Consider the following 57671-nt stretch of genomic DNA (forward strand, 5'->3'; position numbering starts at 1 on the left):
GTTTATAAATCAGTAATTCGCGATACAAATCTTCAGGAGATTTTGTGATTCTATTATATTCTGTAAGCTCTTTATGTTTAAGAAGTTTTTGAAAAGATTGCTCTATAAATGATTTTCCACATTGATATTCTTCTAAAAGTGCTCTAAAGTCACTTTTTTGTACCGCTAGTAGAGAAACATCAGTTAAGGCTTCTTGATTCTTTTTAGTTTTATTGTCTCCTGTAAACGAAGATAAATCAGTAATAAATTGAGGTTTCGTATAAAAATTGATATTAGTTTCTTTACTTTCTGAGGCATAATATTCTCTAATAACACCGCTATTTAAGAAGCGAAGCTCCTTTTCTTCCGTATCTGATTGTAGGATAGAAGTTCCCTTTGCTATATCTTTATTTACAAAAAGCGACATCAAAGCAGCTAATCCTTCTTTATTTAAAGGATATTCAGTTTCAAAAAACTTAGCTATTTGGCTATAATCTATCATAACTGTTTATGATTTAATTTTAGTCAGTGGTTTTTTCTTAATCATTCCTCCTTTAGTGTCTTTCACAGAATTCATAATTATAAATGCATTTTTATCAATTTTATCAATTTCTGTTTTTAATGTCGACATTTCTAAACGTGTAATAACAGTATACACAATGTCGATATTTTTCAAGGGAGAACTGTCTACAGAAAAGCCTCTTTGTCCTTTATAAATAGTACAACCACGTCCCATGTTATGAATGATTACTCTTCGTACTTCATCACATTTTTCAGAAATAATAGTGACTCCTATAAATTCTTCAATACCATCAATAACAAAATCTACGGTTTTAGATGCTGAAAAATAAGTTAGAATGGCATACAAAGCGATTTCTGTTGAAAATATATAAGCAGCCGCCATGAAAATAATGACATTAAAAATCATGATTACATTTCCAACACTGAGGCTAGATTTTCTACTGATATAAATAGCGAGTACCTCTGTACCATCAATAATAGCGCCTCCACGAATTGCCATTCCGATTCCAAGACCTAAAAAGAAACCTCCAAAGGCAGCAATTAGGATTTTATCATCTGTAATAGTTGGAAAAGGTATAAAATGAACAGAAAGGGCTAATAAAAAGATACCAATAATACTATTTATAGCGAAACGCTTACTAATAGCAACATAGGCAAGGATTACAAACGGAAGGTTGAGTCCAAATATTAAAAGAGATAATGGTAACTCTGTTAATTCTCTAACAATTAAGGAAATTCCAGTAACTCCACCATCAATAAAAGAACTCGGTAAAAGAAAGCCTTTTAAACCAAAGGAAGCTGATAATACACCGATTAATAAGTAAATAATATCTTGAATTTCATGAGAAATTTCCACTTCAAGATCGTTTACCTGCTTTTTAAAGCTCTTTTCTTTATCAGTAACTTCTTTAGGTTTGCTGCGATATTGTTTTCGGACTCTATCTACAACGATTTTCTTAAAAAATAAATTCATGCTTTCTTTTTTGGCTATGATAAAGGTAAAATTTTTCTCTAGTAAGCTACCATTAATTCAGTTTAAGAACTTTTTAAATACTATTAATTATATAAAGCACCAGATACATTATTTTTTGGAGTAGAATTAATTATATTTGCACTCGAAAAAATTTACAAAATACAACGCATGAAAGCTGGAATTGTAGGGTTACCAAATGTTGGAAAATCAACATTATTTAATTGTTTATCTAATGCTAAAGCACAAAGTGCTAACTTCCCTTTTTGTACTATAGAACCTAACTTAGGAGTCGTAAATGTTCCTGACGCTAGATTACAAAAATTAGAGTCTTTGGTTAATCCAGAGCGTGTATTACCTGCAACAGTTGAGATTGTAGATATTGCTGGTTTGGTAAAAGGAGCGAGTAAAGGAGAAGGTTTAGGGAATCAATTCTTGGGGAATATCCGCGAGTGTAATGCTATAATTCATGTACTTCGTTGTTTTGAAGACGATAATATTGTTCACGTAGATGGAAATGTAAACCCTATCCGCGATAAAGAGACAATAGATATTGAACTTCAATTAAAAGACCTTGAAACGGTTGATAAACGTTTAGAGAAAGTAAATAGAGCAGCAAAAACTGGAGATAAAGATGCGCAGACGGAACAAGCATTATTACTTCGCTTTAAAAATGCTTTAGAAAGTGGTATTTCTGCTAGAGCAGTAGAAATTAATGAGGATGAAGCTGAATTCATGAAAGGATTCCAATTGCTTACCGCAAAGCCTATTCTGTATGTATGTAATGTAGACGAGTCTGCTGCTAAAAACGGAAATGAGCTTGTAGAAAAAGTAAAGGAAGCTGTAAAGGATGAAAATGCTGAAATTATTATCCTAGCTGTAGCTATCGAAGCAGATATTGCAGAGCTTGAAGATTACGATGAGAGAAAAATGTTCTTAGAAGATATAGGTCTTGATGAGCCTGGAGCAGCAAAACTTATTCGTGCTGCTTATAAACTATTAAACTTACAAACATACTTTACTGCAGGAGTTAAAGAAGTAAGAGCTTGGACAATTCCTGTTGGAGCTACGGCGCCACAATCTGCTGGAGTTATCCATACTGATTTTGAAAAAGGATTTATTCGTGCTGAAGTTATTGGTTATGATGATTATGTAGCTTATGGAAGTGAGAATAAAGTGAAGGAAGCTGGAAAAATGAGGGTAGAAGGGAAGGAGTACATCGTTAAAGATGGCGATGTAATGCATTTCCGTTTTAATGTTTAAACTAACATTACGATTATAATATATGAAGCCAATAGCTGATAAGCTATTGGCTTTTTTGTTTCTATTGATTTCTTAAAATAGGTGGGATTTAGCTTTATTGAAAAGCTAATTATAAACTCATTGCTCTTTTAATGTCATCTATAATAATTTCTGGAGCTGTTTTGTAGTCAAACCATAAAATAGCATCGTCTTTCCGTAGCCATGTAAGTTGGCGTTTTGCAAATCTTCGTGTATTTTTTTTGATTTCAGAAACAGCAAATTCTAAAGTCCAGTCTCCATCAAAATATTTAAACAATTCTTTGTAGCCAACGGTTTGTAATGCATTAAGCTCTTTATGCTCATATACAGCCTTTGCCTCTTTTAAAAGACCGTTATTCATCATAATGTCTACACGTTGATTAATACGATCATAAATAATTTCGCGGTCTGCTGTAAGTCCAATTTTTATAGTTTTAAAAGACCTGTTATTTTTCTGCTGATTTAAAAACGAAGAGTACGGCTTTCCTGTTCCAATACATATCTCTAACGCTCTAATGATACGATGTGGGTTCTGAATATCTGTATTTTTGTAATGTAGTGGATCCAATTCTTCTAATTGTTGCTGTAACGCTTCTATACCCTCAGTTTCAAGAAGTTTGTTGAGTACTTTTCTAATATAAGGATCTACATCTGGAAAATTATCTAATCCTTCAATCACGACATTATTATACAAACCACTTCCTCCAACCATAATTACAGTGTCATGGGATTTATATAATTCATCTAAAAGAGCTATCGCATCTCTCTCAAAATCTCCAACAGAATATGGATCAAAGATGCTTTTATGCTGAATAAAATGGTGGGGAGCAGCAGCCAATTCTTCTGCATCGGGAACAGCAGTTCCAAGTTTCATTTCTTTGAAAAATTGTCTTGAATCTGATGAAATAATCTCAGTAGAAAACTCATTAGCTAAAGCAATAGCTAGAGAAGTTTTCCCAATGGCAGTAGGGCCTACAACGGTAATAAGATGTTTAGTGTTCATTCAAATAATTTCCACATTCATAACAAAATTTAGCATTGTCTTGATGGTTTTCGGCGGTACAATGCGGGCAACTCTGCGTATTGGTATGAATCTCTTTTACATTTTTATCTTTTTTATTAGCAGTAGAGCCTTGTTTAGCAAATTCGACGGTAACAATTCCTGTTGGAACAGCAATAATCCCATAACCTAAAATCATAATAATGGCTGCAATAATCTGACCGACAGAAGTTACTGGGGCTATATCTCCATAACCAACGGTAGTTAAAGTAACGATAGTCCAATAAATACTCCTCGGAATAGAAGTAAATCCAGCTTCTGCCCCTTCAATTAAGTACATAACTGTACCCATAATCACAGAAAGAATAAGAACCGTATAAATAAAAACTGCAATTTTAGCTCTACTAGATTTTATGGCTTCCTTAAGTTGGGAAGCTTCTCCCATAAATCTCACTAATTTTAAGATTCTAAAAACACGTAGCAATCGCAATGCCCTTACGGCAAGAAATACCTGGGATCCCGCAAAGAAGAATGATAAATAAAGTGGAATAGTGGAGAATAAGTCTACAATCCCATAAAAACTAAAAATATATTTAAGAGGCTTTTTTATGGATATTATTCTGGCTATATATTCTATGGTGAAAAAGACTGTTATTACCCATTCTGCGGTATATAAGTAATCATGATATTTGGCATCAAAAGACTTAATACTCTCTAGCATTACTAATACTATACTGAGTATAATGATAATAAAGAGTAGAATATCGAACGATTTACCCATAGGGGTGTCCGCTTCATAAATGATTTCATGAAGTTTATGTTTCCACTTTGGTATTGTCTTATTTTCAGGATTCAATATTAATAATTTTGTACGATTTCTTTTTTCTTAAATACGCATGAATAATATGTCTAGCATCTGGAGTATTATCAAGCGGTGTAATTAATGACTCTAAGATACTTAATTTATTAACTTGATGGTTTAACTCATAAAACCCAAATCCTTTAAAGTCACCATTTTGTATCAAGATAACACTTCGTTCGTGAATTTCCCTTCCTCTGTCGGAAATAATAAAACTACGGTCTTGAAAACTAAGCTTATAAAGCGCTTGTTTTACTTTTTTATTATATGTTTTAGGAGGCTCTTCATTCAGACAAGCTCCATTACATTTATCAATTGTATAATTATAGCAATTCTTCTTGGCTTCAGATAAACCATTTAATTTGTTACATAAGTTAAACTCTTCGTCAATAGCATGTAATATATTATATGCTTGTTGATAATTGGAAAAAGTGGTGATATATTTTTTTCTATTGTCCGATTTACCAATTTTTAAAGTTAAATAGCCTTCTTTATCTTCTTTTACATACAATGCATGAGTAAATAGCTTTTTACTTTTTGCATTATATTTTGGTTTATTCTTTTTTACTTCTGAATTTTCTTTTAAAAGAGCAATTAGTTCATTTCCCGTTTCTTCATAAGTAACAGCTTTTACTTCCTTTTGAAGCCGTTTATTCTTTTTTGAGGAAGAAGCGAATATTTGGTTTACTCTCTTCTGGATATTTCCACTTTTTGCTAAAAACATTACTTCACCATCACTATCGTGCATATAATAAACACCAACAGATGTTGGAAGTTGCGCTACAATATCCATTAATTTTGGATTTAATTGTCCAATATCTTCAGCTCGGATATTACTTTGAACTATTTTCTTTGTAGTGTCTTTTGCTAAAAGCATTTTAAAAAGCTTCACTGTAGCTTGTGCATCTCCATTTGCTCTGTGACGATCACTAACAGGAATCCCTAAGGATCTTACAAGTTTTCCTAAGCTATAAGAGGGCTGATCTGGGATTAGTTCTTTGGATAGCTCTACAGTACAAACAGATTTACGTTGATAATCGTAACCGAGACGGCGGAATTCTGTTTGTAAAATCCTATAATCAAACTGTGCGTTGTGGGCTACCAATGTCGCTCCATCGGTTATTTCTACAATCCTTTTTGCTACCTCATGAAATTTAGGAGCAGTTTGCAGCATATTATTATTAATTCCAGTGAGTTTTACTACAAAAGGTTGTATCTCTTTCTCTGGGTTTACAAGGCTTATAAACTGGTCTACAACTTTATGCCCGTCAAATCTGTAAATGGCAATCTCGGTAATCCCTTCTTCATTATATTTTCCTCCTGTTGTTTCTATATCGAGTATTGCGTACATTAATTTTATTGTTGGAGGTTATTAAACTCTCTTTTTTTGGGGGCTATTGTTTTAGCCTTTTATTATACTTCAGAACGGTTATAATATTATCTAATTATAATTTCTAGCTCCAAATATACTACTACCAATTCTAACCATATTACTGCCACATTCTATGGCTAACTTATAATCGCCACTCATTCCCATAGATAATGTTTTAAGATCTAGATTATCCGTAGTATTATGGTTGCTCTTTATAGAATCAAATAAAGCTTTTAATGAAGAAAACTCTTCTTTTATTTGCTTTTCATCCTCAGTAAAAGTAGCCATTCCCATGAGTCCAATTACTTTTACGTGCTCCATTTTTTTAAACTCTTCAGAAGTAAGGAGTGCTCTTACCTCATTTTCATCCATACCGAATTTAGTTTCTTCTTTTGCGATATGCATTTGAAGTAAACATGAGATGGTACGTTCATTCTTTTTGGCTTGCTTTTCTATTTCTTTGAGTAGCTTTAAACTATCAACACCATGAATTAAGCTCACAAAAGGGGCCATATATTTAACTTTATTTCTTTGTACATGGCCAATCATATGCCACTTAATATCTTTTGGTAATGCTTCCCATTTATCAGTCATTTCTTGAATCTTATTCTCTCCAAACACACGTTGTCCAGCTTCATAAGCTTCAATGATTGCTTCATTGGGTTTTGTTTTAGAAACAGCTACCAGGATAACATCTTCTGGTAATTCTTTTTTTATATGTATTAAATTCTCTTTTACAGACATTTATAGTAACTTTTTATTCCCAAAAATGGGCTTTTCTCACTAGGTGAGTTTCTATGTTTCCTTTTAACAGTTGAAACATAATTAATTAAACTTATTATATGAGCTAATAGTGCTTACCCTTATTAAAATTCATAAATAGTAAGACCACTTTTAAGCTTAGGTTCGATATAGGTTGTTTTTGGAGGCATTTTAAGTCCTTCATCAGCAATTTCTTTCATCTGAGAAACTTCTACAGGAAAAAGACTAAAGCCAATCTTAAAGTCTCCTTTATCAATTAAATCTTTCATTTTTATGGTATTATATTTACCATAGCCATATTCAATTCTACTATCGTTTCTTAGATCCTTAATCCCTAAAATAGGTTTTAAAATTGTTACAAACAAAATTTGAGTATCAAGTTGACTTAAAGAGTCGGTAAAAGGATAATTTTTCCTTAAATATAAAGAGTAAAACTCTCCATCTAAATACATTCCAAAATGATGAATAGTGGAAGGTTTGTATAAGTCTGCTCCACGGTTTTCTATTCTGAAATGAGTGTCTAATTGAATTAAAAATTCCTCCTTAGTTAAGCCATTTAAGTCTTTAACCATTCTATTGAACTCATAAATCTTTAAATTAGACTCCGGAATAAGGTAGCTCATAAAGTAATTATATGACTCTTCACCTGTGTGATTAGGATTCTCTTTCTGAAGCTCTTTCGATAATAAATTCGAAGAAGCAGAACGATGATGTCCATCTGCAATATACAGGCAATCTAATTTTTTAAAAGCAGCTTGAATACCGTTTATTGCCTTTTGATCATCTACTTTCCATAAATAATGACTAGCCTTATCGGTAGTAGCAAATTCATATTCAGGAACTCCAGTTGTTATATCATTTATAATAATATCAATCTCTTCCGTATCTGGATAGGTGAGAAGTACTGGTTCAGCATTAAACCCTACAGTTTTTAAGTAGTCTTTAAATAACTTTTCTCTCTTTTGTAAGGTAGCTTCGTGTTTTTTAATCTTATTTTGTTGATAATCAGCAATGCTAGCGCCAGCAAAAATCCCACAGAAATCTCCCTTTCTAGTTTTTATCTTATAAATATAAAAAGCAGGGTTTGGATCTTTTATAAAAACAGATTCTTCAATAAACTCCAGATAACGATTTTTAACTAATGAAAAACGTCGTTCTCCAGAAATATCATGATGAAATTTATAGCCCGGATTTACGATATGTAAAAAAGAAAATGGGTTATAAGAAAGGGTAGTGTTTAATTCGTCTACAGGGTAATCTTCATACGAACGAGAAACTACCAAACCCACTTTGTCTTTTGTAGGACGTACAGCTGCAAACGGAATTATTTTAACCATTTCTATATTTATATTCTTTTAGGAGTTATTTTTACTTCTGAAATTGTTTAGCGATAACTTCTGCTTTTCTATTTTCTGAATAGTCGTAGAAACCTTCGCCAGATTTAACTCCTAATTTACCTGCGGTTACCATATTTACTAGTAACGGACAAGGAGCATATTTTGGATTTTTAAATCCGTCGTACATTACATTTAAAATCGAAAGGCAAACATCAAGACCAATAAAATCAGCCAATTGAAGCGGTCCCATTGGATGAGCCATTCCTAATTTCATAACGGTATCGATTTCATAAACCCCAGCAACGCCATTATATAAAGTTTCAATGGCCTCATTAATCATCGGCATTAAAATTCTATTGGCTACAAACCCAGGGTAATCATTTACTTCTACAGGGACTTTACCAATATTTTCCGATAGTTTAAATACAGTATCTAAAACTTCGGTACTGGTATTATAACCTTTTATAACCTCTACTAATTTCATGATCGGAACAGGATTCATAAAATGCATTCCAATTAAACGAGCAGGATTATTAACCGCAGTAGCAATCTTTGTTATCGAAATCGAAGAAGTATTTGTTGCTAAGATTACATCATCATTACAGGAATCACTAAGATCTTTAAAAATTTTAAGCTTTAGAGATTCATTTTCAGTAGCAGCTTCTACAACAAGTTGCACCTCTTTGACACCATTTTTAATGTCTGTATGAGTGGTAATATTACCTAGCGTACTTTCTTTTTCAGCTTGAGAAATTTTCTCTTTGGATAACATTCTATCTAGATTCTTCTCAATAGTATTTATCCCTCTAATTAGAGAGTTTTCAGAAACATCTATAAGTTTTACATTATATCCGTTTTGAGCAAACGTATGAGCAATACCATTTCCCATTGTTCCTGCACCAATCACGGCTATATTTTTTATATCAGTCATTGTTACTAGTTTTTAATTTTTGAAGGTTTAGAAGGGGTGAAAATAATTTTCATTTTTCATTTACTAACTCATGTAAACTTGCTACTCTGGACATTCTATAAATTAGAGCTTTTGCTAGGTGTGTATAGCAATCATTCAAATTATAAAGAGTTGAATCACTAAAAAGTTTTACTTCTCTAGATTCTTCACCAAGAAGATTATCTGGATAATATTTCAAGTATGGAGTACATCCAATAAAATTGAACTTATGATCATAGACTTTTTCAGCAATAATGCCAATTCCTACTTTATATGCAAATTCTTCGAAAGTTGAAAATAGACTATCACCTAGAGATCTATTACTTTTAATTCTTCTTATAAAGTCAGCTGCATTACTGTCAGGGCTATCTTTTAATATTGATAAAATTTTATTTTCGAATGATTGATTCGGAGTCATGATTACTATCTTTAAGATTATTTATCCTTCTACAAGTTTTACAATTTGCATAGCTACTTTTAAGGCAGCAGTTCCATGTTCTAAACTCACTGCGGTTTCTGTATTATTAGCAATAGCATTTGCAAACGACTCTAACTCGTCTAAAATAGCATTGTTTTGAGTCACTTTAGGATTTTCAAAGTAAATCTGCTTTTTTTCTCCTTCTGCATTTTGTAAAACCAACGCATATTCGTCCGGTTTTTTAGGAGCATCTTTCATTTTTACAACCTCTACTTGCTTTTCTAAAAAGTCAACAGAAATATAAGCATCACGTTGAAAAAACCTAGACTTACGCATGTTTTTCAATGAGATTCTACTTGCAGTAAGATTGGCAACACATCCATTTTCGAACTCTATTCTAGCATTTGCTATATCTGGAGATTTACTAATTACAGAAACACCACTAGCATTGATATTCTTTACAGGAGATTTTACAACACTCAATATAATATCGATATCATGAATCATTAAATCCAACACCACAGGAACATCAGTTCCTCGAGGATTAAATTCTGCCAAACGATGGGTTTCTATAAACATAGGGTTTTCAACCTTTTCTTTTACCGCAATAAAAGCTGGATTAAAACGCTCCACATGTCCCACTTGTCCTTTTACATTGTTTTCTTTTGCAAGACTTATAAGTTCATCTGCCTCTGCAACTGTTTTAGTTATCGGCTTTTCTAAAAAAACGTGTTTCCCTTTTTTTATAGCTTTAAGAGCGCATTCATAATGAGAAAGGGTAGGAGTAACAATATCTACCACATCTACAGCTGCAATTAAATCGTCTATTGATGAAAAGTATTTATAACCGAATTCTTTAACTATTTTCTTAGCGTTTTTCTCGTCTGGATCGTAAAAACCAACAAGTTCGTATTTATCAGATTGATTGATAAGTCTTAAATGAATTTTTCCAAGGTGGCCGGCACCTAGAACACCTGCTTTAAGCATATAAAATGTTTTTAAACAAAATTAAGGTTATTGATGCATTCTTTCAACCTTAACCACTTGTTTTTAAAAATGATTTTAAGGCTGAGAATGAAAGTCTAAAATACGGAATATTATTTTATTTGATGATATACTTAAAGTATTTAGCAACTCTAGATACTGTTTATTGAATACTAATCAAGGTTTTATATATATGTATTAAATTTATGCATCACAGTTTTATTAAAGATAATAAAGTAATGTTGATAACTTATTAGGACTTTAATCCTCTCAAAGACAAGAATCTATTTTTTAAAGCATTTTTTGAGGGGAGAAAATCGTTATAAAAGTTATAATTTTGCATTGCTAAAAAACACCTATACTTGAAAGATACCTATAGACACCAAGGAATGCGTAATAATCTGGCTGAAGTCCTTCAGAAAAAAGGGATAACAGACAAGAATGTTATTAAGGCGGTAAAAAAGATCCCTAGACACTTGTTTATGGATAGTAGTTTTGAAGACCATGCGTATCAAGACAAAGCTTTCCCTATTGGTGCAAGTCAGACCATCTCACAACCTTACACAGTAGCTTTTCAGTCCGAATTATTGAAGATTAAGCGAGGGGATAAGATTCTAGAAATTGGTACTGGTAGTGGTTATCAAACAGCTATGCTATTAGAGTTAGGTGCTGTAGTGTATACGATTGAAAGGCAAAAAGAGCTTTTTAAAAAAACCAATCTTTTTCTTCCTAAGTTAGGATATAAAGCAAAGCGTGTAATATTTGGAGACGGTTATAAAGGTTTACCTGCTGAAGCTCCTTTTGATGGAATTATAGTTACTGCTGGAGCTCCATTTGTTCCTAAACCGTTAATGGCACAGCTTAAAGTAGGAGGTAGATTAGTGATTCCTGTTGGTGAGGAAGTCCAAGAAATGACGCTTTTTATTAGAAATTCACCTAAAGAATTTGAAAAACACGAGTTTGGAGAATTTAGATTTGTACCATTGTTAGAAGATAAAAATTAATAGTTTTATGTTAGATCGATTATTTTTAAGCAAGCTTACCAAAAAAGGGGTTTGGGCATATTGGATTATTCAATTAACGCTAGATATCATTCTAGGAATTGTTCTTTTTGGAGTATTAAACTACACACTAGATCAAGATAATGCAGGAAGAAATCTCCTAATAGGGGGAGTTGTAGTAAGTGCTTTAATCTCTGGAAGTGTTTGTTTACTATTTTGGAAAAAACCTAAAGAAGAAGTATCAGATTCAGCAGCCTCTAAAAGCTAAATTAACTATATGCTTTTTTAACTCTATCTAGGTTTCGTTTATTATCACGATCTTTAATAGTTTCCCTTTTATCGTAAAGTTTCTTTCCTTTTGCGAGTGCTATTTGCATCTTTGCTAGTCCTTTTTCGTTAACGAATAATCGTAATGGGACGATAGTGTTTCCTGAAACTTTTACGGCTTTATGCCATTTTTTAAGCTCACGTTTATTCAATAATAATTTACGCTCGCTCTTTGGACGATGGTTAAAATGAGTAGCATGTGTGTACTCTTCAACCGTCATATTAATTACGAAGAGCTCTCCCTTTTCATTGAATTCGCAAAAGCTTTCAGCAATAGAAGCTCTGCTTTGACGAATAGATTTTATTTCAGTACCAGATAAAACAATACCTGCTATATACTTATCTAAAATCTCATATTCAAAACGAGCTTTTTTATTCTTTATGTTAACATTATTCTGCATACGCGTCAAAAATAAGAACATTTCTCGAATAGCAGTATTTTATTCTTCTATTTTAAGAGGAATTTATATTTGTTAAGTAAGTAAAAGGATATATTTGCGACCTATTTTCAAAATTAAATTGTTCTTTATGAAGAAAAGCTATTACATACTACTGTTACTTATTACTATATTATTTACCTATTGTACTCCTAAAGAAGATGCATCAACTATTCTAGGAAAGTCTATTAAAGCATCTGGAATGAATAATTTAGACAAAAAGAATATTTCTTTTGTTTTTAGAGGAAATACATATGAATCGTATCGTAACGGTGGAAGTTTCAGCTTAAAAAGAATACATCAAGACTCTATAACTACTACGGATGTTATTAATAATAATGATTTTACAAGATATATTGATGGCGATGCTATAAAATTAGCAGACACTACCGCCAATAAATATAAGAATAGTGTAAATTCTGTTCATTACTTTGCTTATTTACCTTTTGGACTAGATGGAGACGCTGTTAATAAGGAATTACTTACTGAAGTTACTATTAAGGATACACCTTATTACAAAATTAAAGTCTGGTTTGATCAAGAAGGTGGAGGTGAAGATTTTGAAGATGTTTTTGTGTATTGGGTGAATAAAGAAACATATATAATCGATTACCTAGCGTACGAATATCATGTGAATGAAGGAGGTATGCGTTTTCGCGAAGCCTATAATCGTAGAACAATTGAAGGAGTAGATTTTGTTGATTATAATAATTACAAACCTAAATCCAAATCTGCTAAACTTATAGCGTTAGATAGTTTATTTGATGCTGGAGCATTGGAATTGTTATCTAAAATAGAATTAGAAAACGTATCAGTAAAGTAACCTTCCTACTTGATGGTAAGAAGGTTAACAGAAACAACCTCTTGATTGGTTAGCGTAACAATATATACGTTACCATTATTGTTGTCTTCAATGTCTTCATATCTATCTTCCTTAAGAAGCTTGTTTACTAGTTTAGGTACCGTGTTACTGTGTCCAACTACCAATACATTTTCATAGCCCTTTTTAAAAATCTCTATTGTATTTAATTCTTCAGGTTCATATTTAATAATATCCAGATTATTCGTATATGCCGTTGGTGAAGCTGTTTCTATAGTTCTTGTATAATCTGTGGAATAAATAGCATTAAAGGTGATGTTTTTAAATATTTCACTCCATCTTTTTGCTCTAGCAAGTCCTTTTTCTGTAAGTGAAGGATTCTTCTCGCCAGGCTCCGATCTATCTTTTTCAGCGTGTCTTATAAAGTATATTGTTGTGGTTTGGTCTTTAATTTCTGGAGTTGCAGTATTGCAATTCATCAGTAAGACACCCATCATTAGAATTAAAAAAGTCCTCATTTATATATTTTATTTATCTAAATATTATTCCTTCCTCAAAATTATAATATTGATTCTATTCAGCAACTAAAAATTGTTGTAAAACTGTTTCTCATTCTAAATATTACTTAACCGACTGTTTTTAAAGGCTTTTATATCATTTTTTAAATGTATTAAAAGGACTACATATTTCATTGAATAAAAAAATACTATGCATTTCATCGAATAAATATGTTTTTAAACGATTATTATTCTTGTTTTAATATATTTGATATATGCAAAATCAATGAAAAGTATAAGTTTTTGATTGAGGACTGCAAAAATGGATTTTAGGAAATACCCAAACGTTTTAAAATCGACTACTTATGAAAAATATTACTACAACAATCGCAATCATTTTTTTACTGTTTACGGGAAACAGTTTTAGTCAGAAAATTAATGCCCCTCAATTATCATTTGAATATGCATGCTTAAATGAGGCATTTAATACTTTCGAAGCTACATTTACATTTAATGAAAAACCATTTGCTGCAGATAATAAGTTTTATATAGAATTATCGAACAGTGATGGGCAGTTTGACTCTCCAACAATTCTTAAAACTGTTGAAGGGGAGAACTATTCATTTGAGTTTAAACAATCTTTCTCTCTTCCTCAAGATGTATACGGTGAAAACTATAAAATAAGATTAAGAGCAACTTCACCAGCAATTACAGGGGAGTCAACTCAAGCTTTTGATGCTTTTTTTGTACCAAATGAAGAGATTGTTTTAAATAATTATAACGATGTAAGTCTTTGTAGTCAAGCAGGAACAAAAATTAGTTTGGATAATGATATTGCTAAAGAATATGTATGGTATAAAAATGGAGATATTCTTAAAGTAACTTCAGAAAACTACATTAATGTAACAGAACCTGGAGAATATTATGCAGAACCTTACTACGGAAATTGTACCGGAAGTATATATTCAAATTTGGTAATCGTAAATAAAGGAGAGGCTTTTGAAGTTTCTATTTTGGGGAATAAAAGTTTAGAGCCTTGTTCTGATGTTGCAATTGTTTTACAAGCATCTGTAGATAATGAGAATTACGTTTATACTTGGTTTAAAAATGAAGAAAAAATTAGTGAATTAGATACGTATGCTCCAAAAATAGAATTAGAAAATAAAGAAGATAATTTTGGATCTTATCGCGTTGAAGTTACCAATAGTGGTGGTTGTACGTCTTCATCAGAAGAAGTGAGTATCGTTCAAAATAAATCGACAATCGTAGAAGTTACTTCGCCATTAAATGCGGTTATTATAGGCGAAAATACGGCAACTCTTTCCATAGAAACTAATAATAAAGGTGCCAATATAAACTGGTATAGAGACGGACTTCTATTAAAAGAAGGTTATAACAATACTCGTTTGATAGTGAGTGAAGCTGGAGAATATTATGCAGAAGTGTCTTCTTCTGCAGCTTGCGAGGGAAATATCAAATCCCCAAGTTTTAAAATATATGAACCTGTTTCTTTTTCAGCAACAATAAAGCCAACATCAAATTATGATGCTTGTGTTTCTATGAATACCGAATTAACGATTGCCTCACTTACAGGAAAACTAAAAAATGGAGATGTATTGTCTATAGATAAAGAGTTCTTTCATAACTTTAAAATGAAGTGGTTTAAGGATGGTATTTCTCTTAAGAATACAAGCACTTCTTTACCATTAGATTATACTGATAACGGGGTTTATGAGTTGGCAGTAACCTATAAAAACATAGATTTTATTTCTAATAAGCAAGAGGTCGTTTTAGGGTTGCCAGAAGTAGCTTTAGAAATAGTAACACCAATGAGTTGTACTAATTTAGAAGGCGAATTAAAAGCAACAGTTTTAGCAGGAGCAAAATACGATTGGTATAATGGTGATAAATTAGTAGCATCTGGGGTAGAAAATACATTTGTTACAACAAACACAGGTACTTTTAAAGTAGAAGTTAGCTTGGGAGGTTGTGCAATTACTTCTCGCCCAGTTTCTTTGAATCAAGATTCTGAAGGTTTAATAGATATTTATCCAGGTGAAAAAATAACAATCTCTCCTGATAGAATAATCGAAGCCAATGCAACGGGAGGGGAGAGTTATGAGTGGCTTGATGAAGAAGGAAATATCCTCAGTAAAACAGCTACATTTTCTATTGCTGAAGAAGGAAATTACACCTTATTTGCAAAAATAGGTGGGTGTATCGTTGAAAAATCTGTAGAGGTTGTTTCTAACGATGTAGTCGAAATTCCGAACCTAATTAGTCCAAATGACGATTCTGTGAATGATAAATGGACACTTCCACAAAAATTTATTAACGACCCAGAGATCGAGGTGGTAATATGCGACTCGTATGGCTCAACTGTCTTAAAAACAAATAAATATGACAATAGTTGGCCTGATTCTTCAATGAAAATGAATGCAGAAATTCCTGTTTTCTACTACTTTGTTAACAAAAAAGGTAAGAATATTAAAAAAGGTTCTATTACATTAGTGAACTGAAACTAAAGTTAACCCCAAATAGTTTAGTTCTCTATGATTAAAAGATGCCTACTTGCAATTGGATTGCTACTAAACACATATGTGCTATTTTCTCAGGTTGAAAATGCGAGCACAATCGTAGATTGGAGACAACACAATCTCACCAAATACAATAAATTCTTGGTGAATCCCACATACAGTTACGTTCGAAATGACTCTAAAGCAGTTAGCTTTTGGAGTAGGATTCAATGGACAGGAATTGAAAACTCCCCACAAACATATTTATTAAGTTATTCAGGGAAAGTTTCTGAGAATTCTGGTGCTGGTCTTGGTTTGTATCAACAAAATTTGGGGTTGTTGGTAGATTCAGGTTTGTTGCTTAATTATTCTTACGGAGTGCAATTAAGTGATAATACTACGCTTTCTGTGGGTATGAATACTACGCTTTTTAGAAGAGGTTTAAATAAAAATGCCATAAGTTCTACAGAACCAGATCCTGCAATTTTAGACGATCAAGATGATTTTTTAGTTTTGGTGATGCCTGGAATAAATTTTTCTGTATCAGATTTTGATATAGGTATTTATGCTGAGAATTTATTTGACTATAATTTTAATGATTCAAATACGGTTACAGACTTCTCTGATAAAATCTTTTCAGGTCAAGTAGGGTACACAAAATCTTTTGATGATGCTATTGGTTTTATGGAAGATGCGAAGTGGAGAAATCTTGTGTACGGAAAAACGCTACCTAATGAAGATTTTCAGTTTGGTTTTAACTCTATGATAGATTTACCATACACAGGATGGTTTCAAGCTGGTTATAATACTACTTTTGGTATTTCTGGAGGAATTGGTGTAAAAATTGGTGATGGAATTAGTGTTGGAATCACTTATGAAACAGGAACTAGTAAAACTAATAATTCTTTTGGAGGAACATATGAGGCAATTGCTTCTATTGATTTAGGTCCTAAGAAAATGCGTAAAAATCCTGCGCCAAGTGGAGGAAAAGCAGTTACTACTAAAAACGTAAACGAAGAGTCTTTTGTTTCTTCAGAAGATATAAGAAGAAGACGAGAAGAGGATGCCAATAACATTATAAATTCTTCTGAAAAGACTGTTGTTGCTGAAGCTGCAGAAACGACGAAAGACAGTACTTCTAATTATGCTTTATACGGCGGTTCTGCTGCTGTAGCAAGTAAATCAAATGAAGGTGAAAAGGAAAAAGTATCAACTTCAGAAACAAATAACGAAGCTAAAAGCATAATAGACTCCAATGATGAAGCCGAAGCGGTAGTTTCAAATGAAAAAATTCAGAAAGAAGAATTAATAAAAGAAAATAATATTGCTAAAGAAGAGTCTTCCGTGGCAATTTCAGAATCAGTTGTAGCATCTAAGGCGCCTGTTGAAGATGCTGTTCAAGCAGTAGAGAAACCTACTACATCTACTTATGCGGTATATGGTGGTGGTGATAAGGAGGAATCAATCGTAGAAAAAACGGAAGCTGTAGAAAGAACACAAACTGCAGTTGAAGAAAAAGCAGCCGTTAAAGTATATGAAGAAGATGCTGAAGATTATGCTAAAGCAGCACAAGAAGAGTTTAATAAGAAAATGAGTCCAGAAGTTGCTACTGTTCCAGAAAAGGCTAGTGCTAATGTGCAACAAACTGAGCAAACAGAAGCAAAAAAAATAGAAGCAGATTATCAAGAGTTTTTAAGAAAAAGTGATTCAATAGCTAATACCGTAGATAAGAAAGTAGTTGATACCACTGCTGTTACTTCTGCAGTGTTTGGAGAAGATACCAGCTATAAAACTATAAATAGTGCTCCAGGAATAGAAAAAGGTTTTTACTTAGTTGTGAATGTATTTTCACAAGATAATTACTTTAATAAATTTATTAAGAAGTTAAAAGACAATGGTTTTGAACCAAAATACTTTATTAACCCTGAAAATAAATATTACTACGTATATTTGTATAAAGCTAATCGTTATCTGACGATTAAAAGCTTGCAAAAAAACAATATCAATAATACTTATTTTGATGAAAAATGGGTGTTATGGGTAAAGTAAAAGCCTTTCATAATAGATAGATAGATAAAAATTGTAAGGCTTATGGTCCCTCAAGGTTTAAACCCAGAGGGACCTTTTTTATTAGTATAATTTAGTAGTTATCCTAAAGTTTTTTATAAGCTTAAGAAACTGTAATACCGTCTAAAACTACTTCTTCTATATTTGAGTTACCAAAATCATAAGGCAGGTATCCGTATGAAGGAATTTCTTTAGTAATAATTAGGTTTGCTTTTTTGCCTTTTGTAATACTTCCATGGGTGTCAGAAAGTCCCATTGCATAAGCTCCATTTATTGTAGCGGCATTAATAGCTTCTTCTGGGGTAATTCGCATTTTTATACAAGCTGTTGCTACAACTAAGTTCATATTTCCGCTAGGTGAAGATCCTGGGTTATAATCCGTAGCAATTGCAAATGGAAGTCCGCTATCTATCATTTTTCTAGCAGGAGCATAAGGAATACTCAAAAAGTAGGAGCAAAGTGGGAGTCCTACAGGCATAGTGTCCGTATTTTTTAGAGCCTCAATATCTTCATCTTTCATAACCTCCAAATGATCCACACTAAGAGCATTATTAGCAACTGCAGCTTTTATCCCTCCAATAGCATTGAACTGATTAACGTGAACTTTAGGCTTTAAATCAAATAAATCTGCGGCTTTAAGAATAGCTTCCATATCTGCTACAGAAAAATAACCATCCTCACAAAAGACATCAATATATTCAGCAAGTTTTGCGTTAGCTACTTGAGGGAGAATTTCTTCAATTATTTTTTTAACATAAGCATCTTTATCCGTTTTGTATTCTTTAGGTACTGCATGAGCTCCTAAAAATGTGCTCTTTATGGCAATTGGATAATTTTGCTTTAAACGCTCTATTACTTTGAGCATTTTCAATTCAGCTTCAGCGGTAAGTCCATAGCCACTTTTTATCTCGATAGCGCCAGTTCCACTCTTAATAATTGTATCCAATCGTTTTTTAGATTGCTCATAAAGATCCTCTTCAGAAGTTTCTTGAAGTGTTTTTGCTGAATTAAGAATTCCACCTCCTTTATTAGCAATTTCTTCGTATGTGAGTCCGTTAATTCGATCTACGAATTCTTGTTCTCGATTTCCAGCATAAACAAGATGTGTATGACTATCGCACCAAGATGGAAGGATAATTTTACCACTTGCATCAATAACTTTATCGATCGTTTCTTTAGGTGCATCTTCTGTAGCGCCAAAATCTTTAATTATATCATCTTCAATAAGCAGGTATGCATTTTTTATTGTAGGTAGAACTTTCATGTTTTTTCCACTTACTTTATTGATATTTTCTTCTCTTACCTGTAATAATTCTTTTATATTTATGTATAATGTTCTCATAAAATCGATTTGAGCGATAAAGGTATTAAAACATTTAGGAAAGGTCTTTTTTATAGCTTAATTTTGTAGAATATTTATATAGAATTGACAAATAGTTCCCTCGCTATATATAAGAACCATAAAATATTGGCATGAATAAAGGTATTTATATTGCAACCTTAGAGTCGGATAGTGGAAAGTCTTTAATAACGCTAGGCCTTATGCGTACACTACTAGGGAAAACTGCTAAAGTGGGTTACTTCAGACCTATAATCAACGAGGATAAGAAGAATAATAAAGACAATCACATTTCAACGGTATTATCTCATTTTGATGTGGATCTTTCATATGAAGATGCATTCGCTTTTACACGTAATGAGATAATTCAGAAGAGAAATACAGGTAAATCCGGTGAGATTATTGATACGATCATTCAGAAGTATAAACGTTTAGAAGAGCGCTTTGACTTTATTTTAGTTGAAGGTTCTGATTTTTCTGGAGAGGGAAGTGTTTTTGAATTCGATGTGAATGTTTTAATTGCAAAAAACCTTGGAATCCCTGCCATATTGGTAGCTAGTGGTGTTAATAAAACAAAAGAAGAATTAGCAGGAAGCTTACAATTGGCATACAATACATTTATAAATAAAGATGTAAATGTAATGGCAATGATTGCCAATAAAATAAATCCAGAAAATCTGGAACTTATAAAAGAGGAGTTACGTAATTTCTTACCAGATGAGATAGATGTTTTTGCGATTCCGAGTATTGAGACTCTAGCGAATCCAACTATAAAAGAAATTGTTGAAGCATTGGATGGAGATGTTTTATTTGGAAACGATTTTTTAGATAATCAAACAGGAAGTTTTGGAGTAGGAGCGATGCAGCTTAGAAATTACATCACCAAATTAAGACATAATAGCTTGGTTATAACTCCTGGAGATCGTGCAGATATTATTCTTGGAGCCTTACAAGCTAACATATCTAGTAATTATCCACGTATTTCAGGTATTATATTAACGGGAGGTCTTATTCCTGAAGAACCCATTTTAAAACTGATAGAAGGACTTTCTCAGGTAGTTCCTATAGTTTCTGTGGCTGGTGGAACATTTAATGTTACCAATCAAGTAGGAAGTATAAAGTCTAATATTTATGCTGATAGTACACAAAAAATAGAAACTTCTATAAGTACTTTCGAAAAATATGTATCTATAGAAACGCTTGCAGAACGTTTAATAAATTTCAAGCCTAAAGGAATTACTCCTAGAATGTTTCAATATGGTCTAGTTACTAAAGCCCGTCAACAGAAAAAGCGTATCGTTTTGCCTGAAGGTACAGACGAACGTATTTTACATGCTGTAGCGCGTTTGGTAGCAATAGATATTGTTGATATTACATTATTGGGAGACAAAAATAAAATACTAGAAAAGATTACCAATCTTGGAATTCTATTAGAGCTTGATAAGATTGAAATTATCAATCCAACAGAATCGGAGTATTATGATGATTATTCAGAAACCTTTTATGAGCTTAGAAAGCATAAAAATGTAAATATGGATATGGCTCGCGATTCTATGAGCGATGTTTCATATTATGGAACCATGATGATTTATAAAGGCCATGCTGATGGAATGGTTTCTGGAGCAGTTCATACCACACAACACACTATTAGACCAGCATTGCAGTTTATAAAAACCAAACCAGGAGTTTCTGTGGTATCTTCTATATTTTTTATGTGCTTAGAAGACCGTGTTTCTATTTTTGGTGATTGTGCAATTAATCCTAATCCTACTGCAGAGGCACTTGCTGAAATTGCAATTTCTTCAGCAGATAGTAGTCAAGCATTTGGAATAGAACCTAAAATAGCAATGTTATCTTATTCTTCAGGAAGTTCTGGAAAAGGGGAAGATGTTGATCGTGTACGTCGTGCTACCGAAATTATTAAGGATTTACGTCCCGATTTAAAAGTAGCTGGACCTATACAATATGATGCAGCTGTAGATATGACGATAGGAAAAAGTAAAATGCCAGATTCTGATGTTGCAGGACAGGCAAGTGTGCTTATTTTCCCTGATTTAAATACTGGTAATAATACATACAAGGCTGTGCAAAGAGAAACGGGAGCTTTGGCTATCGGGCCGATGTTACAAGGATTAAATAAACCTGTAAATGATTTAAGTCGCGGTTGTACCGTTGATGATATCTTTAATACGGTGATTATTACTGCTATCCAAGCACAAGGAATATAAAATATAAAAAAGATAAGTTAAGATCTAAGAAGAGTAATTTCTTCTTTACAATAATCAATAATAGAAATGAAAAAAATATTAGTCATAAATTCTGGGAGTTCTTCAATAAAATTTCAACTCATAAAGATGCCAGGAGAGATTGTAGTTGCTTCTGGGTTAGTGGAAGCAATAGGATTAGATAATGCAGCTCTTCATTATAAATCTAAGAAAATGAATTTTTCTGAAGTGATGCCAATTGAAAATCATGAAATCGGTTTAAAAAAGGTAGCTGCTTTATTGATGGACAAAGAAAAGGGGGCTATTGATAAAATTGAAGATATAGATGCTATAGGACATAGAGTTGTACATGGAGGAAAAGATTTTTCTGATACTATTGTTATTGATGATGCTGTAAAGAATACTATTAAAAGGTTATTTTCATTAGCACCGCTTCATAATCCTCATAATTACACTGGGATTGAAGTTGCAGAAGAAGTATTTCCAGGTATCCCGCAGATTGCTGCTTTTGATACTGCTTTTCATCAAACATTACCTGAAAAGGCATATAGATATGCTATTCCAAATAAATTATTAGATGAGAATTATGTTCGCGTTTATGGTTTCCACGGAACAAGTCATAAATATGTTGCAGAAAGAGCTAAAGATTTTATCAGTAAAAAGAAATCTAAACTGATTACGATTCATTTAGGGAATGGATGTAGTATTACCGCTGTGAAAAATGGTAAAAGTATAGACCATTCCATGGGATTTGCTCCAGTAAACGGACTTATAATGGGGACGAGAAGTGGAGATATTGATCAGTCTGTGATTTTCTATATGGTTAATACATTAGGATATTCATTAGAGGAAGTGAACACTATTTTACATAAGAAGAGTGGGATGTTAGGATTAACTGGACATAGTGATCTTAGAATTATCGAAGAAAAAGCTAACGAAGGTAATAGAGAATGTCAGCTTGCTCTTGAGATGAATGCATATCGTATCAAAAAATATATTGGAGCATATGCCGCTGCACTTAATGGGGTCGATGCAATTGTATTTACTGCTGGTGTTGGAGAAAATTGTAGCGTTTTAAGGCGTTTAATTTGCGAAGATATGGGCTATCTAGGAATTGAGCTAGAAGACTATAAAAATAATGTACGCTCTTCTGAAAATAGAATTATTAGTAAAGAAACTTCTAAGGTTATGGTTCTTGTAATTCCTACTAAAGAAGAATTAGAAATAGCTAAAGATAGTTATAGATTGATTAGTTAGATAGCATAATTATATTTTAATAAGCATCTATAAATTTTGCCTTTTCCTCAGCTGTGGGGAGAGGGCAATTTTCTTTTTTACCAAACCATTTATAGCGATTTTTAGCTATAAAATTGTAGATGCTATCTCGAATACTTTCTGGTAGAATATAATTAAACACACTTAATAAACTCCACAAACCTCCAATTTCCTTAGCTATTTCTATGGCTGCTGAAGATCTTGTATAATAAGCAACATTGGGCTCAATAAGGACAATAGAATCAGTTTGCGACGAATCAATACTTCTCTCTTTAAGCATTCTTTGTCCAACTTCACTTTGTAAAGAAGCAAATCTAAAAACATCTTTTTTATCTCTTTTGATTACAAATTGTACACTGCTATTGCATAAGTTACAAACGCCATCAAAGAGAATTATTTTTTTTCCAGCTTCCAATGTTTCCATTTTTAAATTTAAAAAAATATAATTTAAATATAGTTTAGTTCTTGTTAAGATCTTATTATAAATGACATTTATAAAGTGTAAGAACTATAATATTAACTTCTATAAAAAATCCGTAAATTACTGCAGATTTAATTCAGTAAATACTAAGTGAATGATTCCAAACTCTAAAATGATAGAAAGTAAATTTAATATAGCCGTTTTAATAGATGGTGATAATGCTCAACCTAAATTGATAAAAGAAATTTTAGAAGAGGTTTCTAAATATGGAAAGGCTACTATAAGAAGGATTTACGGAGATTGGACTTCACAACAAATGAATAGCTGGAAGGCGATTATCAATCAACATTCTATAAGTCCCATTCAGAAGTTTTCATATACTACAGGTAAAAATTCTACGGATGGATCTTTAATTATTGATGCTATGGATATTTTACATGGTAAGAATATTGATGGCTTTTGTATTGTATCTAGCGATAGTGATTATACAGGGCTAGCAAAAAGGATTCGAGAAGAAGGACTATTTGTTATGGGAATTGGAGAGAAGAAGACTCCACAAGCATTTGTGAAATCTTGCGAGGTATTTACATTTACTGAGAATTTGGTAGCAAGAGATGCTTCAGAAAAGCACAAGTCCAAACCTAAACAAGAAGAACACCATACAGAAAAAGCTAAGCCCGTAGCTCCCAAACCTAAATTTTCTAAAGAAGATTTGGCAACTATAGCAAAGGCTTTTGAAATTTCTTTAAATGAAGAAGAAGAGGCACATATTTCTAAATTAGGAGCTAACATTAGAAAGATAGATCCTAGTTTTGACCCTCGAAGTTATGGTTTTAAAAGTTTAACCAAGTTATTTGAGAATTTAGATAAATATGAGGTTCTTAAAAATGAAGTAGGAGGGTTGAACCATCCGCTGATAAAGATTAAATAAAAAAATAGTAGGGGTTTTAAAGCCCCTACCTGATTTCTGCTTACACAGTTTTATAACACTAAAATAATTACTTCTTCTTTTTAGAAAGTCCCTTTGCTTCAACCAATTCTAATTTATCTAAATCAGAACTAGTTGTAAACATACCATAATTAACAAGTGCTTTTCCCTTTTCAATTTTATCGAGTGTACCTACAGATTTACTTCCAATTAAGCGTACTCTATCTCCAATTCTTAAAATGTGTTTTGGTTTTTCGGGCTCTTTAGCTTTCTCTATTTTTTCCTTTTTCTTTTTCTCGCGAATTACTTTAACTTCCTTCTGAACTTCTGCTTCAACAGCCATTTTCTTAGCGCGCTCTTCTTTTTTCTTAGAAGCAGATTCTCTCTTCCGTTTGGAATTTTCCGTTTCTACAATTCTTAGGAATTCTGATACCAACGGACGTTTCTTTTTATTGATAAAATAACTTTCAGAAATATCATTGATCTTATTTCCTAAATAAATCATTCGCTGATTATGATCATATAATTGCTGATAGTTCTCCAGTTTAGCTTTAATTTTAGCATTTAGTTCTTCTAAACGCTTAGCCTCATCTCTGGCTTTAACTTCTTCCTCTTTAAGGTTTGTAGAAGTTTTCTCCATCTTATTACGCTGCTTTTGAAGCTTAGCAATAGTTGCATCAAAACGAACTTTTCCGCTTTCTACTTTCTTTTTAGCACGATTTATTAAACTATATGGGATTCCATTTTTTTGAGCTACTTCAAAAGTAAAAGAACTTCCAGCTTCTCCAAGAACAAGCTTAAATACAGGTTCTAGAGTCCTATTATCAAATCTCATATTTGCATTAGTAGCATGGGGAAGTTCGTTTGCTAGTAATTTTAGATTCGCATAATGAGTGGTAATAATACCAAATGCCTCACGTTCATAAAAAACCTCTAAAAATATTTCGGCTAAAGCACCTCCCAATTCTGGATCACTACCCGTTCCAAATTCATCGATTAAGAAGAGTGTTTCTTTATTACATTTCCGTAAGAAGAAATTCATATTCTTTAATCTATAACTATACGTACTTAAATGGTTTTCTATGGATTGATTATCACCAATATCAGTCAATACATTATCAAAAAGACACATTACACTGCGCTCATGAACTGGAACTAATAATCCACTTTGAAGCATGACCTGTAAAAGCCCAACCGTTTTTAGCGTAATACTTTTTCCTCCTGCATTAGGTCCAGAAATAACGATAATTCTATTCTCTTGGTGTAATTCTATCGTCTGCGGATAGGTCTTTTCACGCTTTGCTTTATTTGTTAAGAAAAGAAGCGGATGGTAGGCATCAATAATATTAAAATAGCGTTTCTCTGTAATTTCAGGTAATAACGCATTCATTTTATCAGCATACTTTGCTTTGGCAGCAACAACATCTACAAGACATAAAAACTCTTGGTAGTCGATTAATAGTTTTCTATAGGGGCGAAGAAAGTTGGTGAGCTCTTTTAATATTTTATGAATCTCTTCTTTCTCATCATACTCAAGATTATTAAGATCTCTACTGTATTGTCTTGTAGCTTCTGGTTCTATATATACAATGCTTCCAGTTTTGGAATTCCCCATAATAGCGCCTTTAACACGCTTTCTATACATTGATTTCACCGCTAGAACACGGCGGTTATCAACAACGGTTTCTCTAATATCATCCAAAAGTCCCGCTGAAGAATAACTACTCAAAGCACTTGCAAAACTTTGATTAATCTTTGCACGTACACTATTCATTTCTCTACGGATATTGTATAATGCAGGCGTAGCGTCATCTTTAATCTCCCCAAAACGATCTATAACTTCATCTACTTTTTGCTGAATCTCTTTTGTAAAATGAATTTTTTGAGCAGTTTGGTTTAAAGTAGGGTAGTAGTCATTAAACTTTTTATAAAACAAAATATGAGTGTTCACAGCAGTAGAAATAGCTGATACTCTTCTAAAACCTTCAACTTCAATAAGTGTGTTCTCAATTTTTAAGAGTTGAATCTCTTTTGTGATAGCTTCAAAATAATGATGAGGAATGCTATTATTATTTTCAAAAGAAGCTAGATATTCATTTGTTAAATGAAGTGACTCTAATAAAGATTCTTTTGTTCTATATGGAGTTATTTTTAAAGCACTTTCCTTTCCTAAATCTGTACTACAAAGTTCTGATACTTGTGCTAGCACTTTAGAAAATTCAAGGTCTTGTAATGTCTTTTTATGTATTTTATTCATATAATTTAGATCCGAATACTTTAGGATTTATGCAAATTTACATACTAATTTGGATTTATGGTCTAGATTAAAAATAGATATAGGATTTAAACATTCATCTATTTTTTAAGATTATTGTATTATTCAACAGAAAAAAAGAGTTTTTTATGAAAACAGCGTATAAAAAGATTAAAAAACAATGTTTCAAATATTAAAAACTTATTAATTCTTATATTTTTGTTGATCTAATAAAACCACCTTACATGAAAATATACTTATTACCACTACTAATCTTACTATCTTTTAACCTATCAGCTCAACAAGATTCTGATATTATAATGACTAATATTAGAAATGAAAATAGGAATAGTATAAAAAGTATTGATGAATTGGATCAATCCGTTACTGAGTTATTAAAAAAAAATAATAGTGATGGGACTTGGGATGATATCGATTATAAAATGATTGAAAGGACGAAATGGCAGCCAGTACAGCATATAGAACGAATTGCAACGTTAAGTAATGCTTATACTATTCCTGAGAGTACTTATTTTGAAGATGTAAAGCTTTTTAATACCATAGAGCAAGCTTTAAAATTTTGGGATAATCTAAATCCAATAAGTAAGAACTGGTGGTTTAATGAGATCGCTGTACCTAAAAAATTAGGTCACTTATTAATAGTTTTAAGAAAAGGAGCAAGACAAATTGATGAGTCACTTGAAGCAAGATTAATTAAAAAATTAAATAGGGGAGATGTTTTTAAGAAAACTGGCGCTAATAAATTAGATATTGCCTTGCATTTTATCTATCGTGGGTGTTTATTAAACGACCCTGAAATTATTAATATTGGAGCCACACAGTCATTTATTCCTTTGGCATTCACTAATAAAGAAGGAATTCAATATGATTATTCTTATCAGCAGCATGGACCTCAAATATATATTGGAGGTTACGGTTCGGTTCTTGTAAATACTGAGTTGCAGGTAGCTTCATATTTACAAGGCACTTCTTATGCTTTATCAGGAACAAAATTGAAGATCTTATCTAAGTTTGTTTTGAATACTTATGCAGGTGTTCACAGAGGAAAATATATGGATTTTAGTGTTACAGGAAGAGGTATTGCAAATAAAAATACCTTGAGCAATGAGGGTTTTACTGGTACATTAGAGAAATTAAAATTAATTGATGCTGAAAATGCTAATAAGTATGATGTATTGATTTCGAGATTCAATGAGTCTCAACCTCCAAGTTATGATGTTAAAAAACGACATACTCAATTTTGGGAATCAGATTTTACACTTCATAACGATCCGTCGTATGCATTTTCTGTGCGAACCTCTTCTACCAGAACGTCAAAATCGGAAAATGGAAATAAAGCAAATTTAAAAGGTTATTTTTTAGCTGAAGGAGCCACTTCTATCCGTGTAGATGGTGATGAATATTATAATATTTTTCCTGTTTGGCAATGGAGTAAAATACCTGGAGTCACTGCACCTAAAGTTTCTAATATTCCAATTCGTCATCAATGGTCTGTTTTGGGAACTTCCGAGTTTACTGGAGGTGTTACAGATAGTATTTATGGCGCAACGGCGTATGTTATGAAGGATTTTAATACTGAAGCTAAGAAAGGCTGGTTCTTTTTTGAGGAGGAAATCGTATGCTTAGGAAGCGGAATTAATGCTACCGCAGATGAGAAAATTCTAACCACTATAAATCAGTGTTATTTAGATGGTTCTATTATTATATCAGAGAATAATAAAACTTCCACTGTTCCAAATGGAAACAATAACACGAACGATAACATAGATTGTATACTGCATGATAAAATCGCTTATTTTTTTCCTGATCATGGAAATGTAAGATTTACTAATGGATCTCAAACTGGAAATTGGTATGAGATTAATAAAAATCGATCTAAAGATATGGTTAGCGAGGCTGTTTTTACATTATGGTTGGATCATGGAGTGAAACCTAAAAATGCTACTTATAGCTATATTGTTACGCCTAACAAGGATATTAATTCAATACAGAAATATGATAGCGAGAATATAGTTATTGTTGAAAATTCTAAAGATATCCAGGCAGTTTATAATAAGAAGCTTGATGTTATGGAAGTAATATTTTATACACCAAATAAATTAAATTATAAGGATGTAAATATAACGGTAGATAAGCCTTGTGTATTATTGCTAAAGAACATTAAAACTCCTCATGTAAATATTTCTATTGCTGACCCTAGTCAGCAACAAGCAGCAATTAAACTGATAGCAAAGCTTCCTGAAATTAAAAAATCTAGAGTATTAACCTTAAATTTACCTACAGGAAATTATGCGGGTTCAAGTTTACCGTTTGTAATAGATAGTAATACTCCTGTGTTTTTCTAATAAGAAAACTTCAAAAATTATCTAACTATGGAAATAGCTATTAACGATACTTGGAAAGAGCAATTAAAAGGGGAGTTTAGCAAAGAATATTTTAAAGAATTGGTTTCCTTTGTGAAAGAAGAATATGCTAACCATGTTTGTTACCCACCAGAAAATGAGATTTTTGCAGCTTTTAATTATTGTGCTTTTAATGATACTAAAGTAGTAATTATTGGTCAAGATCCTTATCATGGACCAAATCAAGCAAATGGACTCTGTTTTTCGGTTCATGATGGAATAAAACATCCTCCTTCGTTAATTAATATTTTTAAAGAGTTAGAAACAGACATTAATAAGGATTATCCAGAAAGTGGAAATCTAGAATCATGGGCTGAGCAAGGAGTATTGTTATTAAACGCTACGCTAACCGTGCGAGAGCATGATGCTGGAAGTCATCAGAAAAAGGGATGGGAAGTTTTTACTGATACTATTATAAAAACTATTTCAGATAATCGGGAGGATATTATTTTTTTACTTTGGGGAGGTTTTGCTAAAAAGAAAATAAAACTCATCGATACTAAAAAACACCATGTACTTACTTCAGGACATCCCTCCCCATTAAGCGCAAATCGCGGATATTGGTTTGGGAATCGTCACTTCAGTATATGCAATGAAATTCTTCTTAAAAATGGTAAGAAACCTATTATTTGGTAGCTATTTGAGAATAAGGCAGGCTTTTCTCTATAATAGTCAATCGCTGTAATTGTTCTTGTACATTTTTAACCGTAATCGGGTTTATAGCTTCTTGACTCCAACGTGTAATGGAAAGCCATTCTTGGATATCTTCAATTTTCTGTTTATATCTATTGGATAGCATTCTATCAATACTTGGGATGTCTTTAAAATCTTCAGTATAAACATTTATTACCTCTAGAATATGCTCCACAATCGAAGGATTCTTTTTTAAAATCTCATCAGTAGCAGCAATTACAAAACAAGGCCATGGAGTAGGGCAGTCTCCAACTCTTTTAAAAATCCCTTTATCAACAATAGGCTTCGTTGTAAAATGTTCCCACATGAAATAATCGGCAGTACCATTTGATAGAGCTTCAATAGCACCATCTAAATTATTAACTACTTCAAATTTTAAATCGTTGGTGTTCCAACCATTATTATCCGCGTTAACATAGGCCATTAAGTGACTCCCACTTCCATATCTAGAAATAGCGGTAGTTTTTCCTTTTAAATCTTCGATCTTCTTGTAGGGAGCTTTTCCAGCTGTATGAATTCCCCAATACAAAGGTGATTGTACAAAAACTTGTACTATTTTAGATGGATTTCCACCTACAATATCTTTGATGATTCCTTCAGTTAGAATAATGGCAATATCAGTTTCTCCTTCACGAAGCATATTACACATTTTCCCTGTCCCTTCAGGAATGTCTGTCCATTCTAAATCGATCCCTCTATTTTCAAAAGCTCCGTCTTCGATAGCAAGATGCCAAGGCAAGTTGAAATGTTCTGGAACTCCTACAATTTTTACTTTTTTCATCTTAAAAATCCTTTACGTTATATTCTACTAATTTTGCATAAAGCATGTAACTAAAAATAGGTGGTGTGATTTATTGTTGGTGTAAATGTAATATTTGTTTTTATTCCTTCAGAAAATAAAATTGATAAACTAGGAAATAAGTGCTTTCTAGTTGAAAACAGTAGTTAAATTTAAATATTTATTGAGTGATTATAAAGAGAGTTTCTCTAGTGTATATTTAATTAAATTTTCTGTAGCAAGCGTAGGATTCTCAGAAAAGCTTCCATTTGGTCGATTCGCAATAATACAATTCATAGAGACTGCTTTATGACCTAATAATTGTGCTAACCCGTAGATTCCAGCAGTTTCCATTTCTAAATTTGTTACCCTAAATCCTTTATAGTTAAAGGAAGCAAGTTTGTCATTTAGCAACGGATCTTGAGTATCTAAGCGTAATTTTCTTGATTGTGGACCATAAAAACCTACATTGGTAGCCGTAAATCCAAGATGGATTTTATCACTCATAAGTTTACTCCCTAATTCTTTGTTATAAGCAACAACATAGGGAGTAGACTTTTGATCTGACCAATCTGTATGTTTTATAATTTCTTGCTGAATTTCTGGATGCTGAATATGTTCACTTCTATAAAAGTGAAGTAAACTATCGAAACCAACTGCATACTCACTCATTAAAAAGCTGTCTGTAGGAATCTCAGTCTGTATAGATCCACTAGTTCCAATCCTTACAATCTCTAATGATTGCAGCTTGCTTTTAACGGTACGAGTTTTAAAATCGATATTTACTAAGGCATCTAATTCATTGAATACAATATCTATATTATCTGTTCCAATACCTGTAGAAACTACAGAAATTCTTTTATTATTAAGATACCCCGTATGAGTTACAAACTCTCTCTTTCCTTTTTTTAATTCTATACGATCAAAATATTGGGAAACGGTAGCTACTCTCTCTGGGTCACCAACAGTAATAATTGTATTTGCAATATCTTCTGGAAGTAAATTTAAATGGTAAATGCTACCATCTTCATTTAGTATTAATTCAGATTCAGCAATTTTACTCATTCTATAATTTTAGTAATTGACCTTCCTCTTCTAAAAATAAAAAGGAATATTTTGGTGTTCCTCCTAAATACTCCTTATCGCTTCTTATGTTTGGATAGTAATTCTCTATTTTTTCAGCTACTTTAACGCCTGTTTTGGTAAGTTTTACTGGATTAAAAGATCTAAATAATGGTCTTAAATTATTTGCCATTTTAGTAAACTGCATATCTCCAAATCCATAAATACCTTGGCTACGTAGCATTTCATTGACTATTTCTTCTTTAGAAGCTAACTTGGTATCAATACTTTTTTGAAGCATCAAGTTCTCTAATTCGTTTAAACCATTTTTTAAACTCGGAAATCTATGAATATGAGCTTCCATAGCTTCAGAAAGAAATATAAGCTGACTCTTATTTTGTTTTATAGCATTTTGAAGTCGGATAGGATTGTTCTCGCAATAGAGTTGCCAGATATAATCACCATACTCAATATCATCTTTAGAGAGCAGAACCTTATTCTCGTATACTTCTTTTAACTTGTCATTGCTCAATGTAGAAAGTCCGTTAAGAGAATCTATATTATCATCTGGGTAAGCTAAGAAAATAGCTGCTTCTTTGCGGTTTTTCTTAAGCCAACTAATAACAGCAATCATATTTACCTGACAAAAGAGATCGCTATCAAACCACAATACAATTTCTTCTTGACTTTTCTGATTACAAAGATTTCTGTACTCTTTTAAAGTCCTATTTATAAAAGTGTCTTTCGTGATTTTATAAGCCCTATTAAGATACTCATATCGGTGACGCCAAAAGGTTTCACTACCAACTTCATTAGTAGTTTTTCCTTCACATAGCATTTCTCGCCATGTAATAATATCACCAGAAATATTTAACTTATTTAAAACAGCAGTAAAGCTGTCTCCGTTTGTAATATGTAGTGTATTTGCCATTTTAATATAGGTTAGAGGAATGTAAATGTATTAATTAAGGGTTAAAAAACAATAAAATATGTATTAATTCTATAACGTTAGAACTAACATATTATTTGATATAGAAATACATTTTGCGGTAAGTACTGCTATTGCTAAAGTTATCGATAAACTACTAACCACCAACACGTTTAACCTTAAAGCCTTTTTCTTTTAGCATAGTCATTATTTTATCCCTGTAGTCTCCTTGGATAATTATTTTATCATCCTTAAAGGAACCTCCAACACTCAATTTGGTTTTTAATTCTTTGGCCAATTTTTTAAAATCCTCTGTAGCGCCAGTATAGCCATCAATTATAGTGATAGGCTTTCCTTTTCGCTTTTCGTATTTACAAAGCAACGGTTCATCTTGCATCCAAATCTCATCTTTTCCATCTTCTTTTTGTGGTTCTTCTTGAAACTCATGATCTGGAAATAAGTTTTTAAGCTGATCTTGTATGTCCATTATAATATTGTATTCTTAAAAAATTACTTTTTAATTAATCCCAACTCTATTAAACGCTCATGAAGAAATTCTCCAGAAGTAATATCATCATATAATTTAGGATGGTCTTCATCTATACAGTTTTCCAAAACATTTAAAGGCATATCGCTTACAGGATGCATAAAAAATGGAACAGAATATCTAGAAGTACCCCAAAGTTCTTTAGGCGGGTTTATTACTTGATGAATTGTAGATTTCAACTTGTTATTAGTATGTCTAGAAAGCATATCCCCAACGTTAATCATTAATTCGTCTGGCGCTGCAATAGCATCAATCCATTCTCCTTCATGATTCTGAACTTGCAATCCTCTTCCTTGCGCACCCATTAACAAGGTTATTAAATTTATATCCCCATGAGCTGCTGCTCTTACTGCATTTTTTGGTTCTTCTTTAATTGGAGGATAATGAATTGGTCTAAGAATAGAGTTTCCATTCTTAATATATTTATCAAAATAAACTTCGTCTAAGTCTAAATGAAGCGCCAAAGCTCTTAAAACATACTTTGCTGTTTTCTCTAACTGCTTATAAGTTTCTTTCCCTACTTCATTAAAGTTAGGAAGCTCTTTTACTTGTACGTTATCTGGATATTCCTCTGCTAATTTAGCATCATCTTCTACATATTGTCCAAAATGCCAAAACTCCTTTAAATCGCCTTCTTTTCTTCCTTTAGCATGTTCTTTTCCAAAAGAAGTATATCCTCTTTGTCCTCCAATACCTTCAATCTCATATTTATCCTTAACTTCACTCGGGAGGTCAAAGAATTTCTTTATCTCAGCATATAAGTTGTCAATCAACTTTTCAGACAGGAAATGACCTTTTAAAGCCACAAAACCTATCTCTTCATATGCTTTACCTATTTCAGCTATAAATTTCTGCTTACGATTTGGATCTTCAGAAAGAAAATCGCCTAAATCTACACTTGGTATCTTATTCATTTTTATACAATTTTATACGGCATAAGCCTGAGATATCTAACAAATGTAGCGAATTATGATTATTTAATAATTCGGCTTAGTATTTTTTATAGAAATCAAGGTTTATTAATTGTTGAATTATTTATTGCTGATTGTCTTTACTATCCTTGAAATTATGCTTTTTGAGAATTAAAATTTATAGGATGCTTATTGTTATTTTTCTACATTTGATACAAATGTGTTTAATATGAATGATACATCCATGAGTACCTTTTTTGATTATAACAGACAAGACATAGATTCTGAAACGCTTCTTTTATTGTATCGAAATATGTTGAAGTCTAGAATGATAGAAGAAAAGATGCTGGTTTTGCTAAGACAAGGAAAAGTTTCTAAATGGTTTAGTGGAATAGGGCAGGAAGCCATTGCTGTAGGAGTAACAATGTCTTTAAATACTGATGAGTATATTCTTCCGATGCATAGAAACTTAGGGGTGTTTACAACAAGAGAGATCCCTTTAAACAGGCTTTTTTCACAGTGGCAAGGAAAAGCAAACGGTTTTACCAATGGGAGGGATCGTAGTTTCCACTTCGGAACTCAAGAATATAAGATTGTTGGAATGATTTCTCATTTAGGTCCACAATTAGGTGTTGCAGATGGAATTGCTTTAGCACATAAATTAAGGAATGAAAAAAAGGTAACAGCTGTTTTTACGGGAGAAGGGGGTACAAGTGAAGGTGATTTTCATGAGGCACTGAATATTGCTTCCGTTTGGTCGTTACCTGTGATGTTTTGCGTTGAAAATAATGGTTATGGGCTCTCAACGCCCACTTCAGAACAATATAAGTGTATAAATATTGCTGATAAAGGTGTAGGTTATGGGATGGAATCTCATATAATTGAAGGAAACAATATCTTAGAAGTTTACAGAAAAGTCAAAGACATTGCCGAAAGCATAAGAAATGAACCACGTCCTGTTTTATTAGAGTTTAAGACTTTTAGGATGCGTGGCCATGAGGAAGCAAGTGGAATTAAATATGTGCCTGAAGATTTAATTGCTGAATGGAGAACTAAAGACCCATTATTAAATTATAGAGAATACTTATTTAATGAAGAAGTTTTATCTGTTGCTACTGAAGAATCTTATCGAAGTAAAATACAATCGGAAATAGATGAGAATTTACAGATTTCAAGTGCAGAAAAAGAAATTTCTTCTACTGAATCAAAAGAATTAAGTAGTATATTTCATACGTTTCAAAATGAAGAAGTTAATCCGAATCAGACTAAAAAAAACATCCGATTTGTAGATGCTGTTTCAGATGGTTTAAAGGAGAGTATGCTAAAGCATAATGACCTCGTAATTATGGGACAAGATATCGCCGATTATGGAGGAGTTTTTAAGGTTACAGAAGGTTTTGTTGAGCAATTTGGAGCAGATAGAATAAGAAACACGCCAATTTGCGAATCTGGGATTGTTTCTACCGCTATGGGACTCTCTATTAACGGGATGAAGGCTGTCGTAGAAATGCAATTTGCAGATTTTGCTTCTAGTGGCTTTAATCCAATAGTAAATTACTTGGCAAAATCTTATTACCGATGGGAACAGAAAGCAGATGTAGTTATAAGAATGCCCTGTGGTGGCGGTGTGGGAGCAGGTCCTTTTCATTCACAATCTAATGAAGCTTGGTTTACAAAAACACCTGGATTAAAAGTAGTTTATCCCGCTTTTCCAGAGGATGCAAAAGGATTATTGATTTCAGCAATAAACGATCCCAATCCTGTCATGTTTTTTGAGCATAAAGGATTGTACAGAAGTATTTCTCAAGAGGTTCCAGAAGGATATTACAATACTCCAATAGGGAAAGCTAAAATAGTGAGAGAAGGCGATAAGGCTACAATTATAACTTATGGAAGTGGCGTCCATTGGGCCTTAGATCTTTTAGAAGTTGCTAATGATTTATCAGTGGAAATTATTGATTTACGAACGCTTTCCCCTTTAGATACGGAGACTATATATAATTCAGTTAAAAAAACAGGGCGCGCACTAATTTTACAAGAAGATACCTTATTTGGTGGTATTTCTAGTGATATTTCAGCAATGATTACAGAAAATTGTTTTACTTATTTAGATGCTCCCATAAAAAGGGTCGCGAGTTTAGATACTCCGATTCCATTTGCTAAGTCGTTGGAAAATCAGTTTTTAGCCAAATCTAAGCTTGAAAAATCACTGTATGAACTGTTAGATTTTTAGAATATTTACGAATTAATGTTTTGTTAATTTAACAAGATAATACTTATTTTCAACAGCATTTTTATTATCTTAGTAAATAGATAAATTATTATATACTATAAACTAAAACAACATGAAAAATAAGGCGTATATTTTTATACTATTGATGTCTTTCGTTTTAACCTCATGCGGGAGCTTGAGTAAAGAAAACAGAGATAATCGTAAATCCTTAGATGGTACTTGGAAATTGACCAATATAGATTATCAGAATAACGAAGGGTATTTTAAATCTATATTATTTAACGACGTATCAGCAAAGTGCTTCAGAGGTAGCGAATGGTTTTTCCGTTCTAATAATAGCACAGGATTTTACAATATCTTAGAACCTGGAAGTTGTGCTCCTGGTCAACGTAATATCCGTTGGTCTATTCAAGATGACGCGAATGGAAATCCAACAAAATTTCAATTTAAATTTACTGATGAGAAGAAAAATGATATTGGAGGAGGATATGGTTATGTATTCCAAATCAATTCTTTATCACCAGAAAAAATGGTAATCTCAGCCGATGCTGCTGTAGATAATGGTTCCGTAACTGTAGTTTACGAATTCACAAAAATAGCATCACTTAGATAATTAATAAAAAAACTATATCAACATCATTATGAAAAGAATCATATTAAAAAGTAGTATTGTATTAACTTCATTATTAATGCTAGTTAGTTGTGAGGCTATACAGAACTCCAATAATAAACAGAGAGGAACGGCAATAGGGGCTGGTTCTGGTGCTGCAATTGGAGGAATCATTGGAAATAACGTAGGAGATGGAAATAATTCTGTCTTAGGAGCTATTATTGGAGCAGCCGTTGGTGGTGCTGTTGGTAATAGAATTGGGAACAAAATGGATAGAAACGCAGAAGCTATTGAGGAAGCAATCCCTGGTGCTGAAGTAACTAGAATCGGAGAAGGTATTAATGTTACTTTTGATGAAAATAGCGGTGTTAAATTCCAATTGAATTCTGCTGATATTTCTGCTGAAGGTCAAGAAACACTTAGAAAAATGGCTGAAGTATTTGTAGAATATGATGATACAAATATTTTGATCGAAGGACATACAGATAGTTCTGGAGCCGATTCATACAACCTTTCTCTTTCTGAAAAAAGAGCTAAGTCTGTAGCTAGTTTTCTTCAAGCTAATGGAGTTTCTTCATCTAGAATGACAACAAAATGGTACGGAGAAACACAACCTAAATTTGATAATAATACTGAAGAAGGACGTGTTAAAAACAGACGTGTAGAACTTGGTATTGTAGCAAGTGATGAAATGATTCAGGATGCTAAAACTCAGTAATCATAATATATTATAATTTCAAGTCCGATTTTAAGTAATCGGACTTTTTTGTTTTGAAACTAATTTAAAACTTAAACATTATGAAGATTATAAACATTAGAATTTTAATACTCATCGTTATAATAATTGTCGCGGTGGGTTGTAAAGATCAAAAGAAAGAAAAAGAAGGGGTAATAAATGAGCCTGAAATAGAAATTCCTCAAGATGAACCTAAAGTTACAGTAGTGCAAGGGGAGGAAGTAAGTTATAAAACCGATTCAACAACCATGAAAGGGTACATTTCTTACAATCCAGAATTAGAAGGAAAAAGACCTGGGATATTGGTTGTTCACGAATGGTGGGGACACAATAAATACAGCCGTGAAAGAGCAGATAAATTAGCAGAATTAGGATATGTAGCATTGGCTGTAGATATGTATGGAGATGGTAAACAAGCCCAACATCCAGATGACGCAGGGAAGTTTGCAGGAATGGTAATGAAAAATATAGATGTAGCAAAAGCTAGATTTGACGCTGCTTTGTCTGTTCTAAAAAGCAATCCTCATGTGGATCAAGAGAAAATTGCTGCGATAGGTTACTGCTTCGGAGGAAGTGTAGTTTTAACAATGGCAAATATGGGCGAAGATTTAGATGCTGTTGCTGCTTTTCATAGTGGAGTTCAACTTCCTGTAATGCCATCAGAAGATATTAAGGCAAAAATATTGGTGTGTAATGGTGCCGAAGATCCTTTCGTTTCTGAAGAGTCTATTATTAATTACACAAAAGCAATGGATAGTGTGAATGCCGATTATGAGTATATAGCTTATGAAGATGCTGTACATGCATTTACAAGCAAAGATGCAGATTCTTTGGGTAAGAAATTTGATTTGCCATTGGCGTATAATAAACAAGCTGATGAGAAATCTTGGGAGGAACTGAAGAAGCTCCTAAATGAAGTTTTTTAATCTTTTCAATTAAAGTTTAATACAAACACATTAACAATCATTAAATCCGAGTTCGCGCTCGGATTTTTTGTTTTACATTGAATTGATTCTGTTAAAAAATCTTAATCCTCGTTAAAGTCCATTAAAACATATGGTTACCTCTTAAAACAATTGTAACTTATAGGTTAGATAAATCAAATAAACCTAAAAATTCAACTAATGGATAAACCCTTAAATGTAGCTCAGAAACTCATAAAGTCACATTTGCTTCAAGGAGAGATGACTCCAGGGAGTGAAATAGGAATTAAGATAGATCAAGCGCTACTTCAAGATGCCACGGGAACATTGGTGCAACTTGAATTAGAAGCCATGGGTTTAGATACTGCTAAAACAGAAGTTGCCGTTCAGTATGTAGACCACAACCTTTTACAAACAGATTTTAAAAATGCAGATGATCATCTCTTTCTACATTCTGCAGCTCAAAAATTCGGAATATGGTATAGCCGTCCAGGAAATGGAGTGAGCCACCCTGTTCATATGGAGCGTTTCGGTAAACCTGGTAAAACTTTAGTAGGTTCAGATAGTCATACCCCAGCAGCTGGTTCTTTAGGGATGCTAGCTATTGGTACTGGTGGGCTAGATGTGGCTGCTGCCATTGCTGGTCAGCCTTATTTTGTTAAAATGCCTCAAGTCATGGGGGTAAAGCTAACCGGAAAACTCCCTGATTGGGTCAGCGCAAAAGATGTAATTCTAGAGATGTTAAGACGTTATGATGTTAAAGGTGGCGTCGGGAAAATCATAGAATATTATGGTGATGGATTACAACACCTAAGCGCAATGGATAGACATGTTATTGCCAATATGGGTGCCGAATTAGGGGCCACAACAACGGTTTTTCCTAGTGATGAAGAAACCAAACGCTTTCTGAAATCTCAGGATCGAGAAGATGATTGGAAGGAATTAATTGCTGATGAAGGCTGTGAGTATGATTCTAAAGATGAAATTATTCTAGATGAATTAGTTCCTCTTATAGCTTTACCAACTAGTCCTGGGAATGTAGTTCCTGTACGAGAAGTTGAAGGGAAAAGTATTAGTCAGGTAGTAATTGGATCTTCTGCAAACCCTGGATTAAGAGACTTTTGGATAGCCGGAGCTATTGTAAAAGATAAATCTATAAATCCGGAAGTGTCTTTTGATATCAATCCTACTTCACGACAAATTATTCAGAATATGATTGATAATAGAGCTTTTGCTAATTTGATAAAAGCTGGCGCTAGATTTCATCAATCAGGTTGCATGGGATGCATCGGAATGGGACAAGCTCCTGCAAGCGGAACGATTAGTTTGCGTACGATGCCTCGTAACTTCCCAGATCGCTCTGGAACCAAAGACGATCAAGTACACCTATGTAGTCCAGAAACTGCTGCAGCTTCAGCATTGACAGGGAAAATTACAGATCCTAGAGATATAGAGAAACTATACAATATGAAATATCCTATTTATAAGGCTCCCGAAATGGATATTATAAATACAGATATGTTGGTTGCTCCTCCAGAAAATGGGGAGAATTTGAGTCTTAAAAAGGGACCAAATATTAAGGCGCTACCACACATTGAAGCTTTAAAAGATAGTTACAAAATTCCTGTAGTTTTAAAAATGAAAGATAATGTTTCTACAGATGAAATTTTAAAAGCAGGAGCAGAGGTATTGCCATTTAGAAGTAATATTCCAGAAATCAGCAAGTTTTCATATACTGTAATCGACGAAACATTCTACGATCGCGCTATGGAAGCTAAGAATCAGTATGGCGGACATATAGTGGTGGCTGGAGAAAATTATGCTCAAGGAAGTAGTAGAGAGCACGCTGCAATAGCACCAAAATATTTAGGTCAAGTAGCTGTAATTGCTAAGAGTTATGCCCGTATAGCATGGCAGAATCTTGTCAATTTCGGGATTTTACCACTAGAATTTATCAATCTTGATGATTATGACAAAATCCATCAAAATGCGATGGTAACATTTAAAAACTTAAAAGAAGATGTTCAAAATAGAAACCCTATTCGGGTTATTGTTTCCTATGAAAATAAGGAAGAAGAATTTCTTGTGAAACATACAATGAGTGAACGTCAAATTAATTTAATCCTTAAAGGAGGGATTATAAACGATTTTAAAGAAAAACTAGCATCATAAAAAAATAACTATGACACCATTAGAACAATTACATTTAGATAAAATTGCCAAAACAAATCATGAGATCTATGCGCTCTTAAAAATGCGCTGGAGCCCAAGAGTGTTTAAAGAAGACAAATTACCTGAAAGCGAAATAAAACAGCTTTTTGAAGCTGCTAGATGGGCGCCAAGCTCTAATAATATGCAGCCTTGGCGGTTTATGTATGCTGAAAAAGGAAGTGACACCTATGATGAAATAGTAGATTGCTTAAGTGATTTTAATAAAAGTTGGGTGGTAAATGCTCCTCTATTAATGATTACAGCTTATAAAGAAAATACCGATGATGGAAAACCTAATTTTCATGCATTACACGATTTAGGACTTGCGGTAGGGAATATGTGCGTACAAGCACAATACATGAATATAGGAGTGCATCAAATGGCCGGAATCGATTGGGAGAAAGCTCAAAAAGTTTTTAAAATTCCAAAAGGATACCACGTTTCTACGGCTATTGCATTAGGATATTACGGTGGAGACTTTAGTAAATTAAATGATAATCTGCTAGATATGGAAAAAAGTGAAAGAACACGCGTTCCTCAAGAAGATTTTGCTTTTAAAGACAGTTGGAAGAAATAAATAGAATAATTGATTTCTAAACGCTATAAAATCCTGAGAAATATAATTCTCGGGATTTTTTTTACACTATATTTAAGTAATTCAAATAAGGCAAATTACGTGCGAAAAATAGTTGGGACACAAATATATGATGTAATTATAATTGGTGGGGGATTGGCGGGCTTAACAGCAGCTATTCACTTATCAAAACTGAATTATAACGTGCTTGTCTTTGAGAAGAATACTTTTCCTCATCACAAAGTATGTGGGGAATATGTCTCGAATGAAATTCTTCCTTATTTAGAATATTTGAATGTTTCTATTAAAAATATGGAGACAAAAACAATTGAAAGACTTCAAATAACAACAGAAAACGGGAGTGGCATTGAAACTAAGCTTCCTTTGGGAGGTATTGGTATCAGCAGATATGCCTTTGATGATTTACTCTATAAAAAAGCAATCTCCAATAATGTAGACTTTCTTTTTGAAGTGGTTAAATCGGTAACTTTTAATTCAAATACTTTTCAAGTCACCACAAAATCAGGCACCTATAACTCTAAAATTGCTATTGGAGCGTATGGGAAAAGAGACTATTTAGATAAACAACTGGATAGAAGCTTTATAAATAAAAAATCTTCATGGTTGGGAATCAAAGCGCATTATAAATATGATGTTTTCCCAGATGATTTGGTTGCTTTACATAGTTTTAAAGGTGGATATGGCGGATTGTCTAAAACAGAAACAGGAGCCGTTAATTTTTGTTACTTAACTACTTATAAAAGCTTTAAATGTGTAAACGGAGTTGAAGAGTTTAATAAAGACATAGTTTCTAAGAATAAAAATCTTGCAACCTTTCTAAAAGATGCTGAACCCATTTTTGAACACCCAATGAGTATCGCGCAGATTTCATTTTCAGAAAAAGAAAGTGTTTACAATCATATTTTAATGTGTGGAGATACAGCTGGATTGATTCATCCTCTTTGTGGTAACGGAATGGCAATGGCTATACATAGCGCTAAAATTGCTTCGGAATTAATTGATATATTTTTTAAGAATAATAGCTTTAATCGTAATGAATTAGAGAGAAGTTATCAGAAAGAGTGGAATAAACAATTTAAATCTCGATTATGGATGGGAAGGCAGCTCCAAAAGATACTTCTAAATAATCATATCGCCCCTGCAAGCATGAAATTAATTACTAATTCTCCGTGGTTGCTGAACAAAATGATTAAACAAACACATGGAAAACCAATTTTATGATGCTTAACTTTTCAAAAAGATGTGAAGATCCAGAATCGATGGACAATCCAAACTTAGACGCTTCCATGCTTCAAGAAGTTTTAAAAGATTTGTCTACTGTAAACCGATTGTTAAGTGGGAATAAAATAACAATTAAAGCAATAAAAACACTCATGCAAAAGTATCCTAAAGATCATTATGTAATTGTAGATATGGGATGTGGTGATGGAAAAATGCTTAGGGATATTGCAAAATACTTCAGTAATAAGAAAATCACTTTAACACTTAAAGGAGTGGATTTAAGCGAAAAAGGGATTGAAATCGCTAGAAAGTTATCTGAAGAATATTCCAATATTTCATATTCTTGTCAAGATATTTTAAAGTTAGATTCTAAAGATTTTCCATGTGATATTTTATTATGTACGCTTACCATGCATCATTTTAAAAACCCTCAAATTCCTATTTTTTTGAATCAGTTTCTAAAGCTTGCTAAAATTGGGGTCGTTATTAATGATTTACAGAGAAGTAAACTCGCTTATTATCTATTTAAATTGTTTAGTGCTATTTTTATAAAGACCAAAATAGCTAAAGAAGATGGTTTAATTTCCATAAAAAGCGGCTTTATAAAGTCCGATTTACAAGATTTCGCAAATAACTTACCAGATACAACCAATATTATTAAATGGAAGTGGGCATTCCGATATTTATGGGTAATACTTAGAACCAAATCAATTTAAGTTTATGAAAGAAGTGAAAATAGTAACTGTAGCCAAAGAATTACCCGCTTTTCAGCGTAAAACGGAAGATATTTTGCCTTTAGTTGAAGTTTGGTTAGCAAATCAAGAGGAGCGATTTAGACGTAAGGTTATTAAGATCTTTGAAGGCGCTGCGGTAGATAAGCGTTATGCTATTATGGATGCTGAAGATGTGTTTACAAACACTTCTTTTGAAGACAAAAACAATATTTATATCCGAGAAGTAAAAAAACTAGGAACAAATGTGCTTAGAAAAGCTTTAGATAATGCTTCTTGGGAAGCAGCTTCTTTGGATTATATTATAACTGTTAGCTGCACAGGAATTATGATTCCGTCTCTAGATGCGTATCTTATTAATAACTTGGGGTTACGCCAAGATGTTGTTAGACTTCCCGTTACAGAAATGGGTTGTGCCGCTGGTGTAAGCGGACTTATCTATGCTTCTAATTTCTTAAAATCCAATCCTGGTAAACGTGCTGCAATTGTTGCTGTTGAAAGTCCAACTGCTACTTTTCAGTTAGATGATTATTCGATGGCAAATATGGTAAGTGCTGCTATTTTTGGTGATGGAGCTTCTTGTGTGTTGCTTTCTTCTGAAGAAAATGCAATAGGTCCAAAAATAATGGGAGAAGAGATGTATCATTTTAAAGATGCAACTCATATGATGGGTTTTGATTTAACCAATGATGGGTTAAAAATGATTCTCGATCCAGCTGTTCCAGATACTATTGCAGCTCATTTCCCTTCAATCATACATCCATTTTTAGAAAAACATGGAACTTCAATTGAAAAAGTAGACCATCTTATTTTTCATCCGGGAGGAAAGAAAATTGTGCAAACTGTAGAAGAACTATTTGGTAAACTTGGTAAGAATATAGATGATACACGAGAGACACTTCGCCTTTATGGTAATATGAGTAGCGCAACGGTTCTATATGTTTTAGAACGCTTTATGGAGAAGGACATTCAACCTGGAGAACAAGGTTTGGTTCTAAGTTTTGGTCCAGGATTTTCTGCACAAAGGGTATTGTTAGAATGGTAAAAAAAGAAAATTATGAAAGAGTATTTAAATAAAAAACCTCAATTCTGGGCGCTAATTCTTGGAGGGAGTAGTGGCTTAGGACTCGCTTCAGCAAAAAGGCTTGCAGAAGATGGCTATAATATCATTATTGTTCATAGAGATAGGAAGTCTGATTTCCCTAGTATTGAATCGGAATTTGATAAAATCCGTTCTCACAATATTCATTTTAAAAATTTTAATATTGATGCTACTAATACAGAAAAGAGAAATAGCACCGTTCAAAAAATTAAAGAATTAATTAAGAATGGACAAATAAAAGTGCTTGTAAATAGTATTGCAAAAGGGAATTTAAAACCTATGATTTCTGATGATACTACAACCTTAAAGAATCAAGACTTTCATCTAACAATAGATGCCATGGCAATTTGTGTGTACGATTGGACAAAGTTGATAATTGATGCGAATCTCTTTGCAGAAGACACTCGTATTCTCTCTTTTACTAGCGAAGGGAATGCTAGAGCTTGGGCAAATTATGCGGCGGTATCTGCTGCCAAAGCTGCTTTAGAGGCTATTCATAGAAATATGGCTTTAGAATTTGCTCCTTTAGGTATTAAAGCGAATTGTATACAATCGGGAATTACAGAAACGAATTCTTTTAAAATGATTCCTGGAAGCGATGTATTAAAGAAGAATGCTATCGAAAGGAATCCAAATGGACGATTAACCACCCCTAAAGATATTGCGAATGTAGTTTCACTACTTTGTAGAGAAGAAGCTAAATGGATTACTGGAACTATAATAAAAGCAGACGGAGGCGAGAGTCTTCTGTAAACATATTCTGAACTATGAGAAAGGAGCAAATCATAAAAAACATCCTTGAAAACCTACCATATCAAGAGCCATTTTTATTTGTAGATCAAATAAATAATATCTCTGAAAACACTGTAGAAGGAACTTACACATTCTCTAAAGAAGCTTATTTTTATAAAGGACATTTTAAAAAAAATCCTGTAACCCCTGGAGTTATTCTAACTGAATGTTGTGCGCAAATTGGATTGATTTGTATGGGTTTATATAACTTCATGTCAACCAATACTTTGATAGAAAATGATTCACTTGCTATTGGACTTAGTAGTTCTGAAATGGAGTTTTATAAGCCTGTGCTTCCTTCGGAAAAGGTTCGTGTTACTTCTTCAAAAATATATTATCGCTTTCATAAATTAAAATGCGAAGTAAAAATGTATAATCAAAAAGAGGAACTCGTTTGTAAAGGAACGATTGCAGGGATGATAAAATATAATACGGATGCAAAATAGAGTTGTTATAACAGGTATGGGCGTATGTGCTCCTAATGGGATAGGGCTTGATGACTTTACTAATTCGCTCGTTAATGGAGAAAGTGGAATTACTTTTCATCAAGAACTATCAGATTTGAAATTCGGTTGTCAAATTGCTGGGAAACCAACTGTTAGTCAGGAGTTATTAAAGGAATATTTTACAGATTTACAGCTTCGAGGACTCAATGCTAGTGGAATTGTATATGGAGTGATTGCAGGGACTGATGCTTGGAAAGACGCTGGATTGGAGTATTTGGAGGGCGATGCTCCTAATTGGGATGATGGAATTATATTTGGAACCGGAATTTTAGGAGTAGATAAGTTTAGAGACTCCATCCACTTAATAGATCAAGGCAATGTAAGGCGATTGGGAAGCACTACCGTTTTACAAACAATGGCGAGTGGTATAAGCGCCTATTTAGGTGGTATTATAGGAGCAGGAAATCTAGTCACAACCAATTCGTCTGCCTGTACGACTGGCACAGAAGGTATTTTAATGGCCTATGAACGTATTAAATTGGGAAAAGCTAAACGAATATTAACGGGAAGCTGTTCCGACAGTGGGCCTTATGTATGGGGCGGTTTTGATGCAATGCGAATCTTACCAAGAAAATTTAATGAAAATCCTACGCAAGCAAGTCGCCCGATGAGTGAAAGTGCAGCAGGATTTGTTCCAGGAAGTGGAGCTGGAGCCCTAGTGATTGAATCTTTAGAAAGTGCGTTGGAACGGAATGCAACAATCTATGCCGAAATTCTCGGAGGTAATGTTAATAGCGGCGGACAAAGGGGAGAGGGGACTATGACGGCTCCAAATAGTATCGCAGTACAAAAGTGTATTACTGATGCTATAAAAGATGCTAACATTAGGAGTAATGATATTGATGCTATCAACGGACATCTTACTGCAACTGCAAAGGATTCGCTCGAAATTGAAAACTGGAGCATGGCATTAGAGCGCGAAGGAAAAGATTTTCCGTATATAAATTCTTTTAAAAGCATGTTTGGACATTGCTTGGCTGCCGCGGGGAGTATTGAAAGTGTGGCTACCGTATTACAATTTAAAGAAGGGAAGATTTTTGGAAATATTAATTGCGAAGACTTGCATCCTGAAATAGCGGAAATAGTAGAGCATAAGCAGGTTTTGCAAAAAACAATATCATACCAGTCAAATATTATAGCAAAAGCTAGCTTTGGTTTTGGTGATGTAAATGCATGTGCTATCTTTAAAAAGTATATAAAATAATTCCTACGCTATGAATAACGAACATTATGAAAAGTTAAAGGATATCGTAAAGGTATATCTCCCTGAAGATGTCTCTGTAAACGATATTACTGCGGAAAGTAATTTTACTAAAGAACTTAATATCAACTCGGCAAATCTAGTAGATATTGTATTGGATGTAGAAGACACTTTTGATATCATGCTTGAAAATGATGATATGAATAATATGGAAACAGTAAATGATGCTTTGTTGATTATCGATAAAAAATTGAAAGAGAAGCAGTAATACTAGCTCTTTTACAAATTAAAAAAGCGAATCCTAATTGCTTAAGATTCGCTTTTATATATGTTTCACATAATACCTTATGGTATATTAATGTCGGAAGAGTCTGGTTTAATGAGTTTTAATATATCAGAAAAGGTATGTGCCATAACCGCTTTATCTCCTCTAATAGCTATTGGATATACTAATGTTTCTGGGTGCTTATTCAACACTTTTAATGCATCTGTATCGTCCAATTCGACGTTTTCACCAAATAAGTTTGTAAATGCTGGGTGTTCTTTAGAAATAAGTTCTGGAACGGTTTTTCCAACTCTATTTGCAATTTCTACCCATTCGGTATCTGCAATTTTAGTCTTAGTTAAATCGATCGCCAGTACTTTTGCTTCCGAAGAAACTGCATACGCTTGGCATTCTCGACCTAGTTTTGTGCTAGGGTCGAATATAAATGTTATTTGTCGGTCGTCTGTTGCTATGATACTCATCTCTTCCACGTAATGTTATTTTTATTGTTTAGCCTGCATTTTTTCTTTCTTCTTTCTCAGTTGTTTATCGAGATCGTCAGTGGCTTCTGCTATAGACATTTCGAATATCTCATGAGATGCTTCTGCGAATAATCTTGGTCCAGGAACGCTCACACGAATGTTACATATTTTCCCAGTATTTTTAGAAGAGGTATTTTCTGTCTTAAAAAATACATCAGCTCTAACCATAAAATCATACTTATCTAAAAGCTTATTGATTTTTTTTGTTGTCAATTCTTCTAAACGGCTGCTTGCAGCTACGTTGTCGTATTCAAAATTTATCTGCATAGTTATTAGTATTTATTCACGAAAGTGAAGTTAATATTCCTTCAATTCTTTCTCTTGAAGTAACCTTCTTAAAATTACTAAAATTAACGATGCTGATGAAGTAAACTTTGCGTTTTAATAAGAATTTATGAAATCGTTACGCTTGGCAACAAATTAATGGGTTCCGAATTATAAGATTACTTTTAATGCGACTATAAAAAACATTCCTTCCACGGAAGAATTATAAATGTTCTGTAAGTTTTTTTACCAAGTCATTTTTAGAAATCATTCCCGATTGACGCCAAACTGAAGCTCCGTCTTTAAAAATCATAAAAGTAGGCACTCCACGAACTTGAAATCTGCCTGCTAATTCTTGATTCTTATCAACATTTACTTTAATAATATTGATATTGTTTCCCATAGCTTGTTTTACTTCATCTAAAACAGGCATCATTGTTTGACAAGGGCCACACCAATCGGCATAAAAATCTATCAATACAGGTTTATTAACTTCTATAATATCTTTAAAACTACTTTTCATTTTAAGGTCTTTTGTATTTATACGATTAAAACAAACTTTTAGTCGGCAGAAATCTAATTTCCTTGCACTTTATCAGGATGCAAATACTTCTTTTCCATCCAAAATGTACCGAATGGAATAATAGAACACAGTAAAACAATAAATAAGGTTTTATACGACCATTTTAGTCTTTTAAAAAATACGAAAGCCATTACTACATACGTAACGAACAGGATTCCATGTATGTAACCTACAATTTTATTTGGACCTCCCATATCCATTAAATACTTTAATGGCATCGTAATTCCGAATAATAATAAATAAGAAATCCCTTCTAATATACTGATAAGTCTAAAATTCTTGATATTCATTTGTTTGATTTTTATACAAAAATAAAGCACCGAGACGAGTTTCGGTGCTTTAAAGTTGTTAAAGGTATGTTTATTTCTAAATAACCGTTGCTTTATTCGATCTTAGTAAGAAATTAATGATCAAGCTTGTAAACATTAAGCTTCCTCCTGTATTTTTTTGGCTACTTCTTGTACTTCATCTAAAACACGAAGTAGGTTTCCACTCCATAATTTTTCAATTTCCTCTTTACTATAACCACGTCTAACTAACTCTTTTGTAACATTCAAAGTTTCAGAAGCATCATTCCATCCATATATTCCTCCGCCACCGTCAAAATCGGAGCTAATTCCAACATGATCAATGCCAACTTTTTCAATTAAATAATCAATATGATCTACAAAATCTGCAACATCAACAGGGTTTTCACTTGCCTCAAAAGCAGCCACTTTTTCTGCTAGTCCCTTTTTAAAATCTTCATATTTACCAAAATAAAGGGCACTATCATTTTCAGATAAACCTAAAGCATTTTTACGCTCTGCTTCTGTATAACCCGCTTTAGCTCTAGCTTCTTTCTTAAAAGCCTCTAATTTTGACTTATAAATACTGTCTTTTATAACATTTACATACGGCCTAAAAGCTACAGTTTGTACTACGCCACCATTTTCTTTAAGCCACGCTAGTTGCTCGTCATCTAAATTCCTGCTGTGATCACTTAAACCTCTAGCAGAAGAATGAGATGCTATAATTGGAGCTTTGGTAAGCGCTATCATCTGTTTCATAGCTTCTTTTGAAGGATGAGAAACATCGATCATCATTCCATATTTATTCATTTCTGCAATTACTTGCTTCCCTAATTCACTTAAACCATTATTAGGCCATGTATCATCTTTCTCTCCTGTATTAGAGTCTGCTAACTGACTGTGACCTTGGTGAGCAAGCGACATATAACGGCCTCCCAGATCGTAAAATTTCTTAACATTGTTAATATCTGTACCGATAGGATATCCATTCTCAATCCCAATCATAGCCACCTTTTTACCTTTTTTATGAATTCTTCTAACATCATCAGAAGTTAAAGCCAATTCGATTTCATTAGGAGCTATTTCCTCACATAACTTATGGATTGCATTGAACTTAGCCATTGCATTTTCATAAGCTTTCTTATAACCGCTTTCTGTTAGTGAATCTTGCCCTGTGTAAACGATGAACCAAGCCACATCTAAACCACCTTCTTTCATCTTAGGAAGCGTAATCTGTGTATTTAGGTTTTGTGTGTAATTAATAGAATCTGTGAAATTATTAACATTGAAATCACAATGTGTGTCTAGCGTGATTACCTCTTGCTGAATGGCTTTTGCCTTCTCTGTAATTTCAGCTTCTGATAAGGATGATTTAGGGGTCGGATTTTCTGCTTTTTTACATGAAAATGACAGCGCAATAAGTAGCACTAAGAGGGGTTGTGTAGTTTTTATCATTAGTTTTAGTTTTATAGCTCCGTAAATTAAAATTATAAACTTAACCTACCAAATCTTCCGTAGAAAGAAAGGCTACTTATAAAGAAAATGTAATTTTTAAAGCACTATTTTAAGAGGATAGAAATTCTGGACTTATATATTCAGGATTGTTAAATCGTTCTTTATGCCCTACAAATTACCCTTAATTATATGTTAAATGGGGTTTAGTCTGTTGATTTCTATTGCTTTTAGTGTAAGTTCATTAGATAATCAAATTAAATAAAAAAGTATAGTATGTTAATTCCAACAAAGAAAGTACCTAATTTAAAAGTAGCATTAACAAATGGTGATCAATGGGAGTTGAGTTCTCAATTAGGAGAGAATTTTACGATGATTGTTTATTACAGAGGTTTACATTGTCCAGTTTGTAAAAACTATTTGGAGGATTTAGCGAAGAAACTAGAAGATTTTAAAGAACGCGGAGTGAATGTAATTGCTGTAAGTGCAAATACTAAAGAGCTTGCTATTGAAACTACAGAAAAATGGAGAATTCCGGGGTTAACTCTTGGATATGGAATGAGTATTGAAGAGGCTCGAGAATGGGGTCTTTATGTTTCTAATGGTATTTCAGACAAAGAGCCGAAAACATTTTTTGAGCCTGGATTGTTTTTAATTCTTCCAGACCAAACATTATACGCATGTTCTTTACAGTCTATGCCGTTTGCTAGACCTGAATTTAAAGATGTTCTAAATGCGATTAGCTACGTAAATAAAACTGGATATCCAGCAAGGGGAGACGCTTAAAAACATTTAAATCCAATCAGAGCACTTATTTACGCATCGGGGAGCATATTTCCGAGTAGGAGCGAGGCTACAATCCATAAGATTATAGACAATATTCCTCCAATAATTAAAAAGTGCTTGAACTTATAAAGTCCGAGTCCGTAAATAAGTGTATTTGTTTGGTAACCTAAAGGTGTAAAAAAGCTAAAGTTTGCCGAAAATAGTACAGCTAGTATAAAAGGTTTCAGTGGTAAATTACTGGCTGTGGCTAATGAAATAGCTATTGGAGTCATTATTATTGCCGTGGCATTGTTGGAGATAATTCCACTTAAAAGCATGGTAAATAAAAAGATGAGTCCGATGATAATGGTAGGCTGCTTTCCAGAAATTAATTCTAATAACTGAGTAGAAACCCAAACATCGGCGCCGCTATTATTCATTGCAATTCCTAAGGGAATCATTCCCGCTAATAAGAAAATTATCTCCCAGTTTATATTTTGATATACTTTGCTGAGCTCTGTACAATTAAACATCAGCAGAAGGAAACATCCTGTTAAAGAACTCGCCAAAATAGTAAGCACTCCCGATGCTGCTAAACCAATTACAGTTAAAAGGATACAAAGAGTAAGTACTTTTTTATAGTTTGGAACGGATGCATAAGAAGTGTGTTCTTGTAAAACAGCCATATTATCTATCGTAGAAAAGTCTGCCAAACGATCTTTTGGAACCTCTACCAATAAACGATCGCCAACTTTGAGTTTTATCCTATCTGGATTTGTATTTAATAATTTATCCTTTACATTCTGAATATTCTTTCTTCGTTTTATCGCCAATGGTAAACCTCCATTGATCATTTTTCCTTTCAATTCGTTTATAGAACGCTTTAATAGTGGAGCTCCAGGAAGCATTAATAACTCTACAAAAGCATTCTGCTTAGAATCAAATTCATTGCTATTTTCTTCATCATCTGAAGTTTGATCGTTGGAAACCTTATAATTATTGATGATAATCCCTTCTGTATCTTTAATTTTCACCAAGCTATCCATATTACAAGAGAGTAGGAGCTTATCTCCTTTTCTTAAGGTGATATATTTTCCTGGCGATTTATTGGAAATACCATTCCTAGTGAGTTTTAATAATGAAATTCCGGGATCATCAAATAAAAAAGTATCCATAATCTTTTTATCGATTAATTCTGAAGAAGCATCAAACTCTATACTCGTAAGATATTGATCCAATTCATATTCTTTATTCAAATTATTAGAAGTATCCCACGGAAGGAGGAAAGAAGTTAGTGTTACAAATACAATTCCGATAGCTAGAAATATAAGTCCATATTCAGAAAATTCGAAAAAAGTAAAGCGTTCTGCTCCAAATTTTGCAGCTACAGAATTCACTATTAAATTCGTAGATGTCCCCATTAAAGTGCAACTCCCTCCTAAAATTCCCGCAAAAGAAATAGGAAGTAACAGTTTGGAGCGTGGAATATTATATTTTATGGAAAGCTCTGTTAGAATCTTAATAAATACAATTACCACGGCTGTGGTACTTATAAATGCTGAAATAGTTCCAGAAATAGTCATAAACACAGGAATCAGCAGTAAAACAGGTAATGTTTTGAATCTTTTGAGTCCGTTTGCCAGCCAGTTAATAATTCCATTTTGCTCCAAAGCAATGGCGATAATCATCAAACAGAGAACTGTAATTGTGGCGCTATTTGAAAACCCACTTACCGCTTCTTCAGGTGAAATCACTCCAAATAATAATAAGCTTACGATTATAAAAAAGGCGATTTTATCTACCGGGAAAATTTCAAAAGCAAAAAATATCACGACGAGAAGTAATACTGCAAAAACATATATAATTTCGATAGACATCAATAAGTGTGTTAAGTTGGTTACTTAAAGATATTTCAATTTCTGATTCATATCTCTACCCTTTTTATAATTTTAACAATCTTTTATTTAATTTTCATGTAAACTAATACTACATTTAGTTCCAAGCCATCTAAATATAAAACATGAGCGAAGAAGAGAAGAAGAAACAAGAAGATATTGATAATGAGCTGCATAATTCTAAGAAATCCGATGATAATTCTGCAAAGAGTCATGGTGAGATTTTGGTAGAACAGATCTGCGAAGGACAAGAAATATACAAAAGAAGTACTAGCAGTATTCTCTTGAGCTCCTTAGCAGCGGGACTTGAAATAGGTTTTAGCTTTTTAATGATCTGCTCTGTTTTTTATTTTTTTGATGGAAAAGTAGCCGAAGATTCGCTTTTTAAAATAATAGCTTTAGTATATCCGATAGGATTTATATTAGTCGTTCTGGGGCAATCGATTCTATTCACCGAACAAACATCACTACTTACATTACCAGTACTTAACAAAAAACATTCCGTAGGAAGCTTAATGCGACTTTGGGGACTTGTAATAATAGGAAACTTAGTTGGAGGATGGATTATAGCCTTGTTTTTAAGTTGGATAGGTCCGGAATTAGGTATTTTCGATACAGCTACAATTAATAAAATAGGGGAGCATGTAACAGATTTCAGCGGACTCGTAATTGTATCTAGTGCTGTGTTAGCAGGATGGTTAATGGGATTATTATCTTGGCTCATTACATCTTCTAAAGACACCGTTAGTAGAATTATTATTATTTATGTAATCACTTCCATGATGGCCTTTACAGGGCTTCACCATAGTATTATTGGAAATATCGAAGTCTTTTCTGGTTTATTAAGCTCTCCAAATATTCATTTTTATGATTATTTTAAATTTCAAAGTTTAGCATTATTAGGAAATGCTTTAGGAGGTGCTTTTTTTGTGGCGCTTTTAAAGTATAGAGCATTTGTTTATAACGTATAATTCTTAAACCTAAATAGTTTAATCTATGATTTTCATACATTAAACTATTTTGTTTAACTTTTTTGATAATTTAGTTAAACAATTTTGTAACTTTATAATGACATTATACTAAATAAGTTGTCGTTATGAAGATTCTAATCACTGGAACCACGGGATATATAGCAAAGAGGCTAGTGCCAAAGCTTATAAATGCTGGGCATAATCTTGTTTGTTGTGTTAGAGACCTAAATAGGATTCCAGATGATATGACTCATAATAAGCAGATTACATTTCTGAAAGTTGATTTCACAAACATAGAAAATGTAATTATTCCTAAAGATATTGATATTGCCTATTATCTGATTCACTCTATGAGTGCTGCCACAAATAATTTCAGTGATTTAGAAGAACAATGTGCTAAAAACTTCAAAACGTTATTACAACAAACTAACTGTAAGCAGGTCTTATATTTAAGTGGAATTGTAAATGATGCTACTTTATCAAAGCATTTAAAATCTAGACTAAAGGTAGAAGAAACATTAGCTTCAGAAACATATGCATTGACCACCTTTAGAGCTGGGATTATTGTAGGAAGTGGAAGCGCATCCTTTGAAATAATAAGGGATATTGTAGAGAAACTACCGGTAATGGTAGCTCCAAGGTGGTTAAATACTAAAACACAGCCTATAGGAATTCGAGATGTATTAAACTTTTTAGAGAAAGCTATTGCCCGTAAAGAAGTGTATAACAAATCTTTCGATATCTGCGGACCAGAAATTCTTACTTATAAAGAAATGCTTTTAAAATTTGCGGAAATCCGTGGTTTTAAGCGCTATATAATTACATTACCCGTTTTAACCCCAAAACTATCCTCTTATTGGTTGTATTTTGTTACATCTACCTCTTTTAATTTAGCAAAAGCCTTGGTTGATAGCATGAAAGTAGAAGTGATAGCCAAACCAAGCGATATAAATTCGATATTAGATATCGATCCTTCTTCTTATGAAGTAGCTGTAGTTTTAGCCTTTCAAAAGATTGAGCAAAATGAAGTTGTTTCTAGCTGGAAAGATGCGATTAGCAGTGGTTTATTTCACGATCAGTTGAGTCAACACATTCAGGTTCCAAAATATGGTTGTTTTATGGACCTTAGAGTTAGAGAAGTTCATGACGAAGCATATACAATGGATAAAATCTGGTCTATAGGCGGAAAAAATGGATGGTATAGTTATAATATGCTTTGGAAAATACGTGGTTATATTGATAAAATTTATGGAGGAGTGGGGCTCCGACGTGGCAGAACAAACGATCATTACTTAGAAGCTGGAGATGCATTGGATTTTTGGCGGGTCTTATTAGCTGATAAACAAGAAAAACGCTTGTTGCTATATGCAGAAATGAAACTTCCAGGAGAAGCTTGGTTGGAATTTAAGATAGCAAAAGGGAAGTTATATCAAAGAGCTGTATTTAGACCAAGAGGAATTTGGGGACGTTTATATTGGTATTCTGTATTGCCATTTCATGCTTTTGTCTTCAAAGGAATGATAAATAATCTAGTTAATTAAACACTTTTATAAGATTGTAACTATATCAATTGATAAAATAAAGATATTATGAAAACAATATTAGTTATTGGCGGAAGTAAAGGAATAGGGAAAGCCATTATAGAATTACTTATTGAAACACATAAAATTATAAATTTTAGTAGAAGTGAACCTATTTTACATAATAATCTAACACACCATAATCTAGATGTGCTTACAGATGAATTACCGACGATTGAAGCGTTAAACGGATTGGTATATTGTCCAGGAAGTATTCAGTTAAAACCGTTTAAAAGGCTTGATATGGAAGCTTTTAATGTAGATTTTAGAATTAATGTGCTTGGAGCTGTGCGTTGTATCCAAGAATATACAAAAGCTTTAAAGCAAGGTTCAGGAAGTGTTGTTTTATTTAGTACCGTAGCCACAAAATTAGGAATGCCATTTCATTCGAGCGTATCGGCTAGTAAATCTGCCGTAGAAGGATTATCAAAATCTTTGGCTGCAGAATATGCAACACAGATTAGATTTAATTGTATTGCGCCAACAGTTACGGATACACAATTGGCAGAAAAGTTATTGCGTAATGATAAGCAACGTGAATCGATGATGATGCGCCATCCTTTAAAACAATATCTCCAACCAAAAGAAGTGGCCGAATTAGCAGCTTATTTATTATCAGATTCTTCTAAAGCAATTTCAGGACATGTTTTTCCAATAGACGCAGGATTATCCAGTTTAAAGATTTAATCGTAGTTTTTATATAAAGTAGGGGTTTTAAATAATTCTATTTTACATAATATAAATTATAGAACATTTTATAACACTTAGCACAAAAACGCTTTTGAGCGATATTTGACATAATTAATGATATATCGCCTTTAGGATTATATCTAGTAGTTATGTACACGCTAATTGTCGTTTCGTTAGAATAATTTAGAAGTGTAGCTATAATTAGCCGTTATGTAAAATTGCCACTACCAAGTGCCTGACTGCCGACAGGCAAGCTCGATTGCCTTTTAAAAATGATTATGATATCGTATTAATTTTTTTAAACACAATTTCCAACCGCTTTGCCAGCGCCTAAAAAAAAGCTAGCTTTTAGATGTTATTGAAATTTTGCATATACGAGGAAATCTTCGTTTTATTTTTTTTAGGATATTCTCGTATCGTTGCCACAAGAGCTTAAATTTTAAGAAATATAAAATTCTAAGCACTTGTTCTATTTAGAATTACTATTAATCTTTTTTAAATGTTTTATTATCTTTTTGTCTTGATACAAAAAGAAACAAAAAAATCAAGGCTGCACAAACCTTTGGAAACAATGTACGGCTCAATCGCTATATTTTAGAAAACATTGGAACTAGTTAAGATTGCTATGAACTCGCTTTAAACCTTGTTATTATTAAGACTATGTATTACTAAACCTCTAAAATATACACGCTCATTCGCCTATTGTTTTAACCAAAGTTTTCTGAGGCCATTTAAAATCTAACTTAGTTTAAACTTTAATTCCAAATTTTTTAATCTTATCTAAAGCATCATTTACAATTTGTAATCTTCTGAGGTCTATGTTTTCTTGTTTTTTAATTCTAGTTATAACAGTTTTTATTATACTTATTTCTTTGAAGCTTAATTTTCCAGTTTGTTCTCCTATAGCAATTACTTTTTTCCAAGTATCGTTTTCAACAAGTTTTAACCTGTTGTAAATTGAAATTGGGTCAATTAAATCTCTTTCTTCGAGTTTACTCAACTTAATAATTGAATCAAAATCTATGCTTTCATTTTTTAACAAATCTATTATTTCACTTCCTTTAGAAATTTCAAGTTCAGTTAAACTGCCATTTCTTTTTAGTTTACCTCGAATATTTGATACATAATTTTGTTGTACAATAGAAAGTGTATCTGTATTTATATTGTAAAAGCATAGTCCATCCCAAAAACGCAAACCTAAAGATGTGATTTTTTCTAAGGCGTTATATTTTTTTGTTTCTGCAATTTGGTCAATATCTGTTTCATACCTTAATTTAAAGTCCTTATCAGAAATCAAATATTTTTTTATTACATCTAAGTTTACAGGATGCTTAGTTATACTCTTTAATTTATCCCAATTTTTTTCACTTTTCGCAGCTTCACTAATTAATAATACATTCAAATTGGTAAAAAACTCATAAACAAAAATTAGAAGTTTTTTTAGCTCTATTTGAAATTCTTCACTTATATGTTGTTCATTCCAAATTTTACCTAAATCTAGTTTATTATTTGTTATGAAATGCAAGTATGATAATGCATAAGCAACTGTATGTGATTTAATATTTGTATCTCCTATTGGATCTTGATTTTTTCTACCAAAAAGTTTATCTGTAGCCTTAAAAAGTATTGCA

55 protein-coding genes (2 of these 55 only partly in view) are annotated in these 57671 nt (G+C 32.8%); 28 read left to right on the forward strand and 27 right to left on the reverse strand.

Translation table 11 applies throughout. The features are described from left to right. Nucleotides 1-481, reverse strand: the 5' portion of a protein-coding gene (locus JM658_RS05905) for a Crp/Fnr family transcriptional regulator (RefSeq protein ID WP_236958321.1). It extends 95 nt beyond the left edge of the window; the window shows 481 of its 576 coding nt (coding positions 1-481); the start codon lies at nucleotides 479-481; its stop codon lies beyond the left edge, outside the window. Nucleotides 482-487: 6 nt separating this feature from the next. Next, on the reverse strand, nucleotides 488-1474 hold the full coding sequence (locus tag JM658_RS05910) for a YitT family protein (RefSeq protein ID WP_236958322.1): 987 nt from the start codon (nucleotides 1472-1474) through the stop codon (nucleotides 488-490). A gap of 168 nt (nucleotides 1475-1642) precedes the next feature. Here JM658_RS05910 and ychF point away from each other — a divergent pair, with 168 nt between their 5' ends. After that, a complete protein-coding gene (gene ychF / locus JM658_RS05915) occupies nucleotides 1643-2734 on the forward strand; it encodes a redox-regulated ATPase YchF (protein WP_236958323.1) in 1092 nt (363 codons plus the stop codon). A gap of 109 nt (nucleotides 2735-2843) precedes the next feature. On the opposite strand, the gene miaA is transcribed toward ychF, so the two are convergent. From miaA to JM658_RS05955, 8 genes are all read right to left on the reverse strand, one after another. Next, nucleotides 2844-3755 (reverse strand): tRNA (adenosine(37)-N6)-dimethylallyltransferase MiaA, encoded by a 912-nt coding sequence (miaA, locus tag JM658_RS05920; protein WP_236958324.1) that lies wholly within the window; start codon nucleotides 3753-3755, stop codon nucleotides 2844-2846. Beyond that, the gene (locus JM658_RS05925; RefSeq protein ID WP_236958325.1) at nucleotides 3745-4608 is read right to left on the reverse strand and encodes an ion transporter; all 864 of its coding nucleotides are present in this window, start codon (nucleotides 4606-4608) and stop codon (nucleotides 3745-3747) included. The genes miaA and JM658_RS05925 overlap by 11 nt, the downstream gene beginning before the upstream one ends. After that, nucleotides 4598-5962, reverse strand: a complete 1365-nt coding sequence (locus JM658_RS05930; RefSeq protein WP_236958326.1) for an exonuclease domain-containing protein — start codon at nucleotides 5960-5962, stop codon at nucleotides 4598-4600. Before JM658_RS05930 ends, JM658_RS05925 begins: the two co-directional genes overlap by 11 nt. A gap of 90 nt (nucleotides 5963-6052) precedes the next feature. Continuing rightward, nucleotides 6053-6727, reverse strand: coding sequence for a YggS family pyridoxal phosphate-dependent enzyme (locus tag JM658_RS05935; protein ID WP_236958327.1), 675 nt, complete (start codon nucleotides 6725-6727; stop codon nucleotides 6053-6055). Nucleotides 6728-6849: 122 nt separating this feature from the next. Further along, nucleotides 6850-8082 carry a DUF1015 domain-containing protein gene (locus tag JM658_RS05940; RefSeq protein WP_236958328.1) on the reverse strand — a complete coding sequence of 411 codons (1233 nt, stop codon included), beginning with the start codon at nucleotides 8080-8082 and terminating at the stop codon, nucleotides 6850-6852. Between the two features lie 31 nt (nucleotides 8083-8113). Beyond that, nucleotides 8114-9004 carry a 3-hydroxyacyl-CoA dehydrogenase family protein gene (locus JM658_RS05945; RefSeq protein WP_236958470.1) on the reverse strand — a complete coding sequence of 297 codons (891 nt, stop codon included), beginning with the start codon at nucleotides 9002-9004 and terminating at the stop codon, nucleotides 8114-8116. A gap of 58 nt (nucleotides 9005-9062) precedes the next feature. After that, nucleotides 9063-9449 carry a hypothetical protein gene (locus tag JM658_RS05950; protein WP_236958329.1) on the reverse strand — a complete coding sequence of 129 codons (387 nt, stop codon included), beginning with the start codon at nucleotides 9447-9449 and terminating at the stop codon, nucleotides 9063-9065. Nucleotides 9450-9470: 21 nt separating this feature from the next. Then, the gene (locus JM658_RS05955) at nucleotides 9471-10436 is read right to left on the reverse strand and encodes a Gfo/Idh/MocA family protein (RefSeq protein ID WP_236958330.1); all 966 of its coding nucleotides are present in this window, start codon (nucleotides 10434-10436) and stop codon (nucleotides 9471-9473) included. A gap of 359 nt (nucleotides 10437-10795) precedes the next feature. On the opposite strand from JM658_RS05955, the gene JM658_RS05960 reads away from it, so the two are divergent. Together JM658_RS05960 and JM658_RS05965 are read left to right on the forward strand one after the other, a co-directional pair. After that, nucleotides 10796-11437, forward strand: coding sequence for a protein-L-isoaspartate(D-aspartate) O-methyltransferase (locus tag JM658_RS05960; protein ID WP_236958331.1), 642 nt, complete (start codon nucleotides 10796-10798; stop codon nucleotides 11435-11437). A gap of 7 nt (nucleotides 11438-11444) precedes the next feature. Next, a complete protein-coding gene (locus JM658_RS05965; RefSeq protein WP_236958332.1) occupies nucleotides 11445-11702 on the forward strand; it encodes a hypothetical protein in 258 nt (85 codons plus the stop codon). 1 nt (nucleotide 11703) lies between these two features. Here the strand turns inward: JM658_RS05965 and smpB are convergent, their stop codons facing one another. Beyond that, complete coding sequence (gene smpB, locus JM658_RS05970; RefSeq protein WP_236958333.1) at nucleotides 11704-12162, reverse strand: SsrA-binding protein SmpB; 459 nt, start codon at nucleotides 12160-12162, stop codon at nucleotides 11704-11706. Nucleotides 12163-12289: 127 nt separating this feature from the next. Here smpB and JM658_RS05975 point away from each other — a divergent pair, with 127 nt between their 5' ends. Next, nucleotides 12290-13021: a DUF6503 family protein gene (locus JM658_RS05975; RefSeq protein ID WP_236958334.1), complete on the forward strand. Its 732-nt coding sequence runs from the start codon at nucleotides 12290-12292 to the stop codon at nucleotides 13019-13021. A 5-nt stretch (nucleotides 13022-13026) separates the two neighbouring features. Here the strand turns inward: JM658_RS05975 and JM658_RS05980 are convergent, their stop codons facing one another. Beyond that, a complete protein-coding gene (locus tag JM658_RS05980; protein WP_236958335.1) occupies nucleotides 13027-13536 on the reverse strand; it encodes a phosphoglycerate mutase family protein in 510 nt (169 codons plus the stop codon). A gap of 344 nt (nucleotides 13537-13880) precedes the next feature. Between JM658_RS05980 and JM658_RS05985 the strand changes: the two genes are divergently transcribed. Together JM658_RS05985 and JM658_RS05990 are read left to right on the forward strand one after the other, a co-directional pair. Continuing rightward, entirely contained in the window at nucleotides 13881-16034 is a 2154-nt protein-coding gene (locus JM658_RS05985; protein ID WP_236958336.1) for a T9SS type B sorting domain-containing protein, read from the forward strand. A gap of 33 nt (nucleotides 16035-16067) precedes the next feature. Continuing rightward, nucleotides 16068-18080, forward strand: coding sequence for a PorP/SprF family type IX secretion system membrane protein (locus JM658_RS05990; protein WP_236958337.1), 2013 nt, complete (start codon nucleotides 16068-16070; stop codon nucleotides 18078-18080). A gap of 121 nt (nucleotides 18081-18201) precedes the next feature. Here the strand turns inward: JM658_RS05990 and hutI are convergent, their stop codons facing one another. Continuing rightward, on the reverse strand, nucleotides 18202-19440 hold the full coding sequence (gene hutI, locus JM658_RS05995; RefSeq protein WP_236958338.1) for an imidazolonepropionase: 1239 nt from the start codon (nucleotides 19438-19440) through the stop codon (nucleotides 18202-18204). Nucleotides 19441-19571: 131 nt separating this feature from the next. Here hutI and pta point away from each other — a divergent pair, with 131 nt between their 5' ends. Together pta and JM658_RS06005 are read left to right on the forward strand one after the other, a co-directional pair. After that, nucleotides 19572-21665, forward strand: a complete 2094-nt coding sequence (gene pta, locus JM658_RS06000; protein WP_236958339.1) for a phosphate acetyltransferase — start codon at nucleotides 19572-19574, stop codon at nucleotides 21663-21665. Between the two features lie 66 nt (nucleotides 21666-21731). After that, on the forward strand, nucleotides 21732-22919 hold the full coding sequence (locus tag JM658_RS06005) for an acetate/propionate family kinase (protein WP_236958340.1): 1188 nt from the start codon (nucleotides 21732-21734) through the stop codon (nucleotides 22917-22919). 16 nt (nucleotides 22920-22935) lie between these two features. Here the strand turns inward: JM658_RS06005 and JM658_RS06010 are convergent, their stop codons facing one another. Then, nucleotides 22936-23361: a thiol-disulfide oxidoreductase DCC family protein gene (locus JM658_RS06010; protein ID WP_236958341.1), complete on the reverse strand. Its 426-nt coding sequence runs from the start codon at nucleotides 23359-23361 to the stop codon at nucleotides 22936-22938. Nucleotides 23362-23512: 151 nt separating this feature from the next. On the opposite strand from JM658_RS06010, the gene JM658_RS06015 reads away from it, so the two are divergent. After that, nucleotides 23513-24289: an NYN domain-containing protein gene (locus JM658_RS06015; protein WP_236958342.1), complete on the forward strand. Its 777-nt coding sequence runs from the start codon at nucleotides 23513-23515 to the stop codon at nucleotides 24287-24289. Between the two features lie 67 nt (nucleotides 24290-24356). Here the strand turns inward: JM658_RS06015 and JM658_RS06020 are convergent, their stop codons facing one another. Then, a complete protein-coding gene (locus JM658_RS06020) occupies nucleotides 24357-26543 on the reverse strand; it encodes an endonuclease MutS2 (protein WP_236958343.1) in 2187 nt (728 codons plus the stop codon). Nucleotides 26544-26785: 242 nt separating this feature from the next. Here JM658_RS06020 and JM658_RS06025 point away from each other — a divergent pair, with 242 nt between their 5' ends. Next, nucleotides 26786-28906 carry a polysaccharide lyase family 8 super-sandwich domain-containing protein gene (locus JM658_RS06025; protein WP_236958344.1) on the forward strand — a complete coding sequence of 707 codons (2121 nt, stop codon included), beginning with the start codon at nucleotides 26786-26788 and terminating at the stop codon, nucleotides 28904-28906. Between the two features lie 27 nt (nucleotides 28907-28933). Further along, nucleotides 28934-29599 (forward strand): uracil-DNA glycosylase, encoded by a 666-nt coding sequence (locus JM658_RS06030; protein WP_236958345.1) that lies wholly within the window; start codon nucleotides 28934-28936, stop codon nucleotides 29597-29599. On the opposite strand, the gene JM658_RS06035 is transcribed toward JM658_RS06030, so the two are convergent. The 5 genes from JM658_RS06035 to JM658_RS06055 all read right to left on the reverse strand — a co-directional run bounded on the left by JM658_RS06035 (nucleotide 29589) and on the right by JM658_RS06055 (nucleotide 33885). Further along, entirely contained in the window at nucleotides 29589-30437 is an 849-nt protein-coding gene (locus tag JM658_RS06035) for a substrate-binding domain-containing protein (protein ID WP_236958346.1), read from the reverse strand. The two genes, JM658_RS06030 and JM658_RS06035, sit on opposite strands and share 11 nt — an antisense overlap. A 189-nt stretch (nucleotides 30438-30626) precedes the next feature. Continuing rightward, nucleotides 30627-31499: a nucleoside phosphorylase gene (locus tag JM658_RS06040; protein WP_236958347.1), complete on the reverse strand. Its 873-nt coding sequence runs from the start codon at nucleotides 31497-31499 to the stop codon at nucleotides 30627-30629. Between the two features lies 1 nt (nucleotide 31500). Then, entirely contained in the window at nucleotides 31501-32427 is a 927-nt protein-coding gene (locus JM658_RS06045; RefSeq protein WP_236958348.1) for a DUF1835 domain-containing protein, read from the reverse strand. Nucleotides 32428-32581: 154 nt separating this feature from the next. Continuing rightward, a complete protein-coding gene (locus JM658_RS06050) occupies nucleotides 32582-32911 on the reverse strand; it encodes a translation initiation factor (protein ID WP_236958349.1) in 330 nt (109 codons plus the stop codon). A 23-nt stretch (nucleotides 32912-32934) separates the two neighbouring features. Then, entirely contained in the window at nucleotides 32935-33885 is a 951-nt protein-coding gene (locus JM658_RS06055; protein WP_236958350.1) for an isopenicillin N synthase family dioxygenase, read from the reverse strand. Between the two features lie 226 nt (nucleotides 33886-34111). Between JM658_RS06055 and JM658_RS06060 the strand changes: the two genes are divergently transcribed. The 13 genes from JM658_RS06060 to JM658_RS06120 all read left to right on the forward strand — a co-directional run bounded on the left by JM658_RS06060 (nucleotide 34112) and on the right by JM658_RS06120 (nucleotide 47011). Continuing rightward, nucleotides 34112-36115 (forward strand): alpha-ketoacid dehydrogenase subunit alpha/beta, encoded by a 2004-nt coding sequence (locus JM658_RS06060; RefSeq protein ID WP_236958351.1) that lies wholly within the window; start codon nucleotides 34112-34114, stop codon nucleotides 36113-36115. A gap of 112 nt (nucleotides 36116-36227) precedes the next feature. Continuing rightward, nucleotides 36228-36728, forward strand: coding sequence for a lipocalin-like domain-containing protein (locus JM658_RS06065; RefSeq protein WP_236958352.1), 501 nt, complete (start codon nucleotides 36228-36230; stop codon nucleotides 36726-36728). Nucleotides 36729-36756: 28 nt separating this feature from the next. Then, complete coding sequence (locus JM658_RS06070) at nucleotides 36757-37443, forward strand: OmpA family protein (protein WP_236958353.1); 687 nt, start codon at nucleotides 36757-36759, stop codon at nucleotides 37441-37443. Nucleotides 37444-37523: 80 nt separating this feature from the next. After that, on the forward strand, nucleotides 37524-38387 hold the full coding sequence (locus tag JM658_RS06075) for a dienelactone hydrolase family protein (protein WP_236958354.1): 864 nt from the start codon (nucleotides 37524-37526) through the stop codon (nucleotides 38385-38387). Nucleotides 38388-38585: 198 nt separating this feature from the next. Beyond that, nucleotides 38586-40556, forward strand: coding sequence for an aconitate hydratase (locus tag JM658_RS06080; RefSeq protein ID WP_236958355.1), 1971 nt, complete (start codon nucleotides 38586-38588; stop codon nucleotides 40554-40556). A 10-nt stretch (nucleotides 40557-40566) separates the two neighbouring features. Next, entirely contained in the window at nucleotides 40567-41172 is a 606-nt protein-coding gene (locus JM658_RS06085; RefSeq protein ID WP_236958356.1) for a nitroreductase family protein, read from the forward strand. A 99-nt stretch (nucleotides 41173-41271) separates the two neighbouring features. Continuing rightward, nucleotides 41272-42411: an NAD(P)/FAD-dependent oxidoreductase gene (locus JM658_RS06090; RefSeq protein ID WP_236958357.1), complete on the forward strand. Its 1140-nt coding sequence runs from the start codon at nucleotides 41272-41274 to the stop codon at nucleotides 42409-42411. After that, on the forward strand, nucleotides 42408-43127 hold the full coding sequence (locus JM658_RS06095; protein WP_236958358.1) for a methyltransferase domain-containing protein: 720 nt from the start codon (nucleotides 42408-42410) through the stop codon (nucleotides 43125-43127). Before JM658_RS06090 ends, JM658_RS06095 begins: the two co-directional genes overlap by 4 nt. A gap of 4 nt (nucleotides 43128-43131) precedes the next feature. Further along, nucleotides 43132-44187: a type III polyketide synthase gene (locus tag JM658_RS06100; protein WP_236958359.1), complete on the forward strand. Its 1056-nt coding sequence runs from the start codon at nucleotides 43132-43134 to the stop codon at nucleotides 44185-44187. Between the two features lie 12 nt (nucleotides 44188-44199). Beyond that, nucleotides 44200-44997: an SDR family oxidoreductase gene (locus JM658_RS06105; protein WP_236958360.1), complete on the forward strand. Its 798-nt coding sequence runs from the start codon at nucleotides 44200-44202 to the stop codon at nucleotides 44995-44997. A 14-nt stretch (nucleotides 44998-45011) separates the two neighbouring features. Beyond that, the gene (locus JM658_RS06110) at nucleotides 45012-45482 is read left to right on the forward strand and encodes a 3-hydroxyacyl-ACP dehydratase FabZ family protein (RefSeq protein ID WP_236958361.1); all 471 of its coding nucleotides are present in this window, start codon (nucleotides 45012-45014) and stop codon (nucleotides 45480-45482) included. Further along, a complete protein-coding gene (locus tag JM658_RS06115) occupies nucleotides 45472-46746 on the forward strand; it encodes a beta-ketoacyl-[acyl-carrier-protein] synthase family protein (protein WP_236958362.1) in 1275 nt (424 codons plus the stop codon). Before JM658_RS06110 ends, JM658_RS06115 begins: the two co-directional genes overlap by 11 nt. Before the next feature lie 10 nt (nucleotides 46747-46756). Beyond that, the gene (locus tag JM658_RS06120; RefSeq protein WP_236958363.1) at nucleotides 46757-47011 is read left to right on the forward strand and encodes a phosphopantetheine-binding protein; all 255 of its coding nucleotides are present in this window, start codon (nucleotides 46757-46759) and stop codon (nucleotides 47009-47011) included. 77 nt (nucleotides 47012-47088) lie between these two features. On the opposite strand, the gene JM658_RS06125 is transcribed toward JM658_RS06120, so the two are convergent. From JM658_RS06125 to JM658_RS06145, 5 genes are all read right to left on the reverse strand, one after another. Continuing rightward, entirely contained in the window at nucleotides 47089-47490 is a 402-nt protein-coding gene (locus tag JM658_RS06125) for an arsenate reductase family protein (protein ID WP_236958364.1), read from the reverse strand. Between the two features lie 21 nt (nucleotides 47491-47511). Continuing rightward, nucleotides 47512-47817, reverse strand: coding sequence for a ribosome hibernation-promoting factor, HPF/YfiA family (hpf, locus tag JM658_RS06130; RefSeq protein WP_236958365.1), 306 nt, complete (start codon nucleotides 47815-47817; stop codon nucleotides 47512-47514). Between the two features lie 220 nt (nucleotides 47818-48037). Further along, nucleotides 48038-48337, reverse strand: coding sequence for a thioredoxin (gene trxA / locus JM658_RS06135; RefSeq protein ID WP_236958366.1), 300 nt, complete (start codon nucleotides 48335-48337; stop codon nucleotides 48038-48040). A gap of 53 nt (nucleotides 48338-48390) precedes the next feature. Next, on the reverse strand, nucleotides 48391-48687 hold the full coding sequence (locus tag JM658_RS06140; RefSeq protein ID WP_236958367.1) for a DUF3817 domain-containing protein: 297 nt from the start codon (nucleotides 48685-48687) through the stop codon (nucleotides 48391-48393). A 135-nt stretch (nucleotides 48688-48822) separates the two neighbouring features. Next, complete coding sequence (locus JM658_RS06145) at nucleotides 48823-50142, reverse strand: dipeptidase (protein ID WP_236958368.1); 1320 nt, start codon at nucleotides 50140-50142, stop codon at nucleotides 48823-48825. Nucleotides 50143-50415: 273 nt separating this feature from the next. Here JM658_RS06145 and JM658_RS06150 point away from each other — a divergent pair, with 273 nt between their 5' ends. After that, nucleotides 50416-50925, forward strand: coding sequence for a peroxiredoxin-like family protein (locus tag JM658_RS06150; RefSeq protein ID WP_236958369.1), 510 nt, complete (start codon nucleotides 50416-50418; stop codon nucleotides 50923-50925). A gap of 29 nt (nucleotides 50926-50954) precedes the next feature. Here JM658_RS06150 and JM658_RS06155 read toward each other — a convergent pair whose 3' ends face one another. Further along, nucleotides 50955-52781: an SLC13 family permease gene (locus JM658_RS06155; protein WP_236958370.1), complete on the reverse strand. Its 1827-nt coding sequence runs from the start codon at nucleotides 52779-52781 to the stop codon at nucleotides 50955-50957. 143 nt (nucleotides 52782-52924) lie between these two features. Here JM658_RS06155 and JM658_RS06160 point away from each other — a divergent pair, with 143 nt between their 5' ends. From JM658_RS06160 to JM658_RS06170, 3 genes are all read left to right on the forward strand, one after another. Further along, the gene (locus JM658_RS06160; RefSeq protein WP_236958371.1) at nucleotides 52925-53770 is read left to right on the forward strand and encodes a formate/nitrite transporter family protein; all 846 of its coding nucleotides are present in this window, start codon (nucleotides 52925-52927) and stop codon (nucleotides 53768-53770) included. 125 nt (nucleotides 53771-53895) lie between these two features. Next, the gene (locus JM658_RS06165) at nucleotides 53896-55311 is read left to right on the forward strand and encodes an SDR family oxidoreductase (protein WP_236958372.1); all 1416 of its coding nucleotides are present in this window, start codon (nucleotides 53896-53898) and stop codon (nucleotides 55309-55311) included. Between the two features lie 48 nt (nucleotides 55312-55359). Next, nucleotides 55360-56037 carry an SDR family NAD(P)-dependent oxidoreductase gene (locus JM658_RS06170; RefSeq protein WP_236958373.1) on the forward strand — a complete coding sequence of 226 codons (678 nt, stop codon included), beginning with the start codon at nucleotides 55360-55362 and terminating at the stop codon, nucleotides 56035-56037. 751 nt (nucleotides 56038-56788) lie between these two features. On the opposite strand, the gene JM658_RS06175 is transcribed toward JM658_RS06170, so the two are convergent. After that, nucleotides 56789-57671 carry the 3' portion of an AIPR family protein gene (locus JM658_RS06175; RefSeq protein ID WP_236958374.1) on the reverse strand. The gene runs 1493 nt beyond the window's last position, so only the last 883 of its 2376 coding nucleotides appear in the window; its start codon lies beyond the right edge, outside the window — the gene reads right to left on this strand; its stop codon occupies nucleotides 56789-56791.

The organism is Joostella atrarenae (assembly GCF_021764745.1).
Lineage (GTDB): Bacteria > Bacteroidota > Bacteroidia > Flavobacteriales > Flavobacteriaceae > Galbibacter > Galbibacter atrarenae.

Coding starts and splice junctions, on each gene's coding strand:
- JM658_RS06050 (WP_236958349.1), bottom strand. CDS start 32,911: ATGGACATACAAGATCAGCTTAAAAACTTATTTCCAGATCATGAGTTT.
- JM658_RS06010 (WP_236958341.1), bottom strand. CDS start 23,361: ATGGAAACATTGGAAGCTGGAAAAAAAATAATTCTCTTTGATGGCGTT.
- JM658_RS06110 (WP_236958361.1), top strand. CDS start 45,012: ATGAGAAAGGAGCAAATCATAAAAAACATCCTTGAAAACCTACCATAT.
- JM658_RS05930 (WP_236958326.1), bottom strand. CDS start 5,962: ATGTACGCAATACTCGATATAGAAACAACAGGAGGAAAATATAATGAA.
- JM658_RS06035 (WP_236958346.1), bottom strand. CDS start 30,437: ATGAAAAAAGTAAAAATTGTAGGAGTTCCAGAACATTTCAACTTGCCT.
- JM658_RS06055 (WP_236958350.1), bottom strand. CDS start 33,885: ATGAATAAGATACCAAGTGTAGATTTAGGCGATTTTCTTTCTGAAGAT.
- JM658_RS06165 (WP_236958372.1), top strand. CDS start 53,896: ATGAAGATTCTAATCACTGGAACCACGGGATATATAGCAAAGAGGCTA.
- JM658_RS05980 (WP_236958335.1), bottom strand. CDS start 13,536: ATGAGGACTTTTTTAATTCTAATGATGGGTGTCTTACTGATGAATTGC.
- smpB (WP_236958333.1), bottom strand. CDS start 12,162: ATGCAGAATAATGTTAACATAAAGAATAAAAAAGCTCGTTTTGAATAT.
- JM658_RS05935 (WP_236958327.1), bottom strand. CDS start 6,727: ATGTCTGTAAAAGAGAATTTAATACATATAAAAAAAGAATTACCAGAA.
- JM658_RS06005 (WP_236958340.1), top strand. CDS start 21,732: ATGAAAAAAATATTAGTCATAAATTCTGGGAGTTCTTCAATAAAATTT.
- JM658_RS06155 (WP_236958370.1), bottom strand. CDS start 52,781: ATGTCTATCGAAATTATATATGTTTTTGCAGTATTACTTCTCGTCGTG.
- JM658_RS06085 (WP_236958356.1), top strand. CDS start 40,567: ATGACACCATTAGAACAATTACATTTAGATAAAATTGCCAAAACAAAT.
- JM658_RS06045 (WP_236958348.1), bottom strand. CDS start 32,427: ATGGCAAATACACTACATATTACAAACGGAGACAGCTTTACTGCTGTT.
- miaA (WP_236958324.1), bottom strand. CDS start 3,755: ATGAACACTAAACATCTTATTACCGTTGTAGGCCCTACTGCCATTGGG.
- JM658_RS06125 (WP_236958364.1), bottom strand. CDS start 47,490: ATGAGTATCATAGCAACAGACGACCGACAAATAACATTTATATTCGAC.
- hpf (WP_236958365.1), bottom strand. CDS start 47,817: ATGCAGATAAATTTTGAATACGACAACGTAGCTGCAAGCAGCCGTTTA.
- JM658_RS06140 (WP_236958367.1), bottom strand. CDS start 48,687: ATGAATATCAAGAATTTTAGACTTATCAGTATATTAGAAGGGATTTCT.
- JM658_RS06080 (WP_236958355.1), top strand. CDS start 38,586: ATGGATAAACCCTTAAATGTAGCTCAGAAACTCATAAAGTCACATTTG.
- JM658_RS06030 (WP_236958345.1), top strand. CDS start 28,934: ATGGAAATAGCTATTAACGATACTTGGAAAGAGCAATTAAAAGGGGAG.
- pta (WP_236958339.1), top strand. CDS start 19,572: ATGAATAAAGGTATTTATATTGCAACCTTAGAGTCGGATAGTGGAAAG.
- JM658_RS06100 (WP_236958359.1), top strand. CDS start 43,132: ATGAAAGAAGTGAAAATAGTAACTGTAGCCAAAGAATTACCCGCTTTT.
- JM658_RS06040 (WP_236958347.1), bottom strand. CDS start 31,499: ATGAGTAAAATTGCTGAATCTGAATTAATACTAAATGAAGATGGTAGC.
- JM658_RS05990 (WP_236958337.1), top strand. CDS start 16,068: ATGATTAAAAGATGCCTACTTGCAATTGGATTGCTACTAAACACATAT.
- JM658_RS05965 (WP_236958332.1), top strand. CDS start 11,445: ATGTTAGATCGATTATTTTTAAGCAAGCTTACCAAAAAAGGGGTTTGG.
- JM658_RS06065 (WP_236958352.1), top strand. CDS start 36,228: ATGAAAAATAAGGCGTATATTTTTATACTATTGATGTCTTTCGTTTTA.
- JM658_RS06105 (WP_236958360.1), top strand. CDS start 44,200: ATGAAAGAGTATTTAAATAAAAAACCTCAATTCTGGGCGCTAATTCTT.
- JM658_RS06015 (WP_236958342.1), top strand. CDS start 23,513: ATGATTCCAAACTCTAAAATGATAGAAAGTAAATTTAATATAGCCGTT.
- JM658_RS06070 (WP_236958353.1), top strand. CDS start 36,757: ATGAAAAGAATCATATTAAAAAGTAGTATTGTATTAACTTCATTATTA.
- JM658_RS05910 (WP_236958322.1), bottom strand. CDS start 1,474: ATGAATTTATTTTTTAAGAAAATCGTTGTAGATAGAGTCCGAAAACAA.
- hutI (WP_236958338.1), bottom strand. CDS start 19,440: ATGAGAACATTATACATAAATATAAAAGAATTATTACAGGTAAGAGAA.
- JM658_RS05955 (WP_236958330.1), bottom strand. CDS start 10,436: ATGCTTAAAGCAGGTGTTCTAGGTGCCGGCCACCTTGGAAAAATTCAT.
- ychF (WP_236958323.1), top strand. CDS start 1,643: ATGAAAGCTGGAATTGTAGGGTTACCAAATGTTGGAAAATCAACATTA.
- JM658_RS05950 (WP_236958329.1), bottom strand. CDS start 9,449: ATGACTCCGAATCAATCATTCGAAAATAAAATTTTATCAATATTAAAA.
- JM658_RS06025 (WP_236958344.1), top strand. CDS start 26,786: ATGAAAATATACTTATTACCACTACTAATCTTACTATCTTTTAACCTA.
- trxA (WP_236958366.1), bottom strand. CDS start 48,337: ATGAAAAGTAGTTTTAAAGATATTATAGAAGTTAATAAACCTGTATTG.
- JM658_RS05940 (WP_236958328.1), bottom strand. CDS start 8,082: ATGGTTAAAATAATTCCGTTTGCAGCTGTACGTCCTACAAAAGACAAA.
- JM658_RS05975 (WP_236958334.1), top strand. CDS start 12,290: ATGAAGAAAAGCTATTACATACTACTGTTACTTATTACTATATTATTT.
- JM658_RS06170 (WP_236958373.1), top strand. CDS start 55,360: ATGAAAACAATATTAGTTATTGGCGGAAGTAAAGGAATAGGGAAAGCC.
- JM658_RS06095 (WP_236958358.1), top strand. CDS start 42,408: ATGATGCTTAACTTTTCAAAAAGATGTGAAGATCCAGAATCGATGGAC.
- JM658_RS05985 (WP_236958336.1), top strand. CDS start 13,881: ATGAAAAATATTACTACAACAATCGCAATCATTTTTTTACTGTTTACG.
- JM658_RS06160 (WP_236958371.1), top strand. CDS start 52,925: ATGAGCGAAGAAGAGAAGAAGAAACAAGAAGATATTGATAATGAGCTG.
- JM658_RS06060 (WP_236958351.1), top strand. CDS start 34,112: ATGAATGATACATCCATGAGTACCTTTTTTGATTATAACAGACAAGAC.
- JM658_RS06020 (WP_236958343.1), bottom strand. CDS start 26,543: ATGAATAAAATACATAAAAAGACATTACAAGACCTTGAATTTTCTAAA.
- JM658_RS06120 (WP_236958363.1), top strand. CDS start 46,757: ATGAATAACGAACATTATGAAAAGTTAAAGGATATCGTAAAGGTATAT.
- JM658_RS06150 (WP_236958369.1), top strand. CDS start 50,416: ATGTTAATTCCAACAAAGAAAGTACCTAATTTAAAAGTAGCATTAACA.
- JM658_RS06075 (WP_236958354.1), top strand. CDS start 37,524: ATGAAGATTATAAACATTAGAATTTTAATACTCATCGTTATAATAATT.
- JM658_RS06115 (WP_236958362.1), top strand. CDS start 45,472: ATGCAAAATAGAGTTGTTATAACAGGTATGGGCGTATGTGCTCCTAAT.
- JM658_RS06145 (WP_236958368.1), bottom strand. CDS start 50,142: ATGATAAAAACTACACAACCCCTCTTAGTGCTACTTATTGCGCTGTCA.